Origin of the sequence: Peribacillus sp. Hz7, from assembly GCF_042136355.1 — a bacterium.
Lineage (GTDB): Bacteria > Bacillota > Bacilli > Bacillales > DSM-1321 > Peribacillus > Peribacillus asahii_A.
In genome coordinates, this window is the sequence record NZ_JBHHJV010000005.1 from 57,672 (window position 1) to 115,342 (window position 57,671).

General features: G+C 37.6%; 52 protein-coding genes and 3 pseudogenes (2 of these 55 cut by a window edge). 43 read left to right on the forward strand and 12 right to left on the reverse strand.

The window, feature by feature from the left end; all coding sequences use genetic code 11:
- From ACE199_RS09185 to ACE199_RS09200, 4 genes are all read right to left on the reverse strand, one after another.
- Positions 1 to 532, reverse strand: partial view of an LCP family glycopolymer transferase gene (locus tag ACE199_RS09185; protein WP_375349488.1) — the 5' portion only. The gene continues 395 nt to the left of window position 1, outside the view; 532 of the gene's 927 nt are visible here — the first part of the coding sequence; the start codon lies at positions 530 to 532; the stop codon falls past the left edge of the window.
- A gap of 96 nt (positions 533 to 628) precedes the next feature.
- Complete coding sequence (locus tag ACE199_RS09190) at positions 629 to 2,386, reverse strand: M14 family zinc carboxypeptidase (protein WP_375349489.1); 1,758 nt, start codon at positions 2,384 to 2,386, stop codon at positions 629 to 631.
- Positions 2,387 to 2,456: 70 nt separating this feature from the next.
- Positions 2,457 to 3,314 (reverse strand): LysM peptidoglycan-binding domain-containing protein, encoded by an 858-nt coding sequence (locus tag ACE199_RS09195; protein ID WP_375349490.1) that lies wholly within the window; start codon positions 3,312 to 3,314, stop codon positions 2,457 to 2,459.
- Between the two features lie 328 nt (positions 3,315 to 3,642).
- The gene (locus ACE199_RS09200; RefSeq protein WP_375349491.1) at positions 3,643 to 5,109 is read right to left on the reverse strand and encodes a S8 family serine peptidase; all 1,467 of its coding nucleotides are present in this window, start codon (positions 5,107 to 5,109) and stop codon (positions 3,643 to 3,645) included.
- A 172-nt stretch (positions 5,110 to 5,281) separates the two neighbouring features.
- Here ACE199_RS09200 and ACE199_RS09205 point away from each other — a divergent pair, with 172 nt between their 5' ends.
- A complete protein-coding gene (locus tag ACE199_RS09205; RefSeq protein WP_375349492.1) occupies positions 5,282 to 7,531 on the forward strand; it encodes a PA14 domain-containing protein in 2,250 nt (749 codons plus the stop codon).
- Between the two features lie 21 nt (positions 7,532 to 7,552).
- Here ACE199_RS09205 and ACE199_RS09210 read toward each other — a convergent pair whose 3' ends face one another.
- The 3 genes from ACE199_RS09210 to ACE199_RS09220 form a co-directional block, all read right to left on the reverse strand.
- Positions 7,553 to 8,743, reverse strand: a complete 1,191-nt coding sequence (locus tag ACE199_RS09210) for a CDP-glycerol glycerophosphotransferase family protein (protein ID WP_375349493.1) — start codon at positions 8,741 to 8,743, stop codon at positions 7,553 to 7,555.
- The gene (gene tagD, locus ACE199_RS09215; RefSeq protein ID WP_375349494.1) at positions 8,743 to 9,135 is read right to left on the reverse strand and encodes a glycerol-3-phosphate cytidylyltransferase; all 393 of its coding nucleotides are present in this window, start codon (positions 9,133 to 9,135) and stop codon (positions 8,743 to 8,745) included. The genes ACE199_RS09210 and tagD overlap by 1 nt, the downstream gene beginning before the upstream one ends.
- A gap of 544 nt (positions 9,136 to 9,679) precedes the next feature.
- On the reverse strand, positions 9,680 to 11,341 hold the full coding sequence (locus tag ACE199_RS09220; RefSeq protein WP_375349495.1) for a glucosaminidase domain-containing protein: 1,662 nt from the start codon (positions 11,339 to 11,341) through the stop codon (positions 9,680 to 9,682).
- Between the two features lie 797 nt (positions 11,342 to 12,138).
- Here ACE199_RS09220 and ACE199_RS09225 point away from each other — a divergent pair.
- From ACE199_RS09225 to ACE199_RS09255, 7 genes and pseudogenes are all read left to right on the forward strand, one after another.
- Positions 12,139 to 15,285 (forward strand): CDP-glycerol glycerophosphotransferase family protein, encoded by a 3,147-nt coding sequence (locus tag ACE199_RS09225; RefSeq protein ID WP_375349496.1) that lies wholly within the window; start codon positions 12,139 to 12,141, stop codon positions 15,283 to 15,285.
- 291 nt (positions 15,286 to 15,576) lie between these two features.
- A pseudogene (locus ACE199_RS09230) lies at positions 15,577 to 15,835 on the forward strand (CDP-glycerol glycerophosphotransferase family protein).
- 418 nt (positions 15,836 to 16,253) lie between these two features.
- Positions 16,254 to 17,456, forward strand: a pseudogene (locus ACE199_RS09235) (CDP-glycerol glycerophosphotransferase family protein); the annotation flags it as partial.
- A 7-nt stretch (positions 17,457 to 17,463) separates the two neighbouring features.
- A complete protein-coding gene (locus ACE199_RS09240; RefSeq protein ID WP_375349497.1) occupies positions 17,464 to 18,273 on the forward strand; it encodes an ABC transporter permease in 810 nt (269 codons plus the stop codon).
- Between the two features lie 16 nt (positions 18,274 to 18,289).
- Entirely contained in the window at positions 18,290 to 19,087 is a 798-nt protein-coding gene (gene tagH / locus ACE199_RS09245) for a teichoic acids export ABC transporter ATP-binding subunit TagH (RefSeq protein WP_375349498.1), read from the forward strand.
- Between the two features lie 199 nt (positions 19,088 to 19,286).
- Positions 19,287 to 20,015 (forward strand): WecB/TagA/CpsF family glycosyltransferase, encoded by a 729-nt coding sequence (locus tag ACE199_RS09250; protein ID WP_375349499.1) that lies wholly within the window; start codon positions 19,287 to 19,289, stop codon positions 20,013 to 20,015.
- 182 nt (positions 20,016 to 20,197) lie between these two features.
- The gene (locus ACE199_RS09255; protein ID WP_375349500.1) at positions 20,198 to 21,253 is read left to right on the forward strand and encodes a glycosyltransferase family 4 protein; all 1,056 of its coding nucleotides are present in this window, start codon (positions 20,198 to 20,200) and stop codon (positions 21,251 to 21,253) included.
- Positions 21,254 to 21,471: 218 nt separating this feature from the next.
- Here ACE199_RS09255 and ACE199_RS09260 read toward each other — a convergent pair whose 3' ends face one another.
- Together ACE199_RS09260 and ACE199_RS09265 are read right to left on the reverse strand one after the other, a co-directional pair.
- Positions 21,472 to 22,491, reverse strand: coding sequence for an LCP family protein (locus ACE199_RS09260; RefSeq protein WP_375349501.1), 1,020 nt, complete (start codon positions 22,489 to 22,491; stop codon positions 21,472 to 21,474).
- Positions 22,492 to 22,659: 168 nt separating this feature from the next.
- Positions 22,660 to 23,301: a YigZ family protein gene (locus ACE199_RS09265; RefSeq protein WP_375349502.1), complete on the reverse strand. Its 642-nt coding sequence runs from the start codon at positions 23,299 to 23,301 to the stop codon at positions 22,660 to 22,662.
- 366 nt (positions 23,302 to 23,667) lie between these two features.
- On the opposite strand from ACE199_RS09265, the gene ACE199_RS09270 reads away from it, so the two are divergent.
- From ACE199_RS09270 to ACE199_RS09280, 3 genes are all read left to right on the forward strand, one after another.
- Positions 23,668 to 24,810: a sensor histidine kinase gene (locus ACE199_RS09270; RefSeq protein ID WP_375349503.1), complete on the forward strand. Its 1,143-nt coding sequence runs from the start codon at positions 23,668 to 23,670 to the stop codon at positions 24,808 to 24,810.
- Between the two features lie 50 nt (positions 24,811 to 24,860).
- Complete coding sequence (locus tag ACE199_RS09275) at positions 24,861 to 25,544, forward strand: response regulator transcription factor (RefSeq protein ID WP_375349504.1); 684 nt, start codon at positions 24,861 to 24,863, stop codon at positions 25,542 to 25,544.
- 129 nt (positions 25,545 to 25,673) lie between these two features.
- The gene (locus ACE199_RS09280; protein WP_375349505.1) at positions 25,674 to 26,516 is read left to right on the forward strand and encodes a DegV family protein; all 843 of its coding nucleotides are present in this window, start codon (positions 25,674 to 25,676) and stop codon (positions 26,514 to 26,516) included.
- A gap of 119 nt (positions 26,517 to 26,635) precedes the next feature.
- On the opposite strand, the gene ACE199_RS09285 is transcribed toward ACE199_RS09280, so the two are convergent.
- On the reverse strand, positions 26,636 to 27,604 hold the full coding sequence (locus tag ACE199_RS09285) for a nuclease-related domain-containing protein (RefSeq protein ID WP_375349506.1): 969 nt from the start codon (positions 27,602 to 27,604) through the stop codon (positions 26,636 to 26,638).
- Positions 27,605 to 27,714: 110 nt separating this feature from the next.
- Between ACE199_RS09285 and ACE199_RS09290 the strand changes: the two genes are divergently transcribed.
- The 29 genes and pseudogenes from ACE199_RS09290 (at position 27,715) to hpf (ending at position 52,519) form a co-directional block, all read left to right on the forward strand.
- The gene (locus tag ACE199_RS09290) at positions 27,715 to 29,109 is read left to right on the forward strand and encodes an ATP-dependent helicase ComFA (protein ID WP_375349507.1); all 1,395 of its coding nucleotides are present in this window, start codon (positions 27,715 to 27,717) and stop codon (positions 29,107 to 29,109) included.
- A 34-nt stretch (positions 29,110 to 29,143) separates the two neighbouring features.
- Positions 29,144 to 29,794 (forward strand): ComF family protein, encoded by a 651-nt coding sequence (locus tag ACE199_RS09295; RefSeq protein ID WP_375349508.1) that lies wholly within the window; start codon positions 29,144 to 29,146, stop codon positions 29,792 to 29,794.
- 99 nt (positions 29,795 to 29,893) lie between these two features.
- The gene (locus ACE199_RS09300) at positions 29,894 to 30,304 is read left to right on the forward strand and encodes a TIGR03826 family flagellar region protein (RefSeq protein ID WP_375349660.1); all 411 of its coding nucleotides are present in this window, start codon (positions 29,894 to 29,896) and stop codon (positions 30,302 to 30,304) included.
- 212 nt (positions 30,305 to 30,516) lie between these two features.
- Entirely contained in the window at positions 30,517 to 30,780 is a 264-nt protein-coding gene (gene flgM, locus ACE199_RS09305; protein WP_375349509.1) for a flagellar biosynthesis anti-sigma factor FlgM, read from the forward strand.
- A gap of 76 nt (positions 30,781 to 30,856) precedes the next feature.
- Positions 30,857 to 31,330 carry a flagellar protein FlgN gene (locus ACE199_RS09310; protein ID WP_375349510.1) on the forward strand — a complete coding sequence of 158 codons (474 nt, stop codon included), beginning with the start codon at positions 30,857 to 30,859 and terminating at the stop codon, positions 31,328 to 31,330.
- A gap of 24 nt (positions 31,331 to 31,354) precedes the next feature.
- Positions 31,355 to 32,989 carry a flagellar hook-associated protein FlgK gene (flgK, locus tag ACE199_RS09315; protein ID WP_375349511.1) on the forward strand — a complete coding sequence of 545 codons (1,635 nt, stop codon included), beginning with the start codon at positions 31,355 to 31,357 and terminating at the stop codon, positions 32,987 to 32,989.
- A gap of 18 nt (positions 32,990 to 33,007) precedes the next feature.
- Complete coding sequence (gene flgL, locus ACE199_RS09320; RefSeq protein ID WP_375349512.1) at positions 33,008 to 33,910, forward strand: flagellar hook-associated protein FlgL; 903 nt, start codon at positions 33,008 to 33,010, stop codon at positions 33,908 to 33,910.
- Positions 33,911 to 33,954: 44 nt separating this feature from the next.
- On the forward strand, positions 33,955 to 34,506 hold the full coding sequence (locus ACE199_RS09325; RefSeq protein ID WP_375349513.1) for a DUF6470 family protein: 552 nt from the start codon (positions 33,955 to 33,957) through the stop codon (positions 34,504 to 34,506).
- Positions 34,507 to 34,523: 17 nt separating this feature from the next.
- Positions 34,524 to 34,973, forward strand: a complete 450-nt coding sequence (gene fliW / locus ACE199_RS09330; RefSeq protein WP_375349514.1) for a flagellar assembly protein FliW — start codon at positions 34,524 to 34,526, stop codon at positions 34,971 to 34,973.
- A complete protein-coding gene (csrA, locus tag ACE199_RS09335; protein ID WP_375349515.1) occupies positions 34,973 to 35,203 on the forward strand; it encodes a carbon storage regulator CsrA in 231 nt (76 codons plus the stop codon). The genes fliW and csrA overlap by 1 nt, the downstream gene beginning before the upstream one ends.
- Before the next feature lie 143 nt (positions 35,204 to 35,346).
- Positions 35,347 to 36,765 (forward strand): flagellin N-terminal helical domain-containing protein, encoded by a 1,419-nt coding sequence (locus ACE199_RS09340; protein ID WP_375349516.1) that lies wholly within the window; start codon positions 35,347 to 35,349, stop codon positions 36,763 to 36,765.
- A gap of 123 nt (positions 36,766 to 36,888) precedes the next feature.
- Positions 36,889 to 37,281: a hypothetical protein gene (locus ACE199_RS09345; RefSeq protein ID WP_375349517.1), complete on the forward strand. Its 393-nt coding sequence runs from the start codon at positions 36,889 to 36,891 to the stop codon at positions 37,279 to 37,281.
- Entirely contained in the window at positions 37,271 to 37,630 is a 360-nt protein-coding gene (locus tag ACE199_RS09350) for a hypothetical protein (protein WP_375349518.1), read from the forward strand. The genes ACE199_RS09345 and ACE199_RS09350 overlap by 11 nt, the downstream gene beginning before the upstream one ends.
- A gap of 166 nt (positions 37,631 to 37,796) precedes the next feature.
- On the forward strand, positions 37,797 to 38,141 hold the full coding sequence (locus tag ACE199_RS09355; protein WP_483878202.1) for a flagellin: 345 nt from the start codon (positions 37,797 to 37,799) through the stop codon (positions 38,139 to 38,141).
- A 570-nt stretch (positions 38,142 to 38,711) separates the two neighbouring features.
- Complete coding sequence (locus ACE199_RS09360; protein ID WP_375349520.1) at positions 38,712 to 41,960, forward strand: Ig-like domain-containing protein; 3,249 nt, start codon at positions 38,712 to 38,714, stop codon at positions 41,958 to 41,960.
- A 460-nt stretch (positions 41,961 to 42,420) separates the two neighbouring features.
- Positions 42,421 to 42,534, forward strand: a pseudogene (locus ACE199_RS09365) (flagellin); the annotation flags it as partial.
- A 68-nt stretch (positions 42,535 to 42,602) separates the two neighbouring features.
- Positions 42,603 to 42,893 carry a hypothetical protein gene (locus ACE199_RS09370; RefSeq protein WP_375349521.1) on the forward strand — a complete coding sequence of 97 codons (291 nt, stop codon included), beginning with the start codon at positions 42,603 to 42,605 and terminating at the stop codon, positions 42,891 to 42,893.
- A gap of 374 nt (positions 42,894 to 43,267) precedes the next feature.
- Positions 43,268 to 45,574 carry a hypothetical protein gene (locus ACE199_RS09375; RefSeq protein ID WP_375349522.1) on the forward strand — a complete coding sequence of 769 codons (2,307 nt, stop codon included), beginning with the start codon at positions 43,268 to 43,270 and terminating at the stop codon, positions 45,572 to 45,574.
- On the forward strand, positions 45,574 to 45,870 hold the full coding sequence (locus ACE199_RS09380; RefSeq protein ID WP_375349661.1) for an EscU/YscU/HrcU family type III secretion system export apparatus switch protein: 297 nt from the start codon (positions 45,574 to 45,576) through the stop codon (positions 45,868 to 45,870). The genes ACE199_RS09375 and ACE199_RS09380 overlap by 1 nt, the downstream gene beginning before the upstream one ends.
- Before the next feature lie 55 nt (positions 45,871 to 45,925).
- On the forward strand, positions 45,926 to 46,348 hold the full coding sequence (gene fliS / locus ACE199_RS09385; protein WP_375349523.1) for a flagellar export chaperone FliS: 423 nt from the start codon (positions 45,926 to 45,928) through the stop codon (positions 46,346 to 46,348).
- A 23-nt stretch (positions 46,349 to 46,371) separates the two neighbouring features.
- Positions 46,372 to 47,193, forward strand: coding sequence for a flagellin N-terminal helical domain-containing protein (locus ACE199_RS09390; RefSeq protein WP_375349524.1), 822 nt, complete (start codon positions 46,372 to 46,374; stop codon positions 47,191 to 47,193).
- Positions 47,194 to 47,259: 66 nt separating this feature from the next.
- Positions 47,260 to 47,697, forward strand: a complete 438-nt coding sequence (locus ACE199_RS09395; RefSeq protein ID WP_375349525.1) for a YaaR family protein — start codon at positions 47,260 to 47,262, stop codon at positions 47,695 to 47,697.
- Positions 47,698 to 47,785: 88 nt separating this feature from the next.
- Complete coding sequence (flaG, locus tag ACE199_RS09400) at positions 47,786 to 48,139, forward strand: flagellar protein FlaG (RefSeq protein ID WP_375349526.1); 354 nt, start codon at positions 47,786 to 47,788, stop codon at positions 48,137 to 48,139.
- Between the two features lie 12 nt (positions 48,140 to 48,151).
- On the forward strand, positions 48,152 to 49,762 hold the full coding sequence (locus ACE199_RS09405; protein WP_375349527.1) for a flagellar hook-associated protein 2: 1,611 nt from the start codon (positions 48,152 to 48,154) through the stop codon (positions 49,760 to 49,762).
- Positions 49,763 to 49,788: 26 nt separating this feature from the next.
- The gene (gene fliS, locus ACE199_RS09410; protein WP_375349528.1) at positions 49,789 to 50,190 is read left to right on the forward strand and encodes a flagellar export chaperone FliS; all 402 of its coding nucleotides are present in this window, start codon (positions 49,789 to 49,791) and stop codon (positions 50,188 to 50,190) included.
- Positions 50,190 to 50,534 carry a flagellar protein FliT gene (fliT, locus tag ACE199_RS09415; protein WP_375349529.1) on the forward strand — a complete coding sequence of 115 codons (345 nt, stop codon included), beginning with the start codon at positions 50,190 to 50,192 and terminating at the stop codon, positions 50,532 to 50,534. Before fliS (ACE199_RS09410) ends, fliT begins: the two co-directional genes overlap by 1 nt.
- A gap of 10 nt (positions 50,535 to 50,544) precedes the next feature.
- Positions 50,545 to 50,931, forward strand: a complete 387-nt coding sequence (locus tag ACE199_RS09420; protein WP_375349530.1) for a DUF8042 domain-containing protein — start codon at positions 50,545 to 50,547, stop codon at positions 50,929 to 50,931.
- Between the two features lie 162 nt (positions 50,932 to 51,093).
- Positions 51,094 to 51,636: a fructose-2,6-bisphosphatase gene (locus tag ACE199_RS09425; protein WP_375349531.1), complete on the forward strand. Its 543-nt coding sequence runs from the start codon at positions 51,094 to 51,096 to the stop codon at positions 51,634 to 51,636.
- A gap of 337 nt (positions 51,637 to 51,973) precedes the next feature.
- On the forward strand, positions 51,974 to 52,519 hold the full coding sequence (hpf, locus tag ACE199_RS09430) for a ribosome hibernation-promoting factor, HPF/YfiA family (RefSeq protein ID WP_252282751.1): 546 nt from the start codon (positions 51,974 to 51,976) through the stop codon (positions 52,517 to 52,519).
- Between the two features lie 112 nt (positions 52,520 to 52,631).
- Here hpf and ACE199_RS09435 read toward each other — a convergent pair whose 3' ends face one another.
- Positions 52,632 to 53,129 carry a L,D-transpeptidase family protein gene (locus ACE199_RS09435; protein WP_375349532.1) on the reverse strand — a complete coding sequence of 166 codons (498 nt, stop codon included), beginning with the start codon at positions 53,127 to 53,129 and terminating at the stop codon, positions 52,632 to 52,634.
- 404 nt (positions 53,130 to 53,533) lie between these two features.
- Here ACE199_RS09435 and ACE199_RS09440 point away from each other — a divergent pair, with 404 nt between their 5' ends.
- A complete protein-coding gene (locus ACE199_RS09440; protein WP_375349533.1) occupies positions 53,534 to 53,659 on the forward strand; it encodes an anti-repressor SinI family protein in 126 nt (41 codons plus the stop codon).
- A 74-nt stretch (positions 53,660 to 53,733) separates the two neighbouring features.
- Here the strand turns inward: ACE199_RS09440 and ACE199_RS09445 are convergent, their stop codons facing one another.
- Positions 53,734 to 54,060, reverse strand: coding sequence for a helix-turn-helix domain-containing protein (locus ACE199_RS09445; protein ID WP_375349534.1), 327 nt, complete (start codon positions 54,058 to 54,060; stop codon positions 53,734 to 53,736).
- A gap of 288 nt (positions 54,061 to 54,348) precedes the next feature.
- On the opposite strand from ACE199_RS09445, the gene secA reads away from it, so the two are divergent.
- Positions 54,349 to 56,862, forward strand: a complete 2,514-nt coding sequence (gene secA, locus ACE199_RS09450) for a preprotein translocase subunit SecA (RefSeq protein WP_375349535.1) — start codon at positions 54,349 to 54,351, stop codon at positions 56,860 to 56,862.
- 247 nt (positions 56,863 to 57,109) lie between these two features.
- Positions 57,110 to 57,671 (forward strand): peptide chain release factor 2 gene (prfB, locus tag ACE199_RS09455; RefSeq protein ID WP_375349536.1). Its coding sequence is split into 2 segments (ribosomal slippage): positions 57,110 to 57,181 and positions 57,183 to 57,671, totalling 1,098 coding nucleotides; it runs 537 nt beyond the window's last position; the frame shifts between segments, so codons are not numbered across the junction.

A 57,671-nucleotide genomic window follows, 5' to 3' on the forward strand; every position in this document is an offset into this window, starting at 1 on the left:
GAGAAAGGTTCATATCATTTTTAACCGTAATTCCGCCGACTGCTTCGACAATATCCTGAAAGCCTTCCATATTCATCTTGATATAATAATCAATCGGGATATCTAGAAAAGCTTCAACCGTCTTAATGGCCATTGGAATGCCACCATATGCATAAGCATGATTCATTTTATCGGTTGTCCCATGTCCTACAATCTCTGTCCGTATATCACGGGGAAGGCTAAGCATTTCCATTGATTGCTTTTTTGGATTGACTGTAACAACAATCATTGTATCCGAACGTCCAACATCATTTGTCCGTTCATCCACACCTAATATGAGCACAGAAAAAGGGTCTTTATTTTTGAATTTAATATCTTCTAGTCGTTTTTCACTTTTATGTTCGGTTCCTTGCATACTGTTGACGGCGCCTTTTAGTGATTGGTAAACCATCGCACCATATACAGCGCCGCCAATTAGGAACAGAAGTAATAGAATGCCGAAAAATTTCACCCATTTATTTTTTCTCTTCTTCTTTTTACGTTCTTGTCTCATTGCAACACCTCCTAGTTTATTACTATAAAAAGGGATGATTTAAGGAAAAAGCGAAGGGGGGTTCTACCTTCGCTTTTTTCTCTATTATTAGCTTTGTTAAGCAGCTATTTCATTTTCATTCGTTTCTTGCGGTTCAGTCGATTCTGCAGGCGGCTCTTCAACTGGGAGAGCTTGTTCAATCTCGGATTGCCACTGCTCTAAGAAGGATTCTGCTTGTTTAAACTTTTCTTTTGCTGCAGCTTGTTGATTCAGCTGTTCAAGCTTCACTAACTGTTCCTTGACGGCTTCATATTCTTTATTATCTGCTTGTTTATCAATTGTAGTCAATAAAGTATAGCGGGCCATTAAGTTTGTAACAGCTGGTAAGTCTTTTTCTACAGGTGCGATATATTTCTTTTGAGCGAGTGTACGCACTTTTTTACTATACATGTTCGAAATCTTTGTTTCTGTCGTATTCGCTGATTTTTTCCATGTTGTAAACAAACTGTTTGTCTTTGGATTAAGAGTTCCTTTTGTAAGAGCGCGGATTAGCTCTTCGTGGGTATCTGCTAAGTTTTCACCAGCCTTCACTGCTGTTTGATAAGTCAGGTAGCGGTCGCGATATAGTTTGGTTGTTCGTAAAGCGCTATTCGCTGATGTTTGATAAGCTTTAGGCAGCTTGGCAATGGCTTTTTCTTGCTTCGTAATTTCTTGCTTTGTTTTATTATAAAGGGTTGTTTGTACATTTGTAATGCGTAAATCACTTATTTTGTTTACAGAAGTGAAATAATACGCTGAAAGTTTCTTCGCTGTCTTGTTAAAGGTTTGAATATCTGTTGTTAGAGCTTTGCTTTTGGCAAGCTGTTCTGTGTTATATAGTTTGGCTCCTTCTTGGGCAGTATATAAACCAATGGCTGCGTTTTCTTGCCAAATCTTTTTAAAGTACTTAATTGGTACATGTGTTTCTCCAGCGTATGGTGCTACTTCAATTGTGTAAGCAGGCTTCTTTTCTACAGTGGAGAACCAGTCACTAAACCCGCCGCCGCCTGTATAGCCAGAAGGGGAGATTAAACGATAGCCTGTCATACTGCTGATTTTTCGAGCATGTGTACGATCTCTTGTATAACGGCTGCCTGATTGACCGTATTTCCAGAAAATGATTTGCCCGCTTGAATGATAGGAAATGGCCATCTCCGGGTCCGTATCTTTGACGAAATCGAGGACAATCTGTGTTTCTTTTGCTGATTCGGGGCTTTTGCCTTTATAATTTTTGAATTTTGGTACAGAGCCGCCGCCGAGATAGTTCCAGCGAGCATCATATTGTCGGTTTAAGTCAATGCCTTTTCCGTTTGCTTTCCAATGCTTAAAGTTTTTGCTTCCGTCATTCATTTTAATCAACTTAGCATGATCTTGTTTAGGGAAGGATGTAAGCCCTGTTTGTTGCAACGTTACACCATCCGGATTAACCATTGGGATAAACCAGATCGTTGTATTGTTTAGAATCTTCTTAGCATCATACCCATTTAGTTTGCTTCCTTTTTCATAAGCATAGGCATATTTATCAATCATGTTCATATTAACAGTTGTTGTAATCCACTCGCGAGCGTGATGAGAGCCGTTGATGAAGACAGTCGCATCTCCTTTTCCAAGAGCGACAGCATAAATATTCCGTCCATATTCAGAGGTCCCAATCACTTTGGCATCTACTAAATCGGGATAGGCTTGTTCTAATTTTTTAATATCTTTGACCATTTTGGAATACGTATACGTTTGATTTGGATTGACAATGTACGATTGTGCGGAAGCAATTTCTGAGAACAGAAAAGAAATTCCGAAACAAATCAATACGGATAGGAGTAGTTTTAATTTGTTCATACGAGTCACCTTTTTGGTAGAATATTGAGTTATTTCATAAAAAAACGAGCTTGGTAATAAGCTCGGTGGTTTAAAAGTCTAATTTTTTATAGCCTATTAATCTACTTTTATAGTAAGAGCTGTTGACAGAGCTAATCATGACACCTTTGCTTGAGCTTGCATGAATAAATTGGTTGTCGCCTAAATAAATACCAAGGTGGTTAACAACTGATCTATTTGAGCCTGTAGCGAAAAAGACTAAGTCGCCACGCTGTGGTGAGGATACTTTTTTGCCAAGAGCGTAATAAGTAGAAGAAGAATGTCTGGAAATGCTATATCCGGCTTGTTTAAACGCATAATAAACAAAACCGCTGCAATCAAAGCCTGCAGGAGTTGAACCAGCCCATGAATAAGGTGTACCAATTACCTTTTTGGCTTCTGCAATGACCTTGTCGATGCTTGGACCATTTTCTGTCTCATATGTATTAGCTGATGACTTTGTTTCTTCTGGTAAGTTAATAATGGTTTCCGTTGATGAGTTGGATACAATTAATGTGTCCCCAACTTTAATGACAGTAGAAGATAATTGATTTAGTTGCTTCAACTCACCCAATGTTAAATTATGTTTGTTTGCAATCTTTGTTAATGTATCGCCGGCTACTACTTTGTAAGTAGTCTTTTTTTCATTTTTGATAGAAACAGTTGCTTTTGCTGCTGTCGTTTCTTTTTTTGCTTTAGAAGTAGATGTAACTAATTTTTGGTTCACATAGATGGTATTAGACTTTAAGTTATTCAGTTCTTTTAACTTGTTAACAGTCAGATCATACTTTTTGGCGATTTTTGTAAGTGTGTCGCCTTTTTTGACAGTATAAGTACTGGCTGAAGCAGATGAAACAAATAGACCAGATAGAAGAGCTGCTGCTGAAAAAGCGACAATACTTTTTTTCACGAACGTTTACCTCCCATAAATCTCTCATATATCTTTGTTCCTATTCTATCAAACAAAAGAGTGGGAATTACATTACAGTTATATTACAAAGTGGTTTAATAGGTATATATAACTGATTTTATTGAAGAAAATATTACAAATTTCTAAAAAAAACTCCCCATGAATATGGAAAGTTTTTAAAGTAAAGTATTTTTTTAGTTGGTTTTTAGTTTTATAGTCATGATTACTTTTTTGTTTATTTGAGTCGACTGCTGGCGTTTTTACGGTATATATGCCATTTTACACTTGTATATTGTTTGGGTTTGTATCAATTTAGATGAATTTGTGACTACTTGTTTACCGTATTTCGAACTGTAACATAAGCGACTCTGTAAACGGAATGTTTTCCGTTGCTCATTTTAGCTGAGATTCTTACTTGACCAGATGGTGCAAAGGAGCCGCTATCTGTCTTTCCATCCCATTTTCTTGTGTACGTGCCGCCTGTCCATGCTTTATTTGTAACTAGTCTTCGAATGACCTGTCCCTTTGCATTTTTTATATATAAAGAGATCTTTGTTCCTTTTTTAGCGCTAAAGGATAGTGATAGATTATTTTTTCCATTGAAAGCAATCGTACGACTAGATAGTTTTAGCTTTGACATCGGTAGTGCAGGTGTTTGTTTTAAGGCTGCATAGGCATCGATTCTTCCGTAACCATAATATTTGTCCCGTCCTTTAGCTCCTAAATCAACGCTTGATTTTTTCAAAATATTCTCGACTTCTGTTGGGGTAAGGAATGGATTCTTCGATAAGATTAAAGCACAAGCTCCGCTAACGGTCGGTGCAGCCATGGATGTTCCGCTGTCTTTCGCGTAGCGGCCCTTTGGAACCGTCGAGTAGATGTCGACACCAGGAGCGGCTAGGTCAATATAGGAACCAAAATTAGAAAATGCAGCTCGCGTATCCTTTTGTGTCGTCGCACTCACTGCAATGACGTGCTTATGCGATGCAGGATATTGAAGGCGACTTGTGTTATCATTTCCGGCAGCAGCGACAACGATTACGCCTTTTTTATAGGCTTCTTGAACAGCATAGTCCAGTACATCGGTGTAATCTTCTGTTGTTAAGCTTAAATTGATAATATCAGCGCCTGCTTGAACCGCATAATCGATGCCATCAACGACTGTATAAATATCGGCTTCTTCCCCTTCGAATACATTAATAGGAATAATCTTTACTTTCGGTGCAATGCCCGTAATACCTGTTTTATTCATTGAGGCAGCGATAATGCCAGCAACATGGGTTCCATGAGTGCTAGCTGGTATCGACTTTCCGCCGGTAAGCGCATTGTAAGGTGCAAGGATATGTGCTTTTAAGTCAGGATGGCTCGTTTGAACCCCGGCATCAATAACAGCTACTTTAATATCGGGACTTCCAAATGTGACATTCCACGCTTTTGGCATATTGATTTTTTTTAGATGCCATTGCTTTGAATAGTAAGGATCGGATGGCGTATGATTCGGCGTTACTTCATAGTTCCGGTCGACTAATTCTACTTGTTGGAATGTTGACAGCGTAGCAGCGGCCGTATTTATATCGCTTCCTTCCGGGAGTGATATAAGTGAAAAGTTCCCATTTTCAATCGTTGAAAGCTCATCGGCATGAACGGTTTGAAAAATCGTTTGCTTTTGAGTGGAACTTGTTGAATCTTTAAATTTAATAATTAATTGATTAGCTGAAGGATCGGTCGCTTCTGCTAATGATCCATTGATTAAATAAAGAGTGAAAATAAGTAAAAAGGAAAGAAAAGTTCTCATGATAAATCTCCTCGTACTAGTCATTTACATATATTTGTATAATAACTAGTTTGATAATAGTTAATTTTAGCATGATGTATAGTGGAATCCTATGATTAATACAAATTATCCAAAAATCTACAAAACTTGTTCACAAATTCCTCTTATTCTCCGATATTATAGAAAGGGTAAAATGAAAAGAATTAGAGGTGAAAGTGTGATTAGGGCAAAATGGTTAGTCGTTAGTGTGCTTGCTTTATTTATGTGTCTATTTACTAGCAGTGAATATACGATTTCAAAAGCAGAGGCAAGCGAGAGTAAGTGGACGGTGACATATTATTCAAAGCTGAATTTTACAGGTTCAACGGTACAGAAAAAAGCAGACCGTATAAACTACTCATGGGGAACTTCGAATCCTGTTAAAGGAATTCCGCAAAATCGTTTTTCTGCAAGAATGACGAAAACGATTTCCGTTTCAAGCGGAGGAGCTTACCGAATTTCCGGTAAAGCAAATGATGGCGTGAGAGTATATGTGGATGGGAAGAAACAGGTGGATGATTGGAAGTCTGGCTCACACACATTTAGTAAAGATGTTATGCTTTCAAAAGGCGAGCATAAGATTGAAGTCCACTATTATGATCAAACAGGAACGGCCTATATTACAGTAGATGTGAATCAAGTGGCTGCCAAACTTTCAACAGAGCAGTGGGCAGGATTATTTTTCCCAAGTAAAAACTTTACTGGAACACCAGTTAGTACGTCCGTCAATTCGTTGAATGCTTCATGGGGGTCTAAAGCGCCACATACAAAGATTCCAGCAGGAACGTATTCTGCCGTGTATCAAAAGAAAGTAGTTGTGGAAAAAGACACGAAGTACATATTGATGGGAAAAGCCAATGATGGAATTAGAATTTATGTAGACGGCAAGAAACAAGTGGATGATTGGAAGCCTGGTACGAGAAACTTTGAGAAAAACATTACCTTGAAGAAAGGGACACATACAATCAAAGTGGAGTACTACAATGAAGGTGGCAGTGCAAGATTACAGGTTGATTTAAAAGAGGCCTCCACTGTGACACCTCTAGGAAAATGGGATGTTACGTTTTATGCTCAAAAAGAATTAAAAGGAAGTCGAGTGAAGCAAACAGCTAGTAAGTTGAATTATAAGTGGGGCACAACATCTCCTGCTTCGGGCATTCCAAGCAATGGGTTTTCAGCGAAGTTTGTGAAGCGAACTAATTTAAGCGGCGGTACCTATATTATCTCTGGTGGAGCGAATGACGGTATCCGCGTGTATGTAAACGGCAAAAAACAGATTGATTATTGGAAAAACGGAACGTATACGTTTAACCAAGAAATCAAGCTAGACCCTGGTATTGCGATTATTGAAGTACGCTACTATGACCATACAGGCGATGCACGTATTCAAGTGAATGTAACGAAGAAATCAAAAAAGAAGTCCGTTGCCTACAGTAGCCATAACATTACACTGGATACAGCTTTAACGAAGCAAATGGCTGTTTCACCACAGACAGATAAAAAGTATGGGGCTTATATTCCAAAGAGCAGTGTGAAACTAGCTTCTACAGGAACGAGCGGAAAAACGGTCGATAAAGTTGAGATTATTACGACTTCATCCCGCTTATTAGGAAATCTAAAAGCGAATACGAACGTGACGATTCAAGGTAAAAAGTCATTTAATGATACGGACTACTATAAAATTTTAACGGGCTGGGTGAATGCTTCAAAAACCGATACGAAGTATTACTTGAATCCAGACAGCTTTACGAATAAAAATGAGAAGGAATATTATCAATATGTGAAGCTTTCTGCATTCTCTGCTTTAAATGAAGATGAGTTGAATCAAAAAATTCTTTACAATAAAGGGGTTTTAAAAAATCGAGCCGATGCTTATTTAAAAGCTGCGTTTAAGTACGATGTGAATGAAATTTACTTAATCTCTCATTCCTCTCTTGAAACGGGGAACGGTACGTCTCCATTAGCAACAGGGGTGAAAGTGAAGGTAAAAAGAGATAGTAAAGGTAATATTGTGTATAACAAAAATGGTGAAAAAGAAATTGTTATGTTAGATAATGATGCCAAGTCATATGACGCAAAAGTATATAATATGTACGGAATTGGTGCTTATGATGACTGTGCACGTGAATGTGGAGCAAGACGTGCGTTTAACGCAGGTTGGACAACGGCAGATAAAGCAATTATTGAAGGAGCAAAATTTGCTGCTAAAAATTATATTTATGCCGGACAAGATACGCTCTATGAAATGAGATGGAATCCAGAAGCTCTTGTGACAAAGGGAGTTCCAAATAATCAATATGCAACAGATATCGGCTGGGCCGTTAAACAAACACGCTCTTTTGAGCAGCTATATTCATTGCTTGATAGCTATACAGCGGAATATGATGTACCACGTTATAACTAGCATACGAAAAATGCCCATGCATTATGCACGGGCATTTTTTTTCATTTCTGATGAAAGTAAAAGGTCTATAAGCTGTTTACTCGATTGTCCATTGGAGTAACTGTTCCATTTCTCGTTAAATGGTGCCACTTTTTCAAGCGTGAAATCATGTGAGTGGATTTTCTTGAGAATTTCTTCGGTATTATATACAATCGGACCGGGCATACTTTCTGTATAATCTTCCCAAAAACCGCGACGCTCAGCATATTGTTCTAAATCATAAGCAAAAAAGAGCATGGGCTTTTGAAGGAAAGAAAATTCAAAAGGAATCGACGAGTAGTCTGTAATTAATAAATCAGTTACGACTAATAGTTCGTTGATATGAAATCCACGGTTTACTTGATAGACAAAGCTGGGAAATTGCTGCTCGATATTTTGTTCCATTGTCACAGCAGGATGAAGCTTTAATAAAACAACATAATCCTTCTCATGTAGCGCCTTATACATCAAATCTAAATCTAATGCGATGGTGTCGGCATGTAATTCTTCATCGCGAAAGGTTGGCGCATAGAGAATAATTTTTTTCTGTTTCAGCTCTGGGAACGCTTGATAAAAAGCATGATGCGCGCGCTCTTTTGCCTGTTCATCAAAAAAGAAATCCGTTCTTGGTACACCTGTCCGTAAAATTTGGCGATCTTCTACTTGGAAGCTTTCTTTATAGATGTCAGCCATAATCTCTGAGCCGGTTGTCACATAATGAAAGCGGCGGTATACTTCTAGAAATCGTTTTTTAGCTCGTGCTGAACGATATTGAACAGATGGATCGCGCAAACCAAACTGTTTAACCGCTCCTGCTGCGTGCCATACTTGTACACAGGTTACTTCTTGTTTAAAGGTAACGGCAGCAAGAAAGCCAAAGTAATTATCGATGACAACCCATTTCGACGTAGCAAGATGATAAAAAGCCCGTAACATATGAAAGATATTCTTCGTCTCAAACGGAAGGACGATGGTATGTCCATCGCCCTTTGCATCAAGATTGCTGCCTGATTTTGTTAACAATACTTTTTGAATGGGAATGTTTTGTTGATTCATTTCATCTAAAAGAAATTGACAATTATCACCGAACGAAGAGACAAAGGCAATCTTATTTCGTAAAGGGAAGAGTTTACAGATAGAGAATACTACTTTAATAAAAAGTAAGTACCCCTCTATGAAAAGTTCCCTAGCCATTATTTAACTTGCAAAAGGTCATCTTTGATTTTGGAAGTAGAGATGCCGATTGTTCTTGGCAAGTATACGACTTCACATACCTCTGATAACTCATCGAACTTGCCTTTCCAATCGTCTCCCATAACAAAGATATCAACGCCTTCGCGAATAATATCTTCTTTCTTTTGTTCCCAATTGTTTTCTGGAATGACTTTATCGACGTAACGAATGGATTCTAAAATCATTTTTCGGTTTTCGAAGCTATGGTACGCTTTTTTATCTTTTAATGCATTGAATTCATCTGTTGAAATAGCAACGATTAAATAATCGCCTAATTCTCTAGCACGCTTTAATAAATTAATATGTCCCCAATGAAGTAAATCAAAAGTTCCATATGTGATTACTTTTTTCATGTTTTATTTCCTCCTGTAATTCGTTTAAATCTATGATCAATAGAATATGTGAACAAAAATTCATGATAATGGAGAAGATATAACTCTACTTCATTATAACGTATTATATTTACAATGAAACAACAAAATTTTAACATCTGTTGTTTAAATATTACAATGCGTTCGGATTTATCCTCCATTTTATAATGTATCTAGTGGATATTCAATATAAAGTGAAACTTCTATAAGTGGGGATGAAGAACAATCTCCACTTATAGTTAGTCGCGCTCCACTGTCACTAAGATTTTCGCTATAGCTAGGATTAAGTGACAGTACGAACCTGATTAGTTCCAACTATACCTTTGAAAACTACAAAGGTAGGTTTCACTGTATCTCACCAATCGAATTTTTACGGGCAGTTGCCCTCCCTCACCTATCTTCTTCGTTTCCTCTTAATTTTTGAGGGTATTAATGCCTGTTGAGTATGGAAAAAATAACCCTTTAACGTAGATTCCCCCGAATAAGGAGATATCTTATTCGGGGGAATCATTTCTGGTTTCATAGTTTAATAGCTTGGTAAATACGTTGTTACATCTAATTGAAGATTGTATGTAGAAAGGGCATCGTACATCTTAGCAATTCGATCGGTTTGTTTAACGGCCCAGCCAATATCTGTTGCATATTGGTGTGTCGCATATCCGTATTTCTCCATACCTGCTGGATTCCAGCGCATTTTATAGAGTGTATCTTGACCAGCATTTACATAACCGTTTCCGATAAACTGTGCACCGCCGATAATCGCTTTTTGAGGAGTTGTCCAGCCAGCCTTATAGGCATATTCCGAACCGCATCGCAGGGCGCATGAATCTTTAGCGCCGATTCCGAACATATTATAAACTACTCTCGGTGTAACTGCTTTGCCATCTACTTCGCTTACTTCCACACCATTTGAAAGAGTAGAGTAGCCATTTCCTGTTTCAAGTAAGGCATGGCTAATTAAATAAATTTCATTTACACCATGTGTTTTGGCAGCCTCAATGAAGGCTTCTCCTTGATTAGCTAGAATGCCTTTTCCATTTAATAAAGCATTATTAAGTTCTGTAGCGTTTGTGCCTGCAAGGTCTGATAGAACTAGGAACTGATAGGAAGATGTGTCATTTGCTAAGAAGTTCGTTGGTTCTACATAATATGTAACTTGTGTTGCATTGGCTTCTTTCCAAGAACCGGACTCATCTGTCATAGGGTTCACTTTGACTTGCATTGCCGTCGCTTCATCTACTGTTAAGTTATAGTAAGATAAACCTTTGACATCGTCTTTATGGATGTAACCAGTTGTTGCTGTTCCTGATATGTATATGGTTGCCGTATACCAATTCTCGGAAAATGTTCGATATTTTAACACCTTACTTTGTGTATAGCTTCTGAATACAGAAGAATTCCTAGATGCTTTACTATATACATTTGTTGGTGCTTTTAAGGCTGCTCCTTCCAAAAGTTGTTGCTTGGAAGTCCAAATTTTCTCAATATCATTGACGTGAATATAGCCTGTTTTCTTTTCTCCTTTCACATATACGGTTGCAGCATACCATTTAGATGTGAAAGTTTGCATTTTGAGAATCGTTCCTTGTGCATAAGACTTTAACTTAGTAGCACTTGTAGAAGCTTTCGCATAGACGTTTGTTGGATTCTTTAAGCCGATTCCAGAAACAGGTTCTGGAGATGTAACAATCTTTTCAACATCGCCTTTATAAATATAGCCTGTTCTCTTTTCGCCGTTCACATATACAGTTGCAGCATACCATTTAGATGTGAAGGTTTGCACTTTAAGAATCGTTCCTTGAGCGTATGATTTTACTGTAGCAGAGCTTGTAGAAGCTTTAGTGTATACGTTTGTTGGTTGATCTAAACCGATTACAGAGACAGACACAGGGGATGCCGTCGCCGTTTCAACATCGGCTTTATAGATGTAACCAGTAACGGCTTTGCCACTTATATAGACCGAAGCCTTATACCAATTGTCACTATATGCTTGGTAACGAAGAATCGTTCCTTGACTATAGCTTTTTAGAACCTTTGAGCTTGTATTAGTTTGTTCATATACGTTCGTTGGCGGATCTAACGCTACACCTTGTAAAGTAGTCGCAGCAGAAGCGATAGAAGTTGAAAGGGATATGAAGGTTAATACAAATAGTAGCGTGAAAAAATAGTTGCGAATCGTTTGCAGCATACATTTTCCTCATTTCTTTAAAATTGCTAGAGTATCCATAATAATCTATTAACCTATTAATTCTAGCATGGTGATTTAAAGTAAGTGAGAGAGAATTGGTTTTGTAACGTATTTGTAATGGGGTTGTAAAATAGGGCGGATAAATAAAGGGGAAGTAGTTCGCTTCTAAATGGACATATTATAGAAGAAAAACGAGAAGTTTTTGAATAAGTAGAAGGCCTCCTGCCCTTTCTCACGACGATACAGAATAATAAGTAATGAAACAAATGGCACAAAAGTATAGCACTATTGAGAAAAAATAAAAAAACGTATATGATTTTAAAGGCACTAAATAGCGGTAAAAAGCTTAACTTTGAAGCGATGAGTTGAGTAGTTACATAGAATGTTTAATTCCTTGTAGTTTTCAGATAGAATAGACAAAGGGGAAATGAAGATAATAAGGGTATTAATATGTAGTTATACCTCATTGAAATGGAAATAAACAAAATTTATATTAGTTTTTGTATTTAATCAATTTTCGGAGAAATTTTCTTCTGTTATGATACTATTTGTTCAAAACATTAATACATACTAGCGTTGGATTATGTATGTTGCGACTCATAAGGTAATTTACAACTCATAATAAGGTGGTTAAGTGTAAGATGCTTTTCTTTAATAGAAAAAAAGTAAGTAATAACTTCAAGAAAAGTTTGTCCGTCAAAATGGGAGCCCCAGGGAATTTTGAGATAAGCGGTGAATTTACTGGAAGATATCAAGCGAAAGAATTATGGCTGATGACAAAGGACAAAGAATCTCAAGTGAAGATTTCAGAAATTCCTTCTTCAGCTAACTTTCATTTTGACGTAAATTTAAATGAATTTAAAGATGTAATTGTAGAACCTAGTTATGGTTTATATATATTGATGCATACTCCTGAAGAAGAATTAACAGTACATCAATATAACGCTATAAAGGATCAAGCTAAAGTTATTGTTCGTGAAGATGGTAAAGTGGAATTAGAATATTTCATTCGTCTAGGGAAATTTGATGAAATTAGCTATCATGATTTGCTACCATTTGAACTTAATCAAAAAAAATCAATCCTATATTTAAATACAAATCAAATGTTCACTTTGTTGGTGGATAAGGAAATAACATGTAAGCCAGAGGCTAAGATTAAATTCTTAAAGGCAAAAAAAGATCATTTTCTTGTTAAAGGAGAAGTACGTACAAAGAGCTTTACGGTAAAAGAATCTAGTATTGTATTATCCGGACGGGAAACAGGGATTAAGATTAAGGTTCCGGTTAGATTGCATGAAGAAATGTCTAATGGGGGAGAAAGAAATTATTATTATTCTTTTCAAACTAATATCCCTTTACATGACATAAAAGAAGTCGATATTTATGATCTTTTTATGGACCTTGAGTTAAAAAATGATATGTATGAATCAGAAGTAATCGAGCGTTCAGTAAGACTTGGGATGCCAAAGGATAAGGCAAAGAAATATACGACGAAACCAGCGTATATTAATCATGGAGAATTTACACATATTGCAACTCCATACTTCACGATTAAATACTTTAATATATCGATCCAAATAGATAAGTTTGATACAGAGATCTCAAAATATTTAACAAAGATGATGAGATTCGCATGGCTTTTAAAACCATTTTATAAGAAACAAGATATTTGGATTGTTGGTGAAAGACCATATAAGGCACAAGATACTGGATATAGATTTTTCAAATATATGAGAACACAGCACCCCGATAGAAACACGTATTATGTGATAGATGAGGATTCTCCTGAAAAGAGAAATGTTCAGGAGTTAGGGAATGTGCTCCACTTTGGATCAAAAAAACATATTCTTTATACCTTGGTTGCAACTAGAGTTATTGGTTCACACCATCCGGACTACTTATACCCGTTGAGAACGGAACAATTTAAGAAAAAGGTAAAAGCTAAGAAAGTATTCCTTCAACATGGTGTTATGGGTACGAAAAATACAGTACACTTTTATGGAGAACAATCTCCAAGCTTTGAGACAGATTTATTTATTGTAAGTTCAGATTATGAAAAGTCTATTATTGTTCAAGATTTTGGTTATTCCAAAGAACAAGTAAAAGTTACAGGGCTATCGAGATTTGATAGTTTGTTTTTGGATGATATAAAAACGAAGCGTGAAATATTAATTATCCCCACATGGCGGGAATGGATTGTAAACGATGAAATATTTTTAGAAAGCGAATATTTTGAGCGTTATAAGGAGCTTGTTTTTAGCCCAGTATTGCAGAATATGGCTGACAAATATAACTTTGACATCGTGCTTTGTTTGCATCCAAATATGCAAAGATTTACCTCGTATTTTAATGATGCAAATATTCGTATTGTAACTCAAGGTGAAGTAGATGTTCAAGATTTAATGAAAGAAAGTGCATTAATGATCACGGATTATTCTAGTGTTGCATTTGATTTCAGCTTTTTAGATAAGCCGGTATTATATTATCAATTTGATCGAAGAAGATTTATTGGAAAAAAACCTTCACATTTGGATTTAGATAATGATTTACCAGGGGATATTATTTATCAACTAGAGGATATTCTAGCTTTAGTTGAGCATTATGCAAGCAATGATTTTAAAATGAAAGATGAATTCAAAAAACGAGCAAAGAAATTTTTGAAATATAAGGACGGAAAATCTGGTGAAAGAATTTATAATGCGACGCGAGAGATTCGGTCTAAAAAGAAATTTTCTTTTAAGAAATTAGTTGTAAATAATCAATATGTTAAAAAGACATATAAGAAATTCAGGAAAAGTAAAATATATTTCCCAATCATGAAAAAGGTCTTCACCCTATTTAAATGGATTTTCCCAGTAAGTAACAATGTAATTGTGTTTGAAAGTGGAATCGGAAAACAATACTCAGATAGTCCGAAATATATTTATGAAGAGATTCTTAAAAGAAAGCTTAAATATAAAAAGGTATGGATCTATAATAAGAAGGCAAGATTTAGAGATCCGAATACAATTGCTGTTAGAAGGTTTAGTATTAAATATTATTACTATTTAGCCACAGCTAAGTATTGGGTAAACAATCAAAACTTCCCTACGTATATTAAAAAGAGAAAAGAAACCACCTATATTCAAACGTGGCATGGAACACCATTAAAGAGAATGCTTTTTGATATAGAAAATGTTCAAGGAAGAACAGATGATTATGTTGAACGTGTATATGGTGCAACAAAGACATGGTCCTATTTAATTTCACCTAGTGAATATGCATCTAATTGTTTTAGAAGTGCTTTTAAATATGAAGGGAATATCCTAGAAGTAGGTTATCCTAGAAATGATTTGTTTTTTAGGGCAGATATTAATGAAATTAGCTCTAAAGTTAAGGGACAATTAAAACTTCCTACCGATAAAAAAGTTATACTTTATGCACCTACTTTCCGTGATAATGAAACAAATGGAAATAATAAGTTCCAATTTAACCTCATGATGGACTTAGAGTCTTTAAAGGAACGATTTGGTGAGGAGTATGTAATATTACTACGCATGCATGTAGTAATCAGCAGTAAATTAAAGATCCCAGAAGAATATAGAGGATTTGTCTATAATGTATCAGGGTATTCCGATATACAAGAGCTATATTTAATTAGTGATATCCTAATCACAGATTATTCGTCAGTAATGTTTGATTTCGCCAATACATCCAAACCAATCCTTTTCTTTACTTATGATTTAGATCTATATAAAAATGATATTCGAGGCTTTTATATGGATTTTGAAAAGGAAGCGCCAGGTCCACTCTTATTTGATACGAATGATATTATTGAAGCCGTTACTAATATCGATGAAGTTAATAAGCAATACAAAGAAAAGTACAGTGCATTTAAAAAGAAATACTGCTCATTAGAAGATGGTAAAGCAGCGGAGCGTATTGTTGACCAATTTTTTAGCTAAACAAACTCACAAAAAACCTTATCATTTGATGAGGTTTTTTTGTCGTTTTATGAAAGAAAACAATTCAAGTTATTTGGTCATTTTTGTAGGGGGATTCTTAGTGCAGGTAAAATGAATTATAATAATTTTCATTAAATGATACTTTAAGATTAATCGCGATAAATGAATATAAGAGTAAAAATACCTGTTATCTTTGATGCACTTGTTTACATAAAACTTGGACTTTGACGGATGTATATTCAACATTTAATTAAAGAGAGCGCGATAATGATTACAGATTATTCATCAGTAATGTTTGACTTCGCTAACACAAACAAACCTATTTTGTATTACACATATGACCTTGATGATTATCGAGACAACATTAGAGGGAGTTTATATGTACTTTGACAAAGAGGACCCAGTTCCATTTTTAAAAACAACGGAGGATATTATTGAAGCTGTATTAAATATAGAGGATGTAAGTGAAAACCATCGGAGGAAATATGATGACTTTAGGGAGAATTATTGTGGTTTAGAAGATGAAAATGCAAGTAAACTAAAATGGTAATTATTTATACTATTTACCTATAATTTTAGCATAGTACTTATTCAGAAATGAGAGATGCTAGTTTTTTGAAGTATTTGTAACGAGTTTGTAATACATACAGTACATTTTCGCAAAAAATTACCAGGAGTTAATCTCGACTAACCCATAATGGAAATTGGTTAGGTTTAAACATGAACAAACACAATAAGGTGGCGTTACGCTCTTTTTCTACACAAAAGTCGACTCCTTGTCTACACTGCAAAAAAAGGTATACTATAAAGTAGGTTTTTTTTAAAAGATAAGAATGTATAGAATTTTCAATGAGTGCTGATGTCTAGTTCCACCGGATAGCTCACTATGCAGAGGATAATAGCCTCTAAAAGACAAATAGCGAATTCTTATCTGCTTCATCAGCTGAACGAGCTGGTTGCGCTTTTATAGAAAGGAGAAGCATATGGCTTCATTAAATAAGATAGTAAAAACAAAGCTTACAAATGCATACAAAATAGTTTTTGGATTGGCCGGTAAGATGTTGCCTGTTGACCAAAAGCTTGTAATGTTTGAAAGCTTTCTCGGTAAGCAGTATAGCTGCAATCCGCGAGCAATTTATGAATATTTGCAAAACCAGCATCCTGAATATAAGATGTATTGGAGTGTGGATAAACGGTATGCAAAAACTTTTGAGGAAGCAGGTATTCCTTATGTGCCCCGTTTTACGATTCCTTGGCTGTTGAAAATGACACGTGCCCGCTTTTGGGTGTCGAATAGTCGTTTGCCGCTTTGGATTCCAAAGCCAAAGCACACTACCTATTTACAAACATGGCATGGAACACCTCTGAAGAAATTAGCAGCGGATATGAAAGAAGTACATATGCCTGGCACGGATACGGAAAAATATAAGAAGAATTTTCATGAGGAATCGAGTAAGTGGGATTATTTAATTTCACCGAATGTGTACTCAACGGAAATTTTTGCTCGTGCATTTAACGTAAGCCCGTCTAAAATTATTGAAACCGGCTATCCACGCAATGATATACTGTACAATGGGAACAATCGTGATACAATCGATTCATTGAAGCGAAAAATGGGGATTCCATTAGATAAAAAAGTAATCTTATATGCACCAACGTGGAGAGATGATGAGTTTTATGAAAAAGGCAAATATAAATTTGATTTGCAGCTTAATCTTCATAAAATGCGTGAAGAATTGGGACAAGAGTATATAATTCTTTTGCGTTTGCATTATTTGATTGCCGAAAACTTAGATTTATCTTCGTACGAAGGATTTGCTTATAATTTTTCAAACTATGGCGATATCAGTCATTTGTATTTAATTTCTGATTTAATTTTAACCGACTATTCATCGGTGTTCTTTGATTATGCCAATTTAAAGCGGCCGATGCTGTTTTATGTATATGATATTGACAAGTATCGAGACAAGCTTCGCGGATTTTATTTTGACTTTGAAGCGACAGCACCAGGTCCGTTAGTGAAAACGACAGATGAGGTTATTGCAAGCATTCGATCTTTAACTGATGCAGATGCCAACAATGACGCCTTCTACGATAGATTTTGTTCGTTGGAAGATGGCGAAGCTTCTCGTCGTGTCGTAGAAAAAGTGTTTTTAGGAAGGTCTGGGTAAATAACTTATGAGTGCAGCGTGGACTGTTTTAAAAGAACAAATTAATCATTTCTATTTAGTGAGACGCTTGTCGGCGTATGAGATGAAAAGTGCCAATAGCGGCAACTATTTGGGGATTTTATGGGAAATTATTAACCCAATGATTCAAATTGCAATCTTTTGGTTTGTATTTGGATTCGGTATTTTTAATCGTGAAAAAGTGGATGGTCATGATTTTCTTCCTTGGTTAATGGCAGGGATTGTTGTGTGGTTTTTTGTGAATCCAGCAACGACACAAGCCTCGAAATCCATTTATTCGCGTTTAACAATGGTTTCGAAGATGAGCTTTCCAATGAGCGTTATACCGACTTATGTTATTGTTGCGAAGCTGTATCAACATTTTATGCTATTAGGTGTCATTATCGTTCTTCTAGCTACAACAGGCTATCTTCCTACAGTGTATATTGTTCAGCTTCCTTATTATATATTGGCTACGATTATTTTACTCGTTTCATTCGGGTTAATTACGTCAACGTTATCGACAATTATCCGTGACGTAAACAATATGGTAGCAGCTTTAATGCGAATTTTGTTTTATTTAACGCCAATTCTATGGGTATTGGATGCGAAAGACCATCCATTGATTGTTCAGATTATGAAGTTGAATCCGTTATATTATATCGTGGAAGGCTATCGCGCTTCACTGCTTGGAGAATCGTGGTATTTCATTGAACACTGGGAATATACGCTTTATTTCTGGTTTGTTGTGATTGTTTTCTTCCTCATCGGTTCTTCATTACATGTGAAATTTAGAGATCGCTTTGTGGACTTCAAGTAAACGGGACGTGATAAGGATGGAAAAATCAGTTATCGTTAAAAATGTAACGAAAAAATATAAATTATATAAAAAGAACTCCGACAAGCTTTTGGATTTATTGCTGCCAAAAGAGTATGGGGAAGAGTATTTTGCGCTTAGAAATGTTAGTTTTGAGGCGGAAAAAGGCGATGTCATTGGATTTGTCGGCATCAATGGTTCGGGTAAATCAACGCTTTCCAATATTATTGCGGGAATTGTCCCGCCCACAGAAGGTACGGTGCAGGTAGAAGGAAAATCAGCATTAATCGCAGTATCATCTGGGCTGAATAATAAATTGACAGGTCGCGATAATATTGAGTTAAAAATGCTCATGCTCGGCTTTGATAAAAAACAAATTCAAGAGCTAGAACCAGAAATTATTGAGTTTTCAGAGCTTGGAAAGTTTATCGACCAGCCGGTTAAATCCTATTCAAGCGGGATGAAGTCACGACTCGGCTTCGCGATTTCAGTTCATATTGATCCAGATGTATTAATTATTGATGAAGCGTTGTCTGTTGGAGACAAGAACTTTGCTGAGAAGTGTTTAGATAAAATGAACGAGTTCAAAGCGAAAGGGAAGACGATGTTTTTCATTAGTCATTCACTTGGGCAAATGAAGAAATTTTGTCAAAAAGCGGTTTGGCTTGAATATGGTGAGCTAAAGGCATATGGAACGATTGAAGAAGTAATGCCGCAATACGAACAGTTTTTGAAAGACTATAAAGCCATGTCCAAAAAGGAACAAAAGAAATTCCGCGAAGATAAAATGAAACAACGTAGTCAAGCGACTGTTTAAATCGTGCATTGGTGACATTCTTTATTTCAAAAAAACGAGGCTGCACCAAAGTTGCATACTTTTGGGACAGCCTTGTTTTATAAAGTTTTCGATATGGTTTGGTGTCTAACTTCAGGTACTTGCGGCTCAAAGCCAGCGGCTCGCCTTATAGGTGCCTGGAGCTTTTTAAAACTAGTGGACAGAAGAAAGGCTGGCAGACATGACAGAGAAGTTTGTAGAGATTTTAACGATTCCTTTTATTCGAACGACAAAAGATGTATTTGTTAATCGAATCATCTATCCTCGGCTTATGAATGAACAAAAAACCTTTGTAGTTACAGCAAATCCTGAAATTGTGGAATATGCGAATAAACATGAAGAATATAAGCAAATTATTTTGTCAGCAGATTATATTACACCGGATGGAATTGGAATTATTTATGCTTCGAAGTGGTTAAAGCAGCCGCTGGAAGAACGAATTACAGGCTACGATATGATGCATGACTTATTTGAATTGGCTAATCTGCATGAATTGAAAGTGTATATGCTTGGTGCTGAGGAAGCGGTCATTGAAGCGGCTGTAGAAAAGGTCAAACAGCAGTATCCACATTTAAGGATTGTTGGGCACTATCATGGTTATATTAATATTGAAGATCAGGAGTTAGCCAAGTCGATTGCTGATCTGAAGCCAGATATTATTTTAACAGCGCTCGGTTTTCCAAAACAGGAACAATGGGTGAATATGCATAAGCATCTATTTGAAAAAGGGCTGTTTATGGGAGTCGGCGGCAGTTTTGATGTGCTGGCTGAAAAAGTACAACGTGCACCTGTTATTTGGCAGAAAGTGAACCTAGAATGGCTATACCGTCTTATTCAGCAGCCAACTCGATGGCAGCGTATGATGGTGTTACCGAAGTTTATGTTAAACGTCTTAAAAGAAAAAGGATAATCCAGAACATGAATTGACAAAAAACTCTTGTTCTTGCAAAATAATTCCATATAATAATTTTTTTATAGAGATTTTCGTTGAAAACATATATACTGGGTAAGTGAGTATCAAATCAATAAAACAACGAATGTGAATTTTTTTTGCAAGTACGTGTGTTTTATGTCGAAAAAGAGGTGGGTCTTATGCTATTAGGGGCCTTGTTGATCGCTTTTTTACTATCTATGTTCTTAACTCCTTACGTTGGGAAGTTAGCATTTAAACTAGGCGCAACAGATAAACCAAATGCACGAAAGGTACACAGTAAAATTATGCCGCGTATGGGCGGTTTAGCGATATTTTTAAGCTTTCTCTTTACTTTCTTAATCTTTAGTGACCAAGTTATGCAGCAGCTGCCATTAATCATTGGTGCCATTTTGATTATTATCATTGGAATTGCCGATGATATGGTTGAGTTGCGAGCAGCTCCTAAGTTTCTTGGACAAATTGGTGCAGCCTTGATTATTGTACTTTGGGGCGGTTTGGAAGTAGAGTTTATTAATCTACCATTTGGTGAGCCATTACAGTTCGGAGTATTGAGTATCCCTATTACTATTTTGTGGATTGTTGGGATTATTAATGCCATTAATTTAATTGACGGGTTAGATGGACTGGCTGGCGGTGTCTCAACGATTGCTTTAATTACGATTGCGATTATGGCGATCATTAAACAAGATATTTTCGTAGCGACGGTTGCTTTAACTGTAATAGGAGCAACAGTTGGCTTCTTGAAATATAATTTTCATCCAGCGAAAATCTTTATGGGTGATACAGGAGCCATGTTTTTAGGGTACGTCATTGCCGTACTGTCTTTACAAGGGTTCAAAAACGTAACGATGGTTTCGTTAATTATTCCAATTATCATTTTGGGTGTGCCGATTTCGGATACGTTCTTTGCGATTATTCGCAGGGTTGTGAACAAAAAACCGATTTCTGCTCCGGATAAATCTCATTTACACCATTGTCTATTAAATGTAGGATTTACGCATAAACAAACGGTTATTCTTATTTATGCATTAGCTGCATCGTTCGGTTTAGCTGCGATTATTTTCTCCTATGCAACGTTATGGGGAGCTTTGTTAATCATAGCTATTTTACTAATTACGATTGAGATTATCGTAGAGAAGATTGGGCTTGTTAGCTCGAATTATCAACCATTATTGAAGATTCTTAATCTGAAGAATGTGAAGGATAAATCATAGATTTATAGAAAACCTCCATTATATATGGAGGTTTTTTTATTATAGGATAAAGCAAATTGGCGGGATTTCTCACGGATTTGGCGGGATTATAAAGCAAATTGGCGGGATTCCTTCCGGATTTGGCGGGATTATAAGCAAAATTGGCGGGATTCCTCCCGAATTTGGCGAGATTATAAGCTGAATTCATAAAAAAGCCCTCCGCAATGGAGGGCTTTTTTTCATTGTACAGGCGATTGTACAGCTTCTGTTGGTGTGGACGTTGGTGCAAGGTTTAAATGCGATTGTAGAACATAACGTACTTCTTCAACAGATGTTTCGTCTAATTGATAATAATACGTTCCGTTTAAATATAAATCGTTTCCTTTAAGCTTTACAGATTCAAGGTCGATGCCTTGATCTGCTGTAATATAGTTTACGAATCCTTTAATTTGTGAGAATTGAAGGTTCGTTGACATATTGTCGCCAACTGCTTCTATCACATTCGTGTATTTCGTCACGCCGTTAACAGACATTGCTTTTGCCATAATGGCTTTTAGAATTTCTTGTTGACGCTCCCCGCGCTGAATGTCGCTATCTTGGTGCCGCGTACGAGCAAGTGCTAAAGCTTCTTCACCTGTTAATGTTTGTAGGCCAGGTTGTAATTGAATCGCTCCTTGTTTATCATTTGAATCCATTTCACTAAGCGCATATGGAACATCTACTTTAATTCCACCGAGTGCATCGACCACTTCGATAAATGCATTAAAGTTCATGCGGACGTAATAATCGACAGGAATATCTAATAATTCCTCAATCGTATCCATCGTCGCTTTTGGACCGCCTGCTGCATGAGCCGCGTTAATTTTCGTTGTTGCGTTTTTAGCTGGTATATATACATAGGAATCACGTGGAATGCTTAGTAGTTTAACAGATTTTTGATCTTTATTAAACGTAGCAAGTATAAGCGCATCTGAACGAGAGTTTCCTTTAAAATCACGTTCATCACTATCGTCAATTCCGATAAAAAGTATCGAGAAATTGTCTTCAAGCGGATTGACGGCTTCCCCATCACGTTTGGAAGAAACCTCGACAGGGTTGTAGGCTTCCTGAAACACATTTTGCGCTTTTAAGACTAATTTCGCTCCGTAAGCGGATGTGCCTAATATAAGAACGAGCAGAGGGATAAGGAATAGAAAAACTCTTTTACGCCGCCTCTTTTTTGTTTTTTTGATTTTATAAACACGTCTAGTAGTAGACATCTGTTCTTCTCCTTTTAAAAATAGCCTAATGCATAGATGCTATTTTTCGAGTGTATTTGATAACTTTCTTGAAAAGATAGGCCGAACTTAATTTTACATGGATTTTAGATATTCGTAAAATAAAAATTTCTTTTCAAAAAAATTACACGTAGAAGAGAGCAAGGTGTACTAAGATTTGCTGATTTTTTGTTCCAAATATAGGATATCCCCCTCTTGAATGATCGCTTGTCCATTAGTGAGTTCGGTCATCCAGTCGATGTAGTCCTGTTTCTTTTCCTCTTCCGCGAAAATGTGAATGATGACTTGATCGAGGTATTCGATTTCTTTAATCGTATAGATGGAAGCGCGTAATTCATTTTCGAGCTTACCGAGCCATGTGTAGTCGACTTTTGTAGAAATCACACGCATAAGCTTTCGTTCGACAATCCCGGTTGCTTCAATGCCTTCAGAGGTGGATTTACTATAAGCGCGAATAAGACCGCCAGCTCCAAGCTTAATGCCGCCAAAATAACGTGTGACGACAACGGTTGTATCTTTTAAGTTTTTCTTTTTGAGAACTTCAAGAATAGGAACGCCGGCCGTGCCGCTCGGTTCTCCATCATCGAGTGCTTTTTGAATTTCATCACGTTCCCCAATGAGATAAGCAGAGCAATTATGGGTTGCATCTTTATGCTTTTTCTTAATTTCCGCGATAAATGTTTGAGCTTCCTCTTCTGTTTCTGTACGAGCAACGTGGGCAATGAAGCGCGACCTCTCGATGACGATTTCATGCTCCCCTCGATGCTGGACAGTTAAATAATACGGTAACATGCTATTTCTCCTTCCATTATTGTAGTAAGGGTCTTAGTACCTGTTCGTTGTCATAAAACAGTAAACAAACTTTAATGTATGACGAAAAACCTACATGCTATAATAAAAGCTGTTGGTATAGCAGTATATACTGAATGTTTAGGATGGTATTATCTTGTTGTATTAGGATAATTATTTATAGTCTATAATTAGGTAAAGATATTGTATCATATTTGATTTAGGGTAAATGTTTCAATGGAATGACAAACTCAGCGTATTTTTCATAGCTTTTTGGTACAATATGATTATCATACTATAGTGTCTAAGTCATGTTCTACTGAAATTCTAATGTTGCGCTATACCTATGATGTAAGTGGAGGAGTCGATATGTCCATAAAAAATATCAAGACTCAATCTTTGGACATCATCCTGGAAACGATGATTAGCACGGTTGGTGAGAGCAAAGATGAAGTTTTTGAGATTGAAGAGCAGTGCCGCCGTGATTTTGAAGCATTAACGAAAGAGCTTGAAGATATTCGAGTCCGTGTAGCCTTTGTGATTACTGAGAATGACCTTCTGGATAAGAAGGCTCGATTTGCCAGAAAACGGCTTTCAGAGGTTAGTAGGAATTTTAGTGAATTTTCGGAACAACAAGTGCGTGAAGCCTATGAAAAGGCCCATCAGCTTCAAGTTGATTTAGAAATGAATCGACAGTTAGAGAAGCAATTGCGCCATCGTCGTGATGATTTAGAATTTCGATTAAGAAATGTACAGCAAACGATTGATCGAGCTTCTCACCTTGTTTCACAAATAACGGTTGTGATGAATTATTTAACACAAGATTTTAGATATGTTGGCGAAGCTTTGGAAGAGGCTAGACGCAAGCAAGATTTTGGTTTAAAAATCATTGAAGCACAAGAGCAGGAACGGAAGAAGCTATCTAGAGAAATTCATGATGGTCCAGCGCAGATGCTTGCAAACGTGATGATGCGTTCAGATTTAATTGAGCGTGTGCAGCGTGAAAATGGTCCGGATGCTGCACTAGTTGAAATTAAAAGCTTAAAGGGTATGGTTCGCAGTGCTTTATATGAAGTACGTCGCATTATTTATGACCTGCGTCCTATGGCACTTGATGATTTAGGTTTAGTACCTACCCTCAGAAAATACTTGCAAACTATCGAAGAATATAATAAAGGTGCAAAATTAAGTTTTATTAATTTAGGACAAGAGAAGCGATTGCCCTCTAATATGGAGGTCGCCTTATTCCGGCTTGTGCAGGAAGCTGTTCAAAATGCTTTAAAACATGCAGAACCGACTCTTATTCAAGTGAAGTTATCAATCAGTAAAGAAATGGTGAGTGTTTCTGTGAAAGATAATGGAAAAGGGTTCGATGTGGCGGTTCAAAAGGAAAACTCATTTGGTTTAATTGGTATGAAAGAAAGAGTCGATTTATTAGAAGGAGAACTCACTATTCATTCATCTCCTAAAGAAGGTACACTTGTTCTTATTCAAATACCTTTTATAAATTAAACAGAAGAAATAGCATATAACAAATAGAATGTAGGGAGATGTAGAAGCCGATGAAAACGAATATTGTTATTATTGATGACCATCAGCTTTTCCGTGAAGGTGTTAAGCGTATTTTAGATTTTGAAGCGTCTTTTGATGTGGTAGCAGAAGGCGACGACGGCAGCGAGGCGATGAATCTGGTTGAAACCTATCATCCGGATGTTGTCATTATGGACATTAATATGCCAAACGTAAATGGGATAGAAGCAACACAGCAGTTGATTCAGCAGTATCCAGAGACAAAAGTAATCATCTTATCGATTCACGATGATGAAAACTATGTACAGCATGCACTTAAAACAGGTGCTCAAGGCTATTTATTAAAAGAAATGGATGCGGATACTCTTATTGAAGCTGTACGTGTTGTAGCGGATGGAGGTTCTTATTTACATCCGAAGGTGACGCATAATCTAGTGAAAGAGTATCGTCGTCTAGTTTCAGATGAAAATGCTAACCAGGATACAATTCACGCACCAGAGATTAGAAGACCGCTTCATTTATTAACAAGACGTGAATGTGAAGTTCTTCAACTTTTAGCTGACGGACAAAGCAACCGCGCAATCGGTGAAACATTGTATATTAGTGAAAAAACAGTGAAAAACCATGTAAGTAATATTTTACAAAAAATGAACGTAAACGACCGTACACAAGCTGTTGTCTCAGCGATTAAAAACGGTTGGGTAGAAGTAAAGTAAATACGGTCTATTTGATAAACCTGGCTCATACTGTGAATGGGCCAGGCTTTTTACTATGCAAACTATTATGATTTCCTTTACAATATGAACTACTAAATAGAAAACTTTTGATAAGGATGGTTTTAATTTATGAAAACGGCAGTCGTAACTGACAGCACGGCCTATATCCCTAAGGAAGTCCGAGAGCGCTTGCATATCCATATGATCCCCCTGCAGGTCATTATGGGGGGAGAGGTATATGAGGAAGAAGTGAATCTAGATACGGATGATTTTTATGACAAGGTTAAACGGGAAGAGAAGCTTCCAACAACCTCGCAGCCGCCAATTGGACAATTTGTAGAGAAGTTTGAACAATTAGCAAGCGAGTATGACGCGGTCGTTTCGATTCATTTATCTAGTGGCATTAGCGGTACGTACCAAGGAGCAATTTCCGCAGGTGAAATGGTCGATGGCATCGATGTTTTTGCGTTTGATTCGGAAGTGAGCTGTCATGTTCAAGGTTTTTACGTATTAGAAGCTGCACAAATGGCTTTAGACGGTAAAGGACCAGACGAGATTGTCGCAAGACTTAACGAAATGAAGCAATCGATGCGAGCGTATTTCATGGTGGATAACTTATCACACCTGCAACGCGGCGGTCGCTTAAGCAGTGCCCAAGCTTTAATCGGTAGCTTACTACAAGTAAAGCCATTGCTGCATTTTGAAGAAAAAGTTATCGTTCCTTTTGAAAAAATTCGCACCCGCAAAAAAGCGATGAAACGAATTGCGGATTTATTAGGAGAAGCAGTAGCTGGCGGAGAACCTTACAAAGCCGTGATTATTCACGCTAAACGTGAGGAAGAAGCAAAAGCATGGAAAGCAGAACTCGAATCGCAGCTTCCAAATGTGGAATTTGACCTAAGCTACTTCGGTCCCGTCATCGGCACGCACCTCGGCGAAGGATCATTAGGATTAGGCTGGTATAAAGTGTGAAAAAGAAACGTCTTGTGTGGAGACGTTTCTTTTTTGTGGGCAGAATTTCGCCAATTTTCAAGTTAATTTAGCCAAAATGTAGCATAATCTCGCCAAATAGAGAGTTTATTTCGCCAATTTCAGTAAAAATCTCGCCAATTTAGATGATAGACCCTACTTTTGGTTGTTCCTTCATAAGGAATATGCATATTACGCAGCATTTTTGTGGCAATCGATACAGAATCCAACCTCAAAAAATCCCGCAATTCACGATTCGTAATCGTCGGCTTAATTAAGAGGGCGTAATCGCGAATGGCAGCTAGGTGTGCATTACTTGAGCAACATGAACAGCTTTGGCAGTGCCACTTGCCCCAATTTCTTTTCATTGGCAATGCTCTGCAATTCGGGCATTGCACACCGGTTAACAGCTCATCCGCTGAAATTTTATAAATTTCAAGTAGTTTTGGAACATATGGAGTGTGCGCTTTTAACAGTAAATTTATTAGTTTCTTCAACTCTTTTTTAGATAAAATGTCTTCTTGATGCTTTTCAGCAAGTGAATTTATTTTCAATGCTAAACTATTTCTCCTTACGACTTTTTCCGTAATTTCTTTATTTTTCGCACGCACAATTGTTAGCGAATTGGCGCTGACCACTAATGTTTCAATCGGCATTGTAGGTACTTTTTTAGATGTGAGCCACTGCAGAAGTTCCCTGCGCTGCCGATTCACTTGTAAAATCGGATCATCATAGGCTTGTGCTTGGTCATTTTTGGTTTGAATAAGCTGATGAAAATCATCATCGAAGTAAATTTCGCCGGCGATATTTTTCACCTCAAGAATGAGAAAAAATGATGAAGAAAGAATGAGGATGTCCAGTTGGAATGGGTAAGGGGTACTGGGAATGCGCAGGTCATGAAAGAGGAGGTACTCTTTTTCGGGAAGCGCTGCTAACACGGAATCAATCGATTGCTCGCCGCGGTAACCGGCCATACATTTGCCGAGCTCTGACTCTAACACCGAGCGCTTTGGATGATCAGCGGGTAATCGATAGAGCAACGCTTCAAGCAGCCTTGCTTTAATCGGAATTTCACATTGTTTTACAATCATATTATCACTCCTTTATTAACAATCTTCAGCATCTATACTTAAAAATCCTTCTGGATGAAAAAGGAATCTATAACAATACGTCGAACTCTTTAAAAAAGGAGGTTGAACATGTGAACACGATTTCTCATTCCCCGCTTTCTATCCCTCAAAAAGCTTATTCCACTGAACTTCAGCATCATTTATTTGGCCGGCAATTGTTAGCGGCTGAAATTCCGTTTTCCCTCGATGTACTTGAGACACATATTGAACAAGGTTATGTCGCAAAAACGTTTGGCGTTGAATTGGATTATTGTATTCGATGCGGTAATCGAGACAAGCAGTTATTTTATACGTTTCCATGTGCGATATGCGGGCAGCTCTGCACGTATTGTCGTTCGTGTATTATGATGGGGCGTGTGAGTGAATGTACGCCGCTGTATACGTGGACCGGTCCGGCTTATGATTTCCGTGTTCCGAAAAGTGTGATGAATTGGTCAGGTACACTTTCAGAAGGTCAACAAACTGCATCGGACCGAATGAAACAAGCCATTCTTCATCAAGAAGAGCTTCTCGTTTGGGCCGTTTGTGGAGCTGGAAAAACAGAAGTGCTGTTTGCAGGAATCGAAGCAGGGCTGCTCGCTGGAAAGCGAATTTGTATCGCAACGCCGCGAACAGATGTTGTACTGGAATTAGCGCCTCGGTTGAAAAAAGCATTCCCATTTATCGAAGTAGCTGCCCTTTATGGAGGCAGTGATGATCGACATAAGCTAGCGCCGCTTACCGTGGCGACGACACATCAGCTCTTTCGCTTTAAAGAAGCATTTGATGTCATGATTATTGATGAAGTCGATGCTTTTCCGTATTCGATGGATCCCTCGCTTCACTATGCGGTACAAAAAGCGAAGAAACAGAAGGCTACGACCATTTATTTAACGGCCACACCATCGAAACAAATGAAAAAGCAATATCGAGGTGGCAGACTTCAAGCGGTCACTATTCCGGCGCGCTATCATCGCCAGCCTATTCCGGTCCCTGAGATGAAATGGTGCGGCAACTGGGCGAAGCAGTTTCAACAAAAGAAAGTTCCGCATCCCGTTCAAGATTGGGTGAATGAACGCATCGAACGCCAAACTCCTATTTTATTATTCTTCCCAAGCATTGCGGTGATGGAAACTGCCCGCCCTCTCTTTCAAAACCTCCCAGCCGTTTATGCCGAGCACCCGAATCGGAAAGAACGCGTGCAAGCATTACGAGACGGTGAACTGCAGGGTTTATTAACAACGACGATTTTAGAACGAGGTGTGACGATTGAGCGTTTAGAGGTCGCGGTTATTGGAGCGGAGCACGAAGTTTTTACGGAAAGCGCTCTTGTCCAAATTGCCGGCCGCGTTGGACGCAGTTTCGCTTACCCAACAGGGAACATTACTTTTTTTCATTACGGAAAAAGCAAGGCAATGGTAGAAGCGATCAAACATATTACATCGATGAATGAAGAAGCGAGAAAGCGTGGGCTTCTCGATGGCTAATTGCTATATATGCTATGAAAAAATGAGAAAGCCGATGACATGGACAAGTTTATTTTTAAGACAGCCTAAAAGCTATATATGTTCAAATTGTGAGGCGAAATTCTCTTGGATTTCTGGAGAAACATGCGCGATTTGTTCGCGTGAGCTCGATGAATCCTTTCGGCGGGATCAGCTTTGCTTAGATTGCGTAAGATGGGAGAATAATCCTGAATGGGCCGGATATTTAACGAAAAATGTCTCACTGCTTCATTATAATGATTTTTTAAAAGAGTTGATTGCGAAATATAAGTATCGCGGTGACTATGCTTTAGCGGAAGTGTTGGCGCCATTCATGAAGGAATGCCTGCAACAGGTAGAGTACGACCTCATTACGGTTATTCCATTAAGCAAGGACCGCCTGCAAGAGCGCGGTTTCAATCAAGCCCAAGCTTTACTGGATGTGCTGCAGATAAACAGTACAGAGCTGTTAACGCGTATTCATACAGAAAAGCAATCAAAGAAATCGCGTCAAGAACGAATCAATTTACCGCAAATTTTTAAAGTGAAAAACCGAACAGCTATACAAGGGAAAAACATTGTCATCGTGGACGATATATACACAACGGGCTCTACCGTTCGGCATGCAGCTAAAGCATTGAAGCTTGCCGGAGCAGAAAAAATCGAAACAATGACCATTGCTAGGTAATATTTTTGCCGAATGTCTAAAGCATTTGGTATTTTATTCGATATAAATAGTACAAATGTACCTTTTTTAGTGGTTGAGGGGGAAAAGAACGTGAATGTAATGAATTGCCCAAACTGTGGGATACTCTTTGTGAAATCGAAATTTAGAGATGTATGTGAGGCTTGTTATAATGAAGAAGAAAAAAAGTTCGATGAAGTATATCAATTTATTCGCAAGCGCAGCAATCGAACAGCGACGATAGCACAAGTAGTAGAAGCGACCGACGTTGAAGAAGACTTAATCCTTAAATTTATTAAAACAGGGAGATTACGAATATCACAATTTCCTAATTTAGGTTACCCTTGTGAGCAATGTGGGACGTTAATCCGTGATGGCCGAATATGTGAGACATGTACGAAGACATTACGAACAGAGTTGAAGAGTCTTGAAAAAGAAGAGCAGCGCAAGCGTGAAATGACAGAGCAGGAAAAGAAAGTTACTTATTTTGTGAAACAGAAGTTACAAGAATAGAAACTGCAAGGAGACTTGCAGTTTTTTATTCATACTAGGTATTTCTTCTTACCAGAAAAATGGTGAAATGTATCGAGGAAAAGATGCTTTGAAACAATAAAAAAAATGAAGATGTGGCCGATAATAGAGGTAGGAGAATCAACAAACGATGATGAACGCAATATACATCGTTTGCTAAAAAACGAGTTGACCAAAGGGGGAGGCTTTGAAAAATGAAAATTCATTCTTTTGGTGTATCGAGGGTAAATCCTTATAATCTGCAAGCGAACAAAATGAACAACGAGAAGCTTTCTCATAAGAAAGCAGTCGATAAATTAGAGATTTCTTCGGAGGCTAAAGTGATGCAGCAAGGCTCCAGTATTCAAGCTGAAAGACAGGCAAAAATAGAACAGCTGAAGCGCCAAGTAGAGAATGGCACATATACGTTGGATTCAAAGGCCACAGCTAAAGGGATTATCGATTATTTTAAACGTTAATCAAACGTTTGATTAAAAAGGGCGGATGGCCGTAATGTTCATCCGTCCATCATCTGTGTATAGAGGAGGAATGGAGATGTCCGCACAGCCAATCATCGAGGCACTCGAGCAATTAATTAAGCTTCACAAAGGCTTTAATAAACTAGCGAGTAAAAAAAAGAACATCATTATAGAAGGTGACACGGACGCCCTTACCGCTCTTTTGATTGATGAACAGAAGTATGTGAAAGCTATTTCACAAATAGAAACCAAACGACAAGAAGCTGTTCAAACGTTCTTGAAACGTCCCGAAAACGCTACTACACTGAATCAGGTCATTGAAGAAGCACAGCCAGAGGAAGCGGAAACCTTACAGCGTTTAAAAATAGAGCTTCTAGAAGAAGTAACACAATTAAAAGAACAAAATGAGTTGAATCAGCAATTGCTCGTTCAGTCCTTGCAGTTTGTGAATCTATCATTAGATGTATTGCGACCGCAAGACCGAAACTATAATTACGGCAACGAGCAGGCACCGAAGCCATCCATCAGTATGTTCGATTCAAAAGCATAATACATAGAAAGAGAGGGTACATACATGGTTTCAACTTTTATGGGCTTAGAAACATCAAAGCGAGCACTTAGCGTTGCTCAATCTGCCCTATATACAACAGGCCACAACGTTGCCAATGCCAATACACCTGGATATTCACGTCAGCGTGTAAACTTAACACCAACGGACGGTTTTCCTACTCCAGGAATGAATAGTCCAAGAGTTCCGGGTCAATTAGGAACGGGGGTTGAAGCGGGTTCTGTACAACGCATTCGTGATAGTTTTTTAGATGCACAATACCGCAGCCAAAATAGTAAGATTGGTTATTACGCTTCTTTAAGTGAATCATTGACGAAGATGGAAGAGATTTTGAATGATCCGTCCGAAAGTGGTTTATTGAATACGATGAGTAAATTTTGGAATGCTCTAGAAGATTTAACAACAAATACGGATAATGCCGGAGCGCGAGCGGTTGTAGCATCATCTGGGACAGCGGTTGCTGAAACGTTGAACTACTACTATAATGCCTTAACGAGTGTTCAAGAAGATATTCGTTATCAAATTGGTGTAGAGGAAAGTGGAATTAATACGATTATCTCTAATATTCAGCGAATCAATGAAGATATTAGCAAAGTCGAACCGCACGGCTTTATTCCAAATGATTTATATGACGAGCGCGATGTATTAGTCGACCAATTATCGCAGCTTGTCAATGTGAAAGTATCTGCTGTGTTTCCAGACAAATACGGAATTGCAGATAAAGCAGTCGCATCAGGACTTTATAACATCGAATTAATTCAAGAAGACGGTTCTTCTTATATGCCGCCAATTAACTTAATCAGTGTGAATCATACGGGCCTTGTTGGCACGGAAAAGATTGAAGTCCAAACTGATAAAGCAACTGGTGCTGTTAGCGGTGTGAAGATTGGTGATACGACGTTATATGAATATAAATTTTCCGGGACATTAGCTGGGGTCATTGAGAGTGCGGGATATGTAAATAAAAATGCTAATGGACAACTTCTAGATGCTAAGAATCAAGTTATAACTGATCCTGATGCGTCGGCAGTAGTACTAGGCAAATATCCAGATATGCTACAAAAGCTGAATAATATGACGGAAGCTTTTGTGAGTGAGTTTAATCGAGTTCATAAACAGGGGTATGTTTTAGGTGATAATCCGACTCAAGGTGGAGACTTCTTTGAAATTACACCCGGAAAGAACGCAGCAGAAACTATTAGAGTGAATGCTGATATTATTAAAGATCCGTCATTAATTGCTGCTGGTGGAAAAAGTGGAGCTTCTGGAGATAATGAGAATGCTCATAATTTAGCGGTTATTAAATCAAAGAATTTTAATGATTATGAAGATGATGATTCAACCACATCGTCATCATTGGCATCTAAAGGATTAAATGGAACGTTCGATGCCTATTACTCAGGAATCATTGGCAACCTCGGTGTTGATTCTGCTAGTGCGCAAAAGGATTATTCAAATGCTACCATTTTAGCAACTTCAGTAGATAAGAACCGTCAATCGGTGAGTGCTGTTTCTTTAGATGAAGAAATGACTGATATGATTAAGTTCCAGCAAGCGTATAATGCATCGGCACGAATGGTAACGCTAGTCGATGAAATGCTTGATAAAATTATTAACGGTATGGGAACAGTGGGTAGATAAAAGGTGAGGTGAAGGTAGATGCGTGTAACACAATCGATGCTTTCCAATAATATGATGCGTAATATTAGTAACAGCTATAATAGGTTAGCTAAGCTACAAGAACAAATTATCACACAAAAAAAGTTCTCTAAACCATCGGATGATCCAGTCGCAGCGATGATGGGTATGAACTACCGAACAAGCTTGAATAAAGTAGAACAATATTCCCGTAATATTAGTGAAGCAACTAGTTGGGTGGAGACCACGGATTCAGCTTTAGGAGAAGCGATTTCCGTACTGCAACGAATGAGAGAGTTAACGGTACAAGCTAGTAATGGGACGTATGAATCAAACCAAAGAGGAAGTATCAACGAAGAAATTGAGCAGTTGAAACAACACTTAATTGATATTGGGGATACTCAACTTGGCGGGAAGTATATTTTTAATGGGTATGATACGAATAAGAGACCGTCGGATACACTAAAAGTTGACGCTGATGGAAATGTTATTTCAGAACTTAAGTATGAAAGTCAAGAAATTCAAATAGAAGTATTCGATGGTATTAAGATTCCTATTAATACAAGTGGACAGGATACGTTTGGAAAGGCGCTTCAAACAGGTGGTACCATTGATAAATTAATGAAGAGTTTAGAAGGTACAGACGAAGCAGATATTACTAATCGATTAGCAGATCTCGACCAGACGATTGATGATTTTCTTAAAGCACAAGCAAAAGTTGGTGCCAAGCAAAACCGAGTCGATTTGATGACGGATCGTCTTGGCCAACAAGAAGTATTTGCTCAAAAAATACTTTCTAGCAATGAAGATGTAGATATGGAAAAAGTTATTCTCGACTTTACGACACAAGAAAGTATTCATACAGCTGCATTAAGTGTTGGAGCGAAAGTCATTCAGCCTAGTTTAATTGATTTTTTAAGATAAAGCTATTCTATATGGATAGCTTTTTTCTATAAGAGGTGAAATACATGCTACAAATTAGAATGCAGTCTACATTTATTCAAACAGGCTTACAAATTGAAGACCCTGTTCAACGTATAGAACAACCAAAGGCGATTCAATCCATTGAACAACCGAAAGCGATCGTAAATATGGAAACGACTCCAGGAAAGCTGACAATCGATCAAACAGAAGCATGGGAGCAGATGGATATTAAGCATATTTCCAAACGGACGGCAGAATATGCACAGGAAGGGAAGCAAAAATTATTAGAAGGAATCGCACGACGATCCCGCCAAGGCGATGAAATGATGCATATTGAAAGAGGCGGTAATGTCATCAAGGCTCATGCCAAAGAAAATAGTGAACGACCACCGAAACAATTTAATATCGGTTGGATTCCATCGCCATTCAGTGTCAAAATGCACTATCAACAAGCGAAATTGAATATCGAGGCTCAAGCTCAAAAACCAATCATTGACGTTCAAGTTCAAAAGCCAATTCATGACTATACACCAGGTGATGTCAAGGTGAATGTTATCAGAGAAAATTCTTTAGACATCGATTTTGTAAATGTATAAGAAAGTAGTGATAAACGATGAAGATTTTAACAAAATTTCATGGTGAAATAGAAATAAACGAAGAAGACATCTACATATTTGAGAGCGGGATTCCGGGATTTTTAGAGGAGAAACAATTTAGCCTACTAACATTAGATGAAACGCCGTTTTTCGTGCTCCAATCGATTACAAAGCCAGAAGTTGCTTTTATTATGACGAATCCGTTTGAGTTGTTCTCAACTTATGAAGTGAACCTTCCTGACGAAGTACTAGCCGATTTACAAATCCAATCAGAACAAGATGTAGCGGTATTTACGATTTTATCTGTACGAGAGCCATTTGAAAAAACAACCGCAAACCTACAAGCACCTATTATTCTAAATCACACGAAGAAATTAGGAAAACAATACATCATGAAAACAAACAACTATACAACTCGCCATAAGCTCATCCCACCTCTAGTCGCCACAAAACAGGAGGTCAAATAATGCTTGTACTTACTAGAAAGTTAAACGAATCGATTATGATTGGTAATGATATTGAACTTACAATCTTAGCTGTTGAGGGAGAACAAATTAAACTTGGCATTAAAGCACCAAAGCATGTCGACATTCACCGAAAAGAAGTGTATTTGTCTATTCAGCAGGAAAATAATCAAGCCCTAAACGCACAGTTCAACACTTTGACAAATTTAAGCGAGTTTTTTCGAAAAAAATAAAATAATGTACTAAATAAACGATATTCAAGGCCGATATTAATGATGTAAGGTTGAATAGTGATATGGGCGGCCGACTTAGTCACTATTCAATCAAAATAACCACATGGACGTGGGAACTTAAAACTCAAGGAGGAAATACAATTATGATTATCAATCACAATATTGCGGCGCTAAATACACATCGTCAATTATCAAGTGCTACAGGTGCACAAGGTAAATCAATGGAAAAATTAGCTTCAGGTCTTCGTATTAACCGTGCAGGAGACGATGCTGCTGGTCTAGCAATTTCTGAAAAAATGCGTGGACAAATTCGTGGTCTCGATATGGCGGCGAAAAACTCTCAAGATGGTATCTCTTTGATTCAAACTGCTGAGGGTGCATTAAATGAAACTCACTCTATTCTACAACGTATGCGTGAATTAGCCGTACAATCTTCAAACGATACAAACACTGATGCTGATCGTAAAGAAATGCAAAAAGAAATTAGCCAGTTAAAAGATGAGGTTAACCGTATTTCTGAAACTACTGAATTCAATACTAAAAAACTACTAAACGGTAGTGTTGGTAATACAGGAAATATTACTACAGACAATCATGTTCTTGGGAAAGTAAGTGTTGTTAATTCAGATTTAAAAGCTGACACATATACAGTGACAACAGCAGCAGCTGGTACTGTGGGTATGGATATTAAAACTAACACTACTGGATTAGCAGACACTGATTTTGATTTAAATACAGATGCAAACATTGATGGATTGAAATTAGGAGATTACAGTATTGAATTCAAATCCACAGGTGTTGCTAATACATTTGATATTACTTTGAAAAATAGCGATGGGGTTGAAGTTGGTTCATTAGCTGGATGGACGGCTGGTGGGGGAAATGCTACTATTGCTGGTAATCTTCCAGATGGAACAGCTACAAAACTTACACTAACAGACCCAGGTGCTGCTGGCGTAACAGAAGGTAAAATGGAATTTAATCTAAATGCAACTTATGCTACTGCAGGTGATTTTGCAATTACAAATTCAGCTGGAGGAACTCAGTATTCAAGTGCAACTAACTTAAAGATTACTGATAATAGTTTTGAGGCAGGCGGTTTAGAATTTGACCTATCTGTTGACTCAGTATTAGCAGCTGCTGGTGATTCAACAATTGTAACTACAAATAATGCATTAACTATGCATATTGGAGCAAATGAAAATCAAACAATGAAAGTCGACATCAATCAAATGGATACTGGTAAATTAGGTGTTAAAGATGTTGACGTAACAACTCAAAGCGGTGCGGAAACAGCTATTACATCTATTAACAATGCAATTGAAAAAGTTTCTGCAGAACGTTCAAAATTAGGTGCTTTCCAAAACCGCTTAGAACACACAATCAATAACTTAGGAACATCTTCTGAAAACCTAACTGCTGCAGAATCTCGTATCCGTGACGTAGACATGGCGAAAGAAATGATGAACCAAACAAAGAATTCTATTCTTTCTCAAGCTGCACAAGCAATGTTGGCTCAAGCAAACCAACAGCCACAAGGAGTTTTACAACTTCTTCGTTAATTTTAGATTATTTGAAAGAGACCCTAGTTTTTGAACTGCACCCCAATTGTTAGACACAACTAACAATTGGAGGTGCAGTTTTTCTATGACAAATATTCTTTTGAATTGAAATTGCAGGCAGTTTTGGCTTATCTAGAAGGGAAGGATCTTTTCAAAGCTGTAGCGAACCATACAGAGTTTAATACGTTAAAAATGCTGAATCGCGCATCCGTTTCACCTGAGTACGAGAATCTTATTCAAGGGATTAAAGATCGCTTAGCCTACTGGTTAGATGACTCACTCACGGCATTTAGTTCGTATTTAGGGATTTCTCTATCTGGAACCAAAAATATGAGAGTAGAATTTTATGAGGATGTGTCTGCATCAACCGCGGCCTCCATGGGAACCTCAGACGGTGGAGCATCTTTAGTCCTTCGGTTTGATCTTCCGAAAATTGCTCAAGTATATGATTCTACGGATGCTAGTTGGGAGCAAATAGATGCCTTAGTAGCTCATGAGGTCATACATGGTCTTTGATAACTTTTCTCAAGTGTTTACTGGAAATGTTGATACATGGTTTATGGAAGGGATGGCAACAGTTTTGCAAGGCGGCGTTGGATTTTCGAATGGCCCTCAATCCAGTACAACGGTTCGAGCGTCAGGAACCTCTCTCGACACATGGAGTGGTGAATATGGTGCAACGTATGCAACTGTGATGACACTTCATGAAATGACAAGTGATGGATTAGCCGGTGACGGAACAATCATAGATTTTTGTTCTACCGATGCCTTCCTCAATTGGTTTAATAACACAGGTAATCTTGTTAGAAATGCTTATTTAAATAGTGAGTCTGATTTTGACAATACAGGGAGGCGGATCTATTGATAGTAGGCAAAGGAATGTTCGAAACGTGACTTTTCCTAATGTTATTGCGAATGATACGACGATGGACAATGCTAATAATTTTACCTTAACCTATGCAGATGCAGGATTAAGTGAAGAAAACTATTTTGTGTTTCACATTGGAGCTAATGAAAAACAAATGATGAAAATGGGAACGATTGATATTACAACAAATGGGATTGGTATAAGCGACATTTCATTTCTTACAAGAGATGAGGCGGAAAAAGGAACTACCACGCTAGATCAAGTGATTCAAAAGGTGCCAGGCTATCGTAGTATGTATAGGGCTATCCAAAATAGGCTAGAACATATAATCAATAATCTAAATAATTCTGCTGAAAACCTAACGATAGCCGAATCTCGAATTCGTGACGTAGACATTGAGAAAGAAATGATGACTCAAATGAAGCATTCAATTCTTTCTCAAGCAGCACAAGCAATGTTGGCTCAAGCAAAGCAACAACCACAAGGGGTTCTACAACTTCTTCGTTAATTCTATAAAACATAGGATTCCGGTTATTTAGGATCTTATGTTTTAATTCATAAGCTTGTTTAGATATTCTAAATAGAGACGGACTAATTTGATTCAACTCTATAAAGAGTAAAACATTCAATCTGAAAAATAAAATATCCATTTTTTATATGTTTTGTATTGTTGAGACTTCAACAACATTTAGAAAATGGTTTAATTGCGATATTCTGCAGGCATATGAAAATTTACGGGCTAAATCTTTTGTCAAACCTCCTTAGCGAAGTATAAGATGATTTCCAGATTGTAGCTTTTAACCAGCTTGTGATTCGAGGTGGGGATTTCTTACTTTTTATCTCAAGTTGAACTAGGGCATGTAAGCAATAAGCGATGAGTGCTATAAAATCAGTCGTTTGTTTTTAATTATTTTTGATGAAATCGTTCTTTTAGCCAAGGAACACGCTAGGGTGAGAGGGGAGTCTCATTATCTGATTGATGAATTTGATGGTTCTAGGAATCTCTAGAGTATTTTTTTTACAGTACCTATAGTATAATAGTAATAGTTAATTAATACTAGTTAGGAGGGAGATTAACATGAAAAAAATAATGAGTGCAATTCTCGTTTGTTGTTTAATATTTACACAAGGTATTGCTTATGCCATTAATGTGGAAATCCCGGATCCAACCCCGGATCTTCAAGCGCCAATCATCAATGAGATTAGTGTATCAAGTAACGAATTATCACCAACAACACCAATTAAAGTTATAGCAGATATATCAGATGAGTTATCTGGATTTAACCAAGGTACTATTACATATACAAAGCCTACTAATCAAACGTTAACTGTACCATTTGTATTAAATTCAACAACGGGAAAGTATGAGGCTTCTATTACTGTTCCAGAAATAGATGTAGAGGGAGAATGGAAAGTTTCAAGGATTTATCTTCAGGATAAAAAAGAAAATTATGTATATTTGTCTCATTTAGCTACTCAATCAAATGGTGAAAAAATTGATTTTTCAACGTTAAATCTAAATGTAACTGGTGTTACTGATCCACCAGTATCAACAGATAAAGAAGCACCCGTGTTACATTCTATTTCTGTTGGCTCTCAACAATTAAGTGTAAATGAAAAGATAGAAGTAATTGCAGAAGTGACAGACAATGAATCCGGTGTTTCAACCGTACGTGCAAACTATAAAAAGCCAAGTGGTGCTTCACAGTCTATTTATTTATATAAGAATGCAGCAGGTCAATTCGTAGGTTCTCATACAATCGGAAAATATGAAGAAAGTGGTGAATGGGTTCTTTCCTCAATCTATATGAGTGATAAAGACGGTAATTCACAAACTATTACAAATTATATAGATGGAGAAAGTAATCAGAAAAACTTGGATCATTGTAAAGTGACTGTAGGTGGAACAACGATTGATTCCGAGGCACCTATATTACAAGAGATTTCTGTTATTTCTCAGCAAATAAAAGCGAATGAAAAGATTGAAGTAAGAGCAGAAGTAACAGATAATGAATCTGGTGTCTCATCTGTCAGAGTTACGTATAAAAAACCAAGTGGTCAATTACAATCATTTTATCTATCTAAAAATGCAGAAGGTCAATTTGTTGGATCAGTTACAATTGGTCAATATGAAGAGCGAGGAAATAGAATTCTGACAGCTGTTTACTTACGTGATGCTGTTGGAAATAGTAAAGAGATTACTAGTTATTTAGATACAAATAATAATGTTAAAGATTTCACTCACTGTACAGTTGAGGTAACAGGAACAACTCCGGATTGGGAAGGACCAGAGTTTACGAGTGGGAAAATTAGTGTTCAGCAAATTTCTTCTACCCAAGCAGCTGTAAAGCTGATAATTGAAGTAGAAGATAGTTTATCAGGGATTACGAATAGTTCACTTACTGGTATATATAGGAAGCCGATGAGTGGGAAGCTGTTGAATGTAAACTTTTTAAAGCAGAATAATCAATATACTGCTACGATTTTATTTGATAAGTATGACGAAATAGGAGAGTGGGCACTAGAAAATTTAGTTATACGTGATGCGGTTGGTAACTATAATACTTTAAAAAAGATAGGTAATCATTCTTTTTCAGAATTTAATATTAATGTGATGGGGAAAATTACTGTCACACCAGGAACTTATAATAGCATTTCTTTTGAAGCACCCGAAAGTTTAAATGAAGGACAAACCTATCAGCTAAAACCGATGTTGAGGTCTAGTAATGCTGATGTGATGGATATAGATATTACAAATGATTCTATAACAAAGTATTCAACAACTAACTCTAAATTATTAACTGTTAATTCTACAGGGCTTGTGACAGTCCCAGATGAAGCAGGTTCTGGTTTTGTCATTTTAGAAGTATCTTATGGAGAAATACAAAAGCAAGTACAAATTAAAGTGAATAACGGCTCGATTGAATCGTTTTTGCAAGTTTCTCCACTCTCGACTACATTACATCCGGGGCAGACTGAACAAATGAAAGTAGTTGAGATTAACGATGATGTAAGGAAAGATATTACAGGATCTTCAAGTGGTGTTACTTATACAAGTAGTAATCCAGCACTCGTAACAGTAACTGAAGATGGCCTTATTCAAGTTGCTTCCGGAGACATTCAGGGAAGCGCAGATATTCATGTGGTATACAATGGTCTAGTAGCCAAAACAATGGTTAAGGTTTCAAAACCTGTGGTAAAGTCTTTAGTTATTTCACCGCGTGAAGAAACTCTCTCTGCAATTAATAATAAGCTACAATTAGTTTTAAAAGCGTTTATGACTGATGGTACAACTAAAGATGTGACAGCCAGCAGTAAGGGAACGAAGTATACAAGCAGTTCATCAGCACGAGCCACTGTAGATGGCGAAGGAAAAGTAACGATTGTGCCAAATGCCCCGGCAGGGAATGTGACGATAACGGCAACGAATGGCAACTTTAAGGCCACAAGCATAATTACGGTAGAGGAAGACCCATCGACAGTGGTGAAGAACATAAAGGTAACGCCAGGAACAGCGACATTGAAGGCAGGAGATACCCAGCAGTTAACCGTTAGGTTGGTCATGGGAGATGGCAGTGAAAAAGATGTGACAGCCAGCAGTGAGGGAACGAAGTATACAAGCAGTACTACAGCACGAGCCACCGTAGATGGCGAAGGAAAAGTAACGATTGTGCCAAATGCCCCGGCAGGGAATGTGACGATAACAGCAACGAATGGCAACTTTAAGGCCACAAGCATAATTACGGTAGAGGAAGACCCATCGACAGTGGTGAAGAGCATAAAGGTAACGCCAGGAACAGCGACATTGAAGGCAGGAGATACCCAGCAGTTAACCGTTAAGTTGGTCATGGGAGATGGCAGTGAAAAAGATGTGACAGCCAGCAGTAAGGGAACGAAGTATACAAGCAGTACTACAGCACGAGCCACTGTAGATGGCGAAGGAAAAGTAACGATTGTGCCAAATGCCCCGGCAGGGAATGTGACGATAACGGCAACGAATGGCAACTTTAAGGCCACAAGCATAATTACGGTAGAGGAAGACCCATCGACAGTGGTGAAGAACATAAAGGTAACGCCAGGAACAGCGACATTGAAGGCAGGAGATACCCAGCAGTTAACCGTTAGGTTGGTCATGGGAGATGGCAGTGAAAAAGATGTGACAGCCAGCAGTAAGGGAACGAAGTATACAAGCAGTACTACAGCACGAGCCACCGTAGATGGCGAAGGAAAAGTAACGATTGTGCCAAATGCCCCGGCAGGGAATGTGACAATTACAGTGAAGAATGGAACAATTTCTGAAAAAATTATTATTACTGTGATAAAATAGTATTACTAAAGGGATGGAGAGTCTAGGAGTAAACTATAACCAGAATAATGGGAAACACGGGGACGAATCTCGTGTTTTCCTAATTCTTACCAACTAGTTTCGGTTACAGGCATCATCCAATAATTATTTATGAAGATAGATTTAACTTGGTCAATAAAAGTGCAAACGGTTGTTACAGTGACACCCCGAAAAATCCTGTTTCACAGTTTTCTTACCACAACGATAACCGTGACGGTTTGAAAAAAGAAAAGATTGGGCAATCAGCAGCCAAGCTCCTGTCTCGAAAGAGTGGAGAAGGTTCAACGACTAGGATAGACCATCTAAGGCGAAAGCTATGATGATGAAATTCATAGGTGAAACAATGGTCATTAGCATTGTGAATCCGAAGTGCCCGCCCCCTACTAGATTGATAGAGGGTGAAGATATAGTCTAGTCATTTATGAAAGTAAATGTTCGCACGATGGCGAAAGAAATGATGAATCAAACGAAGAATTCTATTCTTTCTCAAGCAGCACAAGCAATGTTGGCTCAAGCTAACCAACAACCACAAGGAGTTCTACAACTTCTTCGTTAATTTTAGATTGTTTGAAAGAGGCTTTAGTTGTCTCTTTCGAATTTTAAAGGGATAAGAAGGTGAAACCAATGGAAAGATTGATAGAACTGTGGGACAAAAAAGAGAAATTAAGAGGTTTGTCGCGACAGGATAGAGAAAACATTATTTTGCAGGCTCAGTTTGGTAAAACCTGTGAAGAATGGGGAAGGCTATTTCCTAACGTTCTTAATGAAAATGGAATAGGTACCAAAAGAACTATTTCTGGAATCACTTATTTTGATATGAATATGAATCATATTATCGATACAAAAGAACTACAAATAAGGTTAAAAGACTTTTTAGATGGCGAGTTTGTTGAACGAATTAGCTTTGACTTGTAACTAGGGATTTTCTAGTAAGAGAATTGTATCTACAATAAAAATAAGTATATATCATAATATTGAGCGTTCATGTACATGATGTTCACAATGGGGCTTCTCTCTTCGGAAGGAAGTCCTTTTTCTATTTTGGAGGAGGAATCGTAATCGTGAAAAATCAATCAGCAAAACGTGTAAACGTTGTTAGCCTAAAGCTAGTGAAAGAATCAAACTTAAATTGTGTCACAGTGACATTTTGAAATGTGGGTATCCTGTTAATAAAACTGTGTATCAGTAATAGTTACTTTCCCTCAATATTTTCCACATATATCCCCGTGAAAATCCCTTATTTTTAACCGATACAATAGGTAGGACAATTAGAACGGGGTGCGTATTAGATGCAAATTCAAAATCAGATCGTTTCACCAAATTTAGCAGCCAACCTTCCTCAGCTTAAAGTAGGGGATACGCTACAGGTGATGGTGAAGGAGAGAGTCGATAATCAGAGTGCAATTGTTTCTATGAAGGGAACGACAGCAATGGTTCAGTTTGAAGGTGGTATTCCTGAACAGGATAAGGTTTTTGTTGAAATCACAGGTAAAACGGCTAAAGGAAATTACATAGTGAAGATGTCTGATCAAGTGTTAGAGTCTTCATCTTCAGGAACGAATACTTCTCAGGAAACAGATTCAAACGTTGATGAGGCAGTGAAGGCCTTTACATCACGAGGTGTATCGTTATCAAAAGAAGATATCGCTTCAATCAGAGAGTTTTTAACAGGTGGAAAAGGGTCCGTTGAGCAAAAGATGGAAGCGTTGCGTATGATGGCTCAGAAGCGTATTGCGATTTCTAAACATACGTTACAAGCTGTACATGAGGCATTAAATGGTCGACCTTTATCATCGACTTTAAAGTCTGTCTTAGATGAACTGGGGGTTAACTATCAACCTAATCGAGTATCATCGACAAAAACGCTTGAAAGAGTTCGAGCGGAAATTCAACGTGAACCGGATTTATCGAAAGTGATGAAGGTTATCGAAGATTTTTTAAAAAGTACAGATTTAGATGTGGCCACAAAACGTTTATTGGAAACTAGTCTTTCAGAAGCAAAACGATTAGCTCAGTCTGGTCAATCGATAAATGCTAGAGTACAACTGATTCAAACGTTTATTGCATTGGAAAAACAAAATATGAGTGTTGGTATCGCGCAAATTGAGGAATCATCGGTAACAACAAAGCCATCCATAAACAATAGTTTGGAAGAGGCAATTCAGAACGTAGTGAAAGATGTGCAGAAAGAACCATCGTTAACCAAAGTATTAGAAAAAACAGCTGCTTTGATTGCAGAATATAGTTCAAATGAAAACATTGAACAATTAAAGCAAGCCTATGAGAAAGCGCAACAGTTACAAGAAAACGGTCGGGAATTAGCGGCAAGGCGTGAAATCTCTAATGCGCTAACGAAGTTGGAACAAAGTGTGGTGGGCCAGTTCCAGCAAGTTACGAAAAACACAGTAACAGAAGCTGAACAATATGCCATTAATGAAGCGGTACAAACATTGAAACTAGATTCACAGAATGTTTTAGTAACCGAAATTACAAAAAAATTATCGCAATTAGCGATTGATTTTAAGCAGCTGAAACAAGAAGTAGCGAAAAATTTAGATAATGTTTCGAAAATGCTGGAAAACCGAAATATTCTTCCACAGGCGAATGTGAAGCAAATTCTTGAAGCTACGATTCATAAGCTAGACAACGCTATTTTAAAAGGTGATTTTCTACTTTATACAGATATGTCAACAGAAAAGAAGTTGCTTTCAGCGAGTTCTCAACTAGCTGAAGCAAAGAAATTATTAGCGAAAGGTGAAACAGTAGAGGCGAATCGATTGGTAAAAGAAGTGAAAGCCAATATTGAAGCAATCTTATTTAAACCTTCCAATGCCAAAGTAAAGCATTTTGTTTCCGATAAGCTAGGTTTAGAGAGTTTCTCTTCTTCTAAACAGCTAACAAGTACACTGAATCAGGTCGTTCAACCTTTTTCTGGAGGTGGTTCTTCTTCACGCCAAATGTATGAGGCGATTCGGAGCCTTGGGTTAACTCATGAAACAGAAGCGGGTTTTTCACTTGTATCGAAATTAGCTAAGCCAATGGAAAACATTCAAAGTGAAAATGTGAAAGCTACTCTATTAAAAATGATGAAGAATGAAGAGATGAAGCCACAGATGATGCAGCAAATAGAGCAAGCAGTGAATAGCATTACTGGGCAACAATTGTTGAATAAACAAGACTCTTCGGGAATGCAAAATTTATTTTTCCAGCTTCCACATTTGATAGAAAAGCAGGTTGAGAATATTAAAATCTATGTCAATTCTCGAAAAAATGGCGACAAAATGGACTGGGAAAACTGTAGTCTTTACTTTGTGCTCGAAACGAAGAAATTAGGAGAGGTTGGCGTTCTTTTATCGTCTACTGAGAAAAATGTGAGTCTGACGTTTAAAAGCAATAAAGATCGCTTAGCTGAAAAAGTTTCTAATTTAACAGAAGCAACTCAAGAACGTTTTTCTGAAATAGGTTATAACTTGAATACAATGAACGTGAAACCGTTACATGAGAAAGACGAAGTGTCAAACATGATGGAAAGGGCTAAAAGTGAAGCGGGGACAACACCTGATTTCACGAAGAAGGGGTATGATTTTTCAATATGATGAATTCGATGTATTTTAATCAGAAAAATAGAAAGAAGTTTAGTGGACCAACAGCGGCTGTCATTCGCTATGATGAAGGTCAGGATGCTCTACCGACTGTTGTCGCACATGGTAGTGGGCAAGTAGCGCAAAAAATTATGGAACTTGCGAAACAAAATAATATTCAAATGCAGGAAGATGAATCTTTAGTTGGTACGTTATTAAATATTGATTTAGGAGAATCGATTCCACCGCAGCTATATGCGGCGATTGCAGAAATTCTTATCTTGCTGGAAGAACTGGACCGTAGCTATTAAGAATGGCCACCTTAATCCGATATTTATAGTAGTTAACTAAAAGGTGGAGAGACAAGTGGAATTTCTCACGAAGGATCTAATTTATAACAAAACGTCTCAACAATTAACGGCGTTTTTATATGAGGGCATACTTGAGAACTTGGAAGAGGCTATGGTTCTCATAGACGAGCAAAATTACATAGAAGCGAATCGGAAATTACAAAAAGCGAATGATATTCTCTATCGTCTTGGCATTGGTCTGAAGTACGAGGCAGGCCCAATTGCAGAACAATTAGATACGCTATATAACTTTATGGCGAATGAATTAATTGTAGCCAATATTAAAAAAGATAAACAAAAAATTCAAGGCGTTCTGAAAATCGTTGAAGAAATAGCAGGGGCTTGGAATAAAGTGATGAACAAGATGCCAAGCCCTGGACAGAAGATTAATAATAAAGTAGCAATGTACGAATCTAACATTATGAGAATTAATCAATAGAATACGGTAGTGGAGGAATAATAATGAAGATTAATCATAATATTTCAGCATTGAATGCGTATCGAAATTTGGCTGTGAATAATAATAATGTGTCAAAAAACTTGGAGAAGCTGTCATCAGGTCTACGTATTAACCGAGCGGCAGATGATGCGGCTGGATTGGCGATTTCTGAAAAAATGCGTTCGCAAATTCGTGGATTGAATATGGCAGAGCGCAATGCGTTGGACGGGATTTCTTTAATTCAAACAGCTGAAGGAGCTTTATCTTCTACACATGAAATTTTACAACGTATGCGTGAATTAGCGGTACAAGCAGCTAATGGGACAAATACAGATGTAGATCGAACAGCTGTCCAAGAAGAAATCGGACAATTAAAGGAAGAAATCGATCGAATTGCTAAAACAACTGAGTTTAATACGAAACCATTATTGGATGGATCTGTAGAAGTCGGTAAAGAGATAGTATTACAAGTCGGGGCAAATGAGAATCAAACTGTTAAATTAGCAATAAATAATATGAATTCTACAGAGTTAAAGATTGATAGCCTAGATCTTACAAAGCAAGATGAAGCAGAAAAGGCGATTACTATAATTGATGGGGCAATTAATTTAGTTTCTGAAGAACGTTCTCGTATGGGTGCGATGCAAAATCGTTTAGAGCATACGTCAAATAATTTAAAATATATGTCAGAAAATACAACGGCTGCTGAATCTCGTATTCGTGATTTGGATATGGCTTTAGAAATGACAGCGTATACGAAGAACAATATCCTGATTCAATCAGCTCAAGCGATGTTGGCTCAAGCGAATCAATTGCCTCAAGGGGTTTTACAATTATTAAAATAAGCTCAATAAAAAGGAGAGAAGAAACTCTCCTTTTTATACTATATTCTGTGTAATTAGGTGATTAAAATGGAAGTTCAACGAATTAGTAAGGCTACTCTTGGGAACGTAAAGGGAAAAGAGGAAGTTGCCAAAGACTCGATTCAATTTCAAGCGATGATGGATAAAAAGCGTCAAGAAACAACGTATGATCGTTTAACAAAGAAAGTTGCTGAAATTGAAGAGCAAGGAAAGAAGCTAGCGGACAATCATACGGTTGAGAATTTACGTAAATATAAAAAAATGGTTAAAGACTTTATGGAAGATGCGGTGAAGAACGGTCTTGAACTAACCGAGCATCGGGGGTTTAATCAACGTGGTTCAACAAAAGTGTATAAGCTTGTTAAAGAAGTGGATAAAAAGCTAATTGATTTAACGAACGAAGTACTAGACAAAGAGAAGAATAGTCTTGGGATTCTAGATCTTGTCGGCGAAATTAAAGGGATGTTAATCAATATTTATACGTGACGTTGTCATTTAATCAAACGATTGATTGAAAACAATCTTATTTTTTCCGATATAAACAATAATCATCTAAATATCGGAGGCGAACATTATGCTAGATCATCTTTCTACAAATGTTCTTTCCTCACAACTTAGAGCGGCCATCTCAGAAGGAATGAATGACTATTTTCAAAATGAAGCAAAAGTTATAAATGAGACGACGTACAGCCAACAAAAAGTAAGTAAAGAACAAGTACAAGAAGCGGTGGACGGGTTAAATCAATTTTTACAACCAACTCATACGTCTATTCGCTTTGAGTATCACGAACAGTTAAATGAATACTATGTCAAAGTAGTGGATGATAAAACCGATGAAACAATAAGAGAAATACCTTCAAAGAAACTATTAGATTTCTATGCAGCGATGACGGAATTTGTTGGACTAATGGTAGATAAAAAAATATAAGAGGGTGATTGTATGGTAATGCGAATAAGCGGTTTAGCGAGTGGAATGGATACGGATGATATTATATCGAAATTAATGACAGCGCAACGTGTTCCTTTGGATAAACTATATCAAAAGAAAACATATACAGAATGGCAAAGGGATGATTATCGTACGATTAATACGGCACTATCGGAATTGGACCGATTGATTAATGACGGAGTTGGAAGACAAAGTTCTTTTATTAAAAAAACGGTAAGTGTTTCGAATTCGAATGCTGTGTCTGTCAGAAATGTGAATTCAACAAGCGATTTTTCAGGGACGATTGAAGTAAAAGAACTTGCGACTGCGGCGACGATGGTTAGTAAGGAGCCATCAACGATAACTGATTCCACTCAGAAGTTCGGAGAGGGGCATGTTTTAGAAGGGCAAACAATTAAAATAAAAGCAATCAATAAAGATGGTAGCTTTGATAGGAATACAGATGGAACTGATAAGTGGTTCGAATATACGATTACGAAAGATGATTCGCTTCAAAGTGTTATTGATAAGATTAATGCGGGCTCTGGAGTTAATGCTTTCTTTGATGAAAAGACAAAACAATTTTCGATAACGGCGAAGAATACAGGAAATGCAGGGGGGGAAGAGGCCGCAATTCAATTAAAAGCAGTAAAAGCCGATGGTACAGAAGTAACAGAATCAGGGGAGAATTTTTTTACAGATATAATGAAAATGTCGGCAGATAATAATGAGGCAGCTACAGCCAATGTGAAAGATGCTTTAGGCAATGATCGTTTAGATTCTTTAGGTAATCCTATTAAAGCTGGAACAGTAGGTACAAACGCTTCTGTAACCTATAATGGTTTGGATATTACTCGATCCTCCAACACATTCAGAATCAACGGTGCTGAGTTTACGCTTAAGGAAAAAACAACGGGTCCTGTCACATTCTCATCCACTGCTGATGTAGATGCCATTTTTGATACGGTTAAGAAGTTTGTGGAGAGTTATAATGGCTTGATTGCTACAATTAGTAGTAAAACGAGTGAAAAGAAAAACTCTAGTTATCTTCCGTTAACAGATGCACAAAAGAAAGAAATGACAGAAGATCAAGTGGAAAAATGGGAAGAGCAGGCTAGAAAAGGTACTTTGCGTAGAGATTCTACATTATCCAGTTTGCTTACAAAAATGAGAACATCTCTTTATGCAGAGGTAAAAGGCACATCTTTGGGATCCTTGACTAAAATCGGTATTACAACAACGGACAACTATCTTGAGGGTGGAAAACTAAAGATTGACGAAGAGAAGCTTAAAGCGGAAATCGCAGAGGATCCCAATGCTATTTATGAATTGTTTATGCAAAATGGAGATTCAAAAGATGGTAAACAAGGAATAGCCAGGAGATTAAGAGCGGATCTTGGTGCTGCGATGAAAGATATTAGTGAAAAGGCTGGAAGTGCTTCGTCGGTCAATAGTTCCTTTACGTTAGGAAAATTGTTAAGTGACTATGATAAAAAGATTAATAGTTTTGAAGAACGTTTAACTGCTCTTGAAACACGATACTATAAGCAATTCACAGCAATGGAAACAGCTATTAATAAAGCAAACAGTCAAAGTGCTTCTTTAATGCAATATTTTAGTTAAGAAAAGTAAGAAAGGATGAAATGATGATGGTCATGAATAATCCATATCAGTCATATCAACAAAATGCGGTGAACACAGCATCGCCAGGAGAGCTGACATTAATGCTTTATAATGGATGCTTAAAGTTCATTACATTGGCTAAAAAGGCAATAAGTGATGGAAACGTAGAAGGGAAAAATACAAATTTAATCAAGGCTCAAAATATCATTCATGAATTTATGGTTACGTTAAATATGGACATACACGTTTCGAAAGAATTAATGGTGATGTATGATTACTTACACCGTCAACTAGTTGAAGCAAATATTAAAAGTGACTTGGCTATTTTAGAAGAAGTAGAAGGTTTTGTAGCGGAACTTCGCAATACATGGAAGGAAGCAATTCAATTGAATCGTCAAAGTCAATTTGCGACGAGCGGACAAGCTTAATGGAAGCTCTTCAAATGTTTTATGAAGCAACAAATGAGTTAATCCAAGTATTACAGCAAGGGGAAGGAGATCGGGATGCTCGAATTGAACAGATACAGGCTTTGCTTAATCAGCGAGAAGAGCTGTTGAAGTCTATTCACCCGCCATTTTCTGAGCACGAACAAGCATTAGGTAAGCAGCTTGTCCAATTAAATCAACAGGTAGAGCAGTTGCTGCAAAAGCAGAAACGGGAGATTCAACAAGATATGAAGCAGCTTAGTCTTCAGAAGAAATCGAATCAGAAATATACGAATCCCTATGAATCTCTTGCAACAGATGGTGTATTTTACGATAAACGAAATTAGGAGCACAACGATGATAACCTTAACAGAAGAACAGTATCAATTAATTCAACAATATACAGAGCTTGTGCGTACAGTAAATGAAGCCTTTACTTATGTTGTGACAAGTTTTGACGATTTGTCCTATACAGAAGGGGATACGGTATTAAGTGATATTTTTACAGCACTTCAGCAACTAAGTGGAGCGAATTCGCAGCTTACGATCTTATTTAAGGACCTTGACGCTGTGAATGAGTCTATTATGCAATTTTCTCAAGTTGTCGAAGGCGTAGATAAACTAGATTCTGTCTGGGGAAATGTTGAAGCTAGACAACAATTTATTCGAGAAACATTAGCTCCTGCTTATACATCTTGGAGTGAGCATGTTCTACATGTTTTACAACCTTATGCAGTAGCGTGACCGCTTGAGTTTCAAGCGGTCTTTTATAAGGTGTATTTAATTGGCGATGTTAAATAAATCTGTTGATATGTAATTTTTTCGAACGTTCATTTTCAGAGTAGTGACAATGAATTTGGTTAATTTGAAAGAGATTTTAAACTATTTTTAATAGGAGCTGCTAATATGAAGAAATCATTCTTATTATATATATTCATAGCTTTATTACTTGTCGGTTGTACAACAGCACAAGAAAATGATTCAAAGGAAGTTCGAGGAAATACGGGGCAAGCGGAAGTTGAACATACAAACGATACAAAGACAACAGCTTCAAATGAAGCATCAGAATTATCGACACTAACATTATTCAAAACAGACGCAGATTACCAATATGTTGAACCGTATCAATTAGAATACGATGGAAATGAAGATGAATTAGTTAGATTTATTTATGAAGAAGTCAAGACATCTGGAGTAGAGCTAATAGATTTTACATTTGAGAATAACGAAAAGTCATTGGTATTAAATTTAGGTGATGGTATCTATAATGTCCAAGGTTCAGCAGGTGGTTTCTTATTTGCTGGAACGCTTGTAGAGTCATACTTTGCAAACTATCCAAATTTGCAACAAGTAACATTTATTCATAATGGTTCATACGAGGCAATTTTAGACCATCTAATGGTAGGTGAGCCTTATACCCGTACAGATGCAGCGTTTACAAACGAATAATAAAGATTCTAAACACTCAAAAACCGAAATAAAAATAGGCTTAGTTCCGCTGAAATAGAACGAGCCTATTTTTATTTGGTGTAAAGCAACATTAAAGTTTAACAGAGCTATTTAATTAAAAGAGGATACTATCAAAAATGTAATCGTTCACAGTCTTTTCATTATTACTTTTCAGAAAATTCTGCTATAATAAAGGTAGAGAAAGATACAACTCTTTCTCACCGGTTCCGATTCATTTTCCACTCATTCGATGTAAATTTTTCTCGAATTTTAGAGGAATTTGGAAGCGGTCTATAGAATGTTAATGTATAGTCTTAATTTAAGGAGGACTCACTTTATGAATTACAACGTACGCGGTGAAAACATTGAGGTAACTCCAGCAATTCGAGAATACGTAGAGAAGAAAGTTGGCAAGCTAGAGCGTTATTTTAATAGCACTCCAGATGCTAATGTATCGGTCAATTTAAGAGTGAATCCAGATCATACATCTAAAGTAGAAGTGACAATTCCAATGTCGAATTTGGTTCTTCGGGCCGAAGAAGAAAATGCTGATATGTATGCAGCCATTGATTTAATTAATGATAAGCTTGAACGCCAAATTCGTAAACATAAAACAAAAGTAAACCGTAGATTCCGTTCAAATGGATCACCAGCAGAACTGTTTGCTGTAGGGCTTGAATCCAATGTTGCAACGGAAGAGGAAGAAATCGAAGTTGTACGTAACAAACGTTTTGACTTGAAACCAATGGACAGTGAAGAAGCGATTTTGCAAATGAATTTGCTAGGTCACAATTTCTTCGTTTATACAAACGCTGATACAAATGCAACAAATGTTGTGTATCGCCGTAAAGATGGCCGTTACGGATTAATCGAAACGAAATAAATAGAATCGACGAAAAAAGCCGCTGACATTCAGCGGTTTTTTTATGTCGTTTTCAAAAAGTCACAGCGACTTTTTGGGTTGTGGGTATTCTGTGTATAAATCTGTGGATAACTTAACTTTGAATCATCACTCTAGTTCCGTTTGGGATTTGTCTGGCTAGTTCGAGTACATCTTTGTTATGCATTCGAATGCACCCTTTTGATACGGCTTTTCCGATAGAGGAGGGATCATTGGTACCGTGAATGCCATAGCCTGCTTTGGACAAGGAAAGCCACATGACTCCATATGGGCCGCCTGGATTGGGCTCACGGTTCACAACGACAAATTGGCCGACTGGTGTTTGGGATAGCATTTTGCCAACTGCAATCGGGTAGGTCTTGATGAGTTGATTGTGGTGGAGCACTTGCAGTGTGCGTTTATTTTTTGACACAACTAGGTGAAAAGGAATCGTGTTGGGGTCTGGCAAGCCAGGGATAAGAATGCGTTGTCCCGGCATGATGAGATTCATATTTGTGATTTGCGGGTTAGCCGCCACTAGCTGGGCAAAAGGAACACGATAATCCCTGACGATGGACGCCAGCGTTTCACCATATTTTACGATATGGAACATAATCGGTCTTCCTTTCTTTTTTATCATAATATATTAAAGGGAATGCCTATTTGTGTAGAAAGTCCTTAATGTTTTGAAAATAGGAAAGAGGCGATTTTTCTCCCACGCTTAATGGGCAGTTTCCCTTTTATTGTATGAAATGAAGATGTTTCCTTTTTTTATTTATGATGAATGAGGCAGAATTTGTTAAAAAAATATGAATATTTGCAAAGAATGTCGATAAATAATTGGTAAATTTGTGAACAATTTAAATAAAATCCCTCGCTGAAAAAGAATGAATCTATTATAATAGGCTTATTCCACTATTAGTTTAGTGATTCAAAAGGTCTGATTGTTAAAATAAATATAGTTCGGTAGTTGTGTCCCTGTTTAACATACAAAAGTATTTTAGGAGGGTGTTGCAGATGAGGAACGAAGAGTTGGATCTGGAATGGGTGAAATTAATAATAGAAGCACGTAATCAAGGCATGACGAAAGAAGATATTCTCCTTTTTTTAAACAGTTATAAAGAACAAGAAGTTGTCGAATAAATAGACCCGGAAGCAAATCGAGTATGGAAATCAACGATTTATGCTCCGGGTTTTTTTATTTTTTATAAAATAAACTAGTCTTCTTTTTTGCTTTTCCACTGATTAAACTCAATGAATTCTCTAAATTGCTGTTTAGATACACCGGACCTCATCGCTTCTTCGACAATTTTGAGCCATTCGGAATCGAGGCTTTCTCTGTTCGGCTGATCAAAAAGGAGCGCATCAACGGGGACATCCAGAACGGCAGCGATTTTTTCGAGAAATTGAATAGAGGGATTCGTTTGTAAATTTCTTTCGAGCGAGCTTAAATAGGATTTCGCAACCCCCGCTTTTTCTGCCAGCTCAGTCATTGATATTTTCTTTTCTTGACGAAGTTTCTTTACTCGTGCACCGATTGTCATTTAACCACATCCTGAGACATTTTCTACTTTAGTTGTAAGTCTATCCATTCTTTCGTTGAATAGGTGCTTTAGCACTGTTGATGTTCATGTTTATAGCTATTTACTTTCCATTTTACAGGGTCCAGTTCGTTTAGCCAATGTTTTTGTGAGAAATATGGGAGTTCCTTGTTATAAGTGGTATGAAGTTGTACGAGTAGGGTAGAAGTGGTAAGATAAATGAGAATATTCTTTTTGATGATGAGTTTCTTCCTACTATATATATTTTTATAACAAGAGGAGCGTTATTGAATGCTTAATATATTAAATAAAGTATTTGATCCGAATAAGCGTGAAGTGAAGCGTTTAGAGAAAACGGCTGATCAAATTGAGGCGTTAGCCGATCAGATGGCAGCCCTAACGGATGAGCAGCTGCGCGGGAAAACGGATGAATTTAAAGAGCGTTACCAAAAGGGTGAAACAGTCGATGATTTGCTTGTTGAGGCCTTTGCTGCCATTCGTGAAGGTGCGAAGCGAGCTTTAGGCATGTTTCCTTTCCGCGTTCAGTTAATGGGGGGAGCGGCCCTTCATGATGGAAACATCTCTGAGATGAAGACAGGGGAAGGGAAAACGTTAACCTCCACATTGCCGGTCTACTTAAATGCGCTGACAGGGAAAGGTGTTCATGTTGTCACGGTCAATGAATACTTGGCAGAGCGTGATGCGACGGAAATGGGAAAGCTATTTGAATTTATGGGCTTAACGGTCGGTTTGAACTTAAATAGCCTGTCTAAAGAAGAGAAACGAGCTGCTTATCATGCAGATATTACGTATAGTACGAACAATGAATTAGGCTTTGATTATTTACGAGATAACATGGTTCTTTATAAGGAACAAATGGTACAGCGACCATTGCATTATGCGGTAATCGATGAGGTCGATTCGATTTTAATTGATGAAGCGCGAACACCGTTAATTATTTCAGGTTCGGCTCAGAAATCGACACAATTATATATTCAAGCCAATGCCTTTGTTCGAACGCTGCAACAGGACTTACATTACACATATGATGAAAAAACAAAAGGTGTTCAGTTAACGGAAGAAGGAATTAACCGTGCGGAAAAAGGATTTAATATTGATAACTTATTCGATATTAACCATGTAGCGCTGAATCACCATATTAATCAAGCGTTAAAAGCACATGCGTCGATGCATAATGATGTGGATTATGTCGTTCAAGACGGTGAAGTTGTGATCGTTGACCAATTCACAGGACGTTTAATGAAAGGGCGCCGTTATAGCGATGGACTTCACCAAGCGATTGAGGCGAAGGAAGGGCTGGAGATCCAAAATGAAAGCATGACGCTTGCGACGATTACATTCCAAAACTACTTCCGTATGTATGAAAAGCTATCAGGTATGACAGGTACAGCGAAAACGGAAGAAGAGGAATTCCGCAATATTTATAATATGAATGTTATTGCGATTCCAACGAATCGTGACGTCATTCGAGATGACCGCGCGGATTTAATTTATGCGTCGATGGATGGAAAGTTCCGAGCAGTTGTTGAAGATATCGCAGAACGTAATCAAAAAGGACAGCCTGTTCTTGTTGGTACGGTAGCGATTGAAACGTCTGAGATTATTTCGAAATATTTAGCGAAAAAAGGCATTCATCATGATGTGCTGAATGCGAAAAATCATGAGCGTGAAGCGGAAATTATTGCGAATGCAGGTAATCAAGGCGCGGTGACAATTGCCACGAATATGGCAGGACGCGGAACAGACATTAAGCTTGGTGAGGGCGTGAAGGAGCTTGGCGGTCTTGCGGTTATTGGTACGGAACGTCATGAAAGCCGCCGAATTGATAATCAGCTGCGTGGACGTTCTGGCCGTCAAGGAGATCCAGGTGTGACTCAATTTTATCTTTCTATGGAAGATGAATTGATGCGTCGTTTCGGCTCCGATAATATGAAAAATATGATGGCGCGTCTTGGTATGGATGATTCACAGCCGATTCAAAGTAAAATGGTTTCAAAAGCCGTTGAATCTGCGCAAAAAAGAGTAGAAGGAAATAACTTTGATGCACGTAAGCAATTATTGCAATATGATGATGTGTTACGTCAGCAACGCGAAATCATTTATAAGCAGCGTTTCGATGTGTTAGAAAGTGAAAATCTCCGTGAAATTGTTGAACAAATGATGGAGGCTTCTATTAAGCGAACTATCGCGTCATTTGCGCCAATGGGTGACGAGGAAGGCTTTAATACGTCAGGTTTAATCGATTATGTGAACGGCAACCTTTTAAATGAAGGTGTTGTAACGATTGATGATGTAAGTGACAAAGATGAAGAAGAGTTATTTGAGCTTATTTTTAACAAAGTAAAAGAGCGCTATAATGAAAAAGAAGAAGAGCTTTCTTCTGAGCAAATGCGTGAGTTTGAAAAAGTTATCGTGCTTCGTGCAGTAGATAGTAAATGGATGGACCACATTGATGCGATGGATCAATTGCGCCAAGGCATTCATTTGCGTGCTTATGGACAAAATGATCCGCTCCGTGAATATCAGCACGAAGGGTTTGCGATGTTTGAGAATATGGTTGCTGCGATGGAAGATGAAGTGGCAAAATATATTATGAAAGCAGAAATTCGCAATAACCTAGAGCGTAAAGAAGTGATGAAAGGGCAAGCGGTGAATCCGAAAGAGGAAGGCGGCGGCAAGGCAAAGAAGCAGCCAGCTCGTAAGCAGGATGAAGTAGGACGCAATACACCATGCCCGTGCGGTAGTGGAAAGAAATATAAAAACTGTCATGGCACTTTAGGCTAAGATAGATAGAAAAGGGGGAACGAATATCGGTTCCTCTTTTCATGTTTTGTTGTCTAGCTCCAGCGCCTAGCCCCTCGAGTCGCTTCAATCCAGCCGATGAAGTCAAAGAGCGACTTCACCTTCTGGCTCGCAAGCAGCTGTCGGGGCTGACCAAGGCGCTTGCGCTTTTCTCATGTTTTGTTTGCGTATAGAACATTTTTTGCATATAGTTTAGAAGGATGATTAACATATTTATGAGGTGAAAGAAATGGAATTAGCGGAAATTAGAAATACCCTTGAAAAAACAGCTCAGCGATTAGCGGACTTTAGGGGGTCTCTTTGACTTAGATGAAAAAGAGGCACGAATCGCACAGCTAGAAAATGAAATGACGCATCCTGATTTTTGGAATGATCAGCAGAAAGCGCAGACGGTTATCAATGAAGCGAATGCTTTGAAAGATTCTGTAAATCAGTTAACGGAAATGACAGAAACATATGAAAACCTTGATTTAACGTATGAGTTAGTGAAGGAAGAAAGCGATGAGGAATTACAGGCAGAGCTGGAAGAAGAGATTATTGCTCTTTCTCAAAAAATGAATGATTTTGAACTTCAGCTTTTATTAAGCGAAGAATATGATAAAAACAATGCTATTCTTGAATTGCATCCTGGTGCGGGTGGTACAGAGTCACAGGATTGGGGCTCTATGCTGCTTCGTATGTACACAAGATGGGCTGAGAAAAAAGGCTTTAAAGTAGAAACGTTAGATTATTTACCAGGTGATGAAGCAGGTATTAAGAGTGTCACATTGCTTATTAAAGGTCATAATGCC

Bases quoted from the DNA above. Each gene is read 5' to 3' on its own strand.
- ACE199_RS09190 (WP_375349489.1), bottom strand. From the start codon at position 2,386: ATGAACAAATTAAAACTACTCCTATCCGTATTGATTTGTTTCGGAATT.
- ACE199_RS09200 (WP_375349491.1), bottom strand. From the start codon at position 5,109: ATGAGAACTTTTCTTTCCTTTTTACTTATTTTCACTCTTTATTTAATC.
- ACE199_RS09205 (WP_375349492.1), top strand. From the start codon at position 5,282: ATGAAAAGAATTAGAGGTGAAAGTGTGATTAGGGCAAAATGGTTAGTC.
- ACE199_RS09210 (WP_375349493.1), bottom strand. From the start codon at position 8,743: ATGGCTAGGGAACTTTTCATAGAGGGGTACTTACTTTTTATTAAAGTA.
- tagD (WP_375349494.1), bottom strand. From the start codon at position 9,135: ATGAAAAAAGTAATCACATATGGAACTTTTGATTTACTTCATTGGGGA.
- ACE199_RS09220 (WP_375349495.1), bottom strand. From the start codon at position 11,341: ATGCTGCAAACGATTCGCAACTATTTTTTCACGCTACTATTTGTATTA.
- ACE199_RS09240 (WP_375349497.1), top strand. From the start codon at position 17,464: ATGAGTGCAGCGTGGACTGTTTTAAAAGAACAAATTAATCATTTCTAT.
- tagH (WP_375349498.1), top strand. From the start codon at position 18,290: ATGGAAAAATCAGTTATCGTTAAAAATGTAACGAAAAAATATAAATTA.
- ACE199_RS09250 (WP_375349499.1), top strand. From the start codon at position 19,287: ATGACAGAGAAGTTTGTAGAGATTTTAACGATTCCTTTTATTCGAACG.
- ACE199_RS09255 (WP_375349500.1), top strand. From the start codon at position 20,198: ATGCTATTAGGGGCCTTGTTGATCGCTTTTTTACTATCTATGTTCTTA.
- ACE199_RS09260 (WP_375349501.1), bottom strand. From the start codon at position 22,491: ATGTCTACTACTAGACGTGTTTATAAAATCAAAAAAACAAAAAAGAGG.
- ACE199_RS09265 (WP_375349502.1), bottom strand. From the start codon at position 23,301: ATGTTACCGTATTATTTAACTGTCCAGCATCGAGGGGAGCATGAAATC.
- ACE199_RS09270 (WP_375349503.1), top strand. From the start codon at position 23,668: ATGTCCATAAAAAATATCAAGACTCAATCTTTGGACATCATCCTGGAA.
- ACE199_RS09275 (WP_375349504.1), top strand. From the start codon at position 24,861: ATGAAAACGAATATTGTTATTATTGATGACCATCAGCTTTTCCGTGAA.
- ACE199_RS09280 (WP_375349505.1), top strand. From the start codon at position 25,674: ATGAAAACGGCAGTCGTAACTGACAGCACGGCCTATATCCCTAAGGAA.
- ACE199_RS09285 (WP_375349506.1), bottom strand. From the start codon at position 27,604: ATGATTGTAAAACAATGTGAAATTCCGATTAAAGCAAGGCTGCTTGAA.
- ACE199_RS09295 (WP_375349508.1), top strand. From the start codon at position 29,144: ATGACATGGACAAGTTTATTTTTAAGACAGCCTAAAAGCTATATATGT.
- ACE199_RS09300 (WP_375349660.1), top strand. From the start codon at position 29,894: ATGAATTGCCCAAACTGTGGGATACTCTTTGTGAAATCGAAATTTAGA.
- flgM (WP_375349509.1), top strand. From the start codon at position 30,517: ATGAAAATTCATTCTTTTGGTGTATCGAGGGTAAATCCTTATAATCTG.
- ACE199_RS09310 (WP_375349510.1), top strand. From the start codon at position 30,857: ATGTCCGCACAGCCAATCATCGAGGCACTCGAGCAATTAATTAAGCTT.
- flgK (WP_375349511.1), top strand. From the start codon at position 31,355: ATGGTTTCAACTTTTATGGGCTTAGAAACATCAAAGCGAGCACTTAGC.
- flgL (WP_375349512.1), top strand. From the start codon at position 33,008: ATGCGTGTAACACAATCGATGCTTTCCAATAATATGATGCGTAATATT.
- ACE199_RS09325 (WP_375349513.1), top strand. From the start codon at position 33,955: ATGCTACAAATTAGAATGCAGTCTACATTTATTCAAACAGGCTTACAA.
- fliW (WP_375349514.1), top strand. From the start codon at position 34,524: ATGAAGATTTTAACAAAATTTCATGGTGAAATAGAAATAAACGAAGAA.
- csrA (WP_375349515.1), top strand. From the start codon at position 34,973: ATGCTTGTACTTACTAGAAAGTTAAACGAATCGATTATGATTGGTAAT.
- ACE199_RS09340 (WP_375349516.1), top strand. From the start codon at position 35,347: ATGATTATCAATCACAATATTGCGGCGCTAAATACACATCGTCAATTA.
- ACE199_RS09350 (WP_375349518.1), top strand. From the start codon at position 37,271: ATGGTCTTTGATAACTTTTCTCAAGTGTTTACTGGAAATGTTGATACA.
- ACE199_RS09355 (WP_483878202.1), top strand. From the start codon at position 37,797: ATGGGAACGATTGATATTACAACAAATGGGATTGGTATAAGCGACATT.
- ACE199_RS09360 (WP_375349520.1), top strand. From the start codon at position 38,712: ATGAAAAAAATAATGAGTGCAATTCTCGTTTGTTGTTTAATATTTACA.
- ACE199_RS09370 (WP_375349521.1), top strand. From the start codon at position 42,603: ATGGAAAGATTGATAGAACTGTGGGACAAAAAAGAGAAATTAAGAGGT.
- ACE199_RS09375 (WP_375349522.1), top strand. From the start codon at position 43,268: ATGCAAATTCAAAATCAGATCGTTTCACCAAATTTAGCAGCCAACCTT.
- ACE199_RS09380 (WP_375349661.1), top strand. From the start codon at position 45,574: ATGAATTCGATGTATTTTAATCAGAAAAATAGAAAGAAGTTTAGTGGA.
- ACE199_RS09390 (WP_375349524.1), top strand. From the start codon at position 46,372: ATGAAGATTAATCATAATATTTCAGCATTGAATGCGTATCGAAATTTG.
- ACE199_RS09395 (WP_375349525.1), top strand. From the start codon at position 47,260: ATGGAAGTTCAACGAATTAGTAAGGCTACTCTTGGGAACGTAAAGGGA.
- flaG (WP_375349526.1), top strand. From the start codon at position 47,786: ATGCTAGATCATCTTTCTACAAATGTTCTTTCCTCACAACTTAGAGCG.
- ACE199_RS09405 (WP_375349527.1), top strand. From the start codon at position 48,152: ATGGTAATGCGAATAAGCGGTTTAGCGAGTGGAATGGATACGGATGAT.
- fliS (WP_375349528.1), top strand. From the start codon at position 49,789: ATGGTCATGAATAATCCATATCAGTCATATCAACAAAATGCGGTGAAC.
- fliT (WP_375349529.1), top strand. From the start codon at position 50,190: ATGGAAGCTCTTCAAATGTTTTATGAAGCAACAAATGAGTTAATCCAA.
- ACE199_RS09420 (WP_375349530.1), top strand. From the start codon at position 50,545: ATGATAACCTTAACAGAAGAACAGTATCAATTAATTCAACAATATACA.
- ACE199_RS09425 (WP_375349531.1), top strand. From the start codon at position 51,094: ATGAAGAAATCATTCTTATTATATATATTCATAGCTTTATTACTTGTC.
- hpf (WP_252282751.1), top strand. From the start codon at position 51,974: ATGAATTACAACGTACGCGGTGAAAACATTGAGGTAACTCCAGCAATT.
- ACE199_RS09435 (WP_375349532.1), bottom strand. From the start codon at position 53,129: ATGTTCCATATCGTAAAATATGGTGAAACGCTGGCGTCCATCGTCAGG.
- ACE199_RS09440 (WP_375349533.1), top strand. From the start codon at position 53,534: ATGAGGAACGAAGAGTTGGATCTGGAATGGGTGAAATTAATAATAGAA.
- ACE199_RS09445 (WP_375349534.1), bottom strand. From the start codon at position 54,060: ATGACAATCGGTGCACGAGTAAAGAAACTTCGTCAAGAAAAGAAAATA.
- secA (WP_375349535.1), top strand. From the start codon at position 54,349: ATGCTTAATATATTAAATAAAGTATTTGATCCGAATAAGCGTGAAGTG.